The sequence below is a fragment of the Micromonospora sp. NPDC049282 genome (assembly GCF_043197045.1).
Lineage (GTDB): Bacteria > Actinomycetota > Actinomycetes > Mycobacteriales > Micromonosporaceae > Micromonospora.
The window spans coordinates 1-55,386 of sequence record NZ_JBICSL010000025.1 but is presented as its reverse complement, the minus strand read 5'-3'; the positions used below and the strand labels follow the sequence as shown (position 1 = coordinate 55,386).

Sequence of the window (55,386 nt, the reverse complement as noted above, 5' to 3'; positions counted from 1 at the left end):
AACGGCGCCCACTCGGCGAGCTGGTCCGGGGCGGTCAACGCGGCCCACACCCGCTCGGGCGGATGCCGCAGCTCCCGGACGAGGACCAGGTCCCACCGGTCGTCGACCGGGACCCGGTCGACCTCGGCGAGCGGGCCGGGACGGAAGTCGTCACGCTGCATCGTCACTCCTGACGGTCGAGATGGCGCTCCAGGGCGTCGAGATGTCCGGTCCACATCAGCCGGTACGGCCCGAGCCAGTCGTCCACCGCGCGCAGCGGTCGGGTGTCCACCCGGTAGATCCGCCGCTGGGCCGCGGTGCGGCAGGTGACCAGGCCGGCCTCGCGGAGCACCCGGAGGTGTTTGGAGACGGCGGGCTGGCTCATGCCCAGCGCGTCCACCAGCTCGCCGACGCTGCTCTCCGCCCGACGCAGCCGGTCGAGGATGTCGCGTCGGGCGGGCTCGGCCAGCACGGCGAAGGCGTCCACGGTCACCTTCCCAATATGCCACCACAGTTATATGCCGGTCAAGGCATAGAACCTGGCCCTATGCTCGGGGCATGGAACTGCGGATCTTCACCGAACCCCAGCAGGGCGCCAGCTACGACCAGTTGCTCGCCGTGGCGCGTCGCGCGGAGGAAACCGGCTTCGCCGCGTTCTTCCGTTCCGACCACTACCTGAAGATGGGCGCGGTGAACGGCGACCCCGGTCCGACGGACGCCTGGACCACACTCGCCGGCCTGGCCCGCGACACCACCCGGATCCGGCTCGGCACGCTGATGAGCGCCGCCACCTTCCGCCTCCCCGGCCCGCTCGCCATCACCGTGGCGCAGGTCGACCAGATGAGCGGCGGCCGGGTCGAGCTGGGCATCGGCGCCGGCTGGTACGCCGAGGAGCACGCCGCGTACGGCATCCCGTTCCCGCCGCTGGGCGAGCGGTTCGACCGGCTGGCGGAGCAGCTCGCGGTCATCACCGGGCTCTGGTCCACCCCGGCCGGCTCCACGTTCGACTTCCCCGGCAGGCACTACCCGGTCAGCGACTCGCCGGCGCTGCCCAAGCCGGTGCAGCGGCCCCACCCGCCGATCCTGCTCGGCGGCATGGGCCCGAAGCGCACCCCCCGCCTCGCCGCCCGGTACGCCGACGAGTTCAACCTGCCGTTCGCCTCGGTCGACGACACGACGGCACAGTTCACGCGCGTACGGGACGCCTGCGCCGAGATCGGCCGGGACCCGTCCACCATGATCTGGTCCAACGCGCTGGTGCTCTGCTGCGGCCGCGACGACGCCGAGGTGGCCCGCCGCGCCGAGGCGATCGGCCGGGAGCCCGCCGAGCTGCGCGCGAACGGCGCCGCCGGCACCCCCGCCGAGGTGGTGGAGACGCTCGGCCGGTACGCCGAGGCCGGCGCCGCCCGGGTCTATCTCCAGGTGCTCGACCTGGCCGACCTGGACCACCTGGAGCTGGTCGCCGCCGAGGTGATGCCGCAGCTCTGAGCGGACCTACGCCCGCCGCACCGTGTCGAGCCGGCCGTCCCGGTCGCTGTCCAGGTACATCACGTCCGGGACGCCGTCGCCGTCGATGTCGACCTGCACCACGTCGGCCACGCCGTCGCCGTCCAGGTCGGTCACCACCTCGACGGAGCCGTCCAGGTGCCGGGTCACGATCGACCGGCTCCGCCCGTCGCGCGGCGCCGGCCCCGGGTGCGGCGCCGGCTCCGGTTCCGGCGTCGGCGCCGGGACCGGCGTGGTCAGGTCGGGGTCGACGCCGGTCGGGTCGATCTCCTCCTCCGACGGGTACACGTCACCGTGGAGGCTCGGGTCGCGGTAGCTGCTCATCCCGCCAGGATTCCCGCTGCGACCCCGGGGCAACCCTGCCCGCACGCGATGGCGGATGATGCAGCGCATGACCGACACCAACTGGGCCGGCAACGTCCGCTGGTCGGCCCGGACCCGGCACCGGCCCACCTCCCTGGACGAGCTGCGGCGGCTGGTCGCCGGGGCGGACCGGGTCCGGGCCGTCGGCACCGGTCACTCGTTCAACCGGCTCGGCGACACCACCGGCGCCCAGGTCGCGCTCGGCGGGCTGCCGCCCGCCGTCGCGCTCGACCCCGACCGCGGCACCGTCACGGTCGCCGCCGGTGTGCGCTACGGCGATCTGGCCACCGCGCTCCAGGCCCAGGGGTACGCGCTGGCGAACCTCGCCTCGCTGCCGCACATCTCGGTGGCCGGCTCGGTCGCCACCGCCACCCACGGCTCCGGTGTCGCCAACCGCAACCTGGCCGCCGCCGTGGCCGCCATGGAACTGGTCACCGCCGAGGGCGACCTGCTCACCGTCGACCGGTCCGACCCCAGGTTCGCCGGCCTGGTGGTCAACCTCGGCGCGCTGGGCGTGGTCACCCGGCTCACGCTCGACGTGGTCCCCACGTTCACACTGCGGCAGTACGTCCGGCTCGGCCTGCCCCGAGCCGCCCTGGCCGAGGCGCTCGGCGCCGCGTACAGCGTCAGCGTCTTCACCGACTGGCGGTCGGAACGCTTCGACCAGGTGTGGATCAAGCAGGACGCCGGCCAGCCGTCGCCGCCCGCCGACTGGCTGGACACGGTGGCCGCCGAGACGCCGCAGCACCCGGTGCCCGGCATGTCGCCGGAGCACTGCACCGCCCAGTTCGGCGCGCCCGGGCCGTGGCACGAGCGGCTGCCGCACTTCCGGCTCGGCTTCACCCCCAGCAGCGGCGACGAGTTGCAGTCCGAGTGGCACGTGGCCCGCGACGACGCGGCGGCGGCGCTCGCCGCGCTCGACCCGGTCGCCGAGCGGATCGCCGCCGTGCTCCAGATCTGCGAGCTGCGTACGGTGGCCGCCGACGAGCTGTGGCTGAGCCCGAACTTCCGCCGGGACACGCTGGCGGTGCACTTCACCTGGATCGGCGACCCGGTGGCGGTGGCGCCGGTGCTGGCCGAGGTGGAGCAGCGGCTAGCCCCGTTCGCGCCGCGCCCGCACTGGGGCAAGCTGTTCGACCGCGACCCGGCCGCCGCGTACCCCCGGCACGCCGACTTCGCCGCGCTGCTGCGCGAGTTCGACCCGGCCGGGAAGTTCCGCACCGAGGACCTGGACCGCTACTTCCCCCGGGACTGACGACCGGCGTCGGTCAGCGGCCCGCGGGCGACTGCCCGCGCAGGCTGCCGCGCTGCACGGCGCGGCTGATGTCGCTTGGCGAGACGATCCCGACCAGCCGGTCGTCGACCACCACCAGCGCCCGGCCGTCGGTGCACTCGTTGAGCCGGGGGAGCAGCTCGGTGAGCTGCTCGTCCGGTCGGGCGAGCACCAGCTCGTCGGCCCGGCAGGACACCTCGGCCAGGGTGGTGGCCGCGCGGCGGTCCGGCGCGACGCCGCGTACCCGGTCGAGCGTGACCAGGCCGACCGGCCGGTCGTTCTCGGTCAGCGGCAACGCCGAGTGCCGGTACGCGAAGAGGTAGTGGTCGACGAAGTCGGCAACGGTCAGGTCGCCGGACGCGGTCTGCGGCTGCGGCGTCATCACGTCGCCGACCCGGATGCCGCGCAGCGCGTCGCCCATCCGGGCCTGCCGCTCCTCCTGCCCGGCCGCGCCGATCAGGAACCAGCCGATCAGCGCCAGCCAGAGCCCGCCGAACCCGGCCCCGCTCAGGAACCGCCACAGCCCGAGGCCGATCAGCACGATGCCCAGCACCCGGCCGGCGCCGGCGGCCACCACCGACGCGCGGGTCCGGTCGCCGGTGGCCTTCCACACCGCCGCCCGCAGCAGCCGGCCGCCGTCCAGCGGCGCCGCCGGCAGCACGTTGAAGAGCGCCAGCAGCACGTTGATGCCGGCCAGCCAGGACAGCGCGCCGAGCAGCAGACCGTGCCCACCGGCCACCGCGACGGCCACCGCGATCGCGCCGAACACCACGCCGATGATCAGGCTGACCAGCGGGCCCACCCCGGCGATCCGCAGCTCGGCGCCGGGATCCTTCGCCTCGCCCTTCAGCTCGGCGACGCCGCCGAAGAGCCAGAGCGTGATCCCCTCGACCTCGATGCCGTTGCGCTTGGCCACCACCGCGTGCGACACCTCGTGGGCGAGCAGGCCGAGGAAGAAGACCACCGCGGCGGCCAGGCCGGCCGCGAGGTAGGCGACCGCGGAGTGCCCGGGGTACGAGCGCGGGAACAGGCTGCCCGACAGCGTCCAGGCGATCAGCACGAAGATGACCAGGACACTCCAGTTGACGCCGACAGGTACGCCCGCGACCCGGCCGAGCCGGAAACTCGCCCTCATCTTTCCCCCATACCCAGCGCGCCGTCCCGGTAACGGAGTATGCGCCGATTATGCTGAGAGTATGACACGACGCATCACGATCAGCCTGCCCGACGACGTCGCCGAGTACGTCGAGCGCTCGCACGGCACGACGTCCGGCTTCATCGCGGACGTCCTGCGGCGCAAGATGCGGGCGGACGGGCTACGGGCCCGCTGGGCCGAGCACGGCTACGTGGTGACCGACGAGGACGTCGAACGCGCGCGCCGTCGGCTGGCGGAGCACCCGCCGATCACCGACGAGCAGCACGACCGAAACATGCAGTGGCTGCGCCAGTTCGGCGACGAGGACGGGGCGGCCGCCGCGTGAACGGGCTCGTCCTGGACACGTCCGCCCTGCTCGCGTACGCATCGGGGGACAGCGTCGAGCCCGGTGCGCTGCTGACTCTCGCGCAGGAGGACCCGGAGCAGGAGGTGTGGATCCCGGCGCTCTGCCTGGGGCAGGCGCAGCTTCAGCTCGCCGGGACGCCGGCGACCGATCTGCTCGACCTGCTCCTGGACGCCGACCGGGACATCCGAGTCGCGGTGTACGACGGTCCGACCAGCCGCCGGGTGGCCCGGATCGCCGCGAGCTGCAAGGTGCCCCTCGATGTGGCCCACGCCGTCGCCACCGCCGTCCTCTACCGCTGCTACCTGGTGACCCGGGACGCCTCGACGGTGGCCGCAGCGGCCCCACCCGACCTGGAGATCCTGGACATCGCCGACTCCTGGGAGTGAGCCGGATCAGCGGTGGGGTGCCGCGCTGACCACGGTCGGGGAGAACTCGTTGGCCGCCTCGACCGCCCATTCCAGCGCGAAGTCGGCCTCCTCCTCCCAGCCCGGCTCGCCGCCGACGAAGTGCGACCGGCCGGGGAACTCCCGATAGCTGGTGATCGCCGTGGAGCTGCGGTAGAGGTTGGCCAGGCTGGTGGCGAGCGACGGCGGGATCACGTGGTCCTCCCCGCCGGCGGTGATCAGCAGCGGGGCACGGTCGTCGCGCTTGCGGTCGATCTCGGTGGCCGAGTTCGGGTCCAGGTTGGCGAACGAGCCCTCGAACAACACGTGACCGGCGCCGGGCACGGCGTACCGCTCCCAGGCGGCGTCGGACTGCTCGCGGGTGAGCGTGTTGCCGAAGGCGTACCGGAAGTCCTCGACGGTGAACGGCACCGCGCGGTGCCGGTTGGCCGGGTTGTGCAGGATGGAGAACCCGGAGCGCAGCGTGCTCAGCGGCAGCTTGAGCACGCCCTTCACCGGCGCGGGGTGCACGCCGACGACGGCGGCGCCGAGCCGGCGGTCCAGCAGCAGTTGGGCGATCAGGCCGCCGAACGAGTGCCCCATCACGATCGGCGGTCGGGGCAGCTCCCGGATGATCGCCGCGTGGTGCGCGACGATGTCGGCGATCCGCTGGCCGGCGATCGGCGTGGGGTCGGCCCGCAGCTCCGCCGGCTCGCGGTCCATCCCGGGCCAGGCCGGGGTGAGCACCCGAAAGCCGCGCGCCGCGTACCGGTCGGCCCAGCGCTCCCAGCTGCGTGAGGTCATCCAGAGCCCGTGGATGAGCACGATCGTGTCGACGCGTCCGGTCGGTACGCCCATGCCGCGGCTTACCCGGCCGGGCGGCCCGCACGCCCGGCCTGCGCCTTCGCGGCCAGCCCGTCGATCAGCAGGTCCAGGCCGAAGCCGAACCGTTCGTCGCCGCCGCCGGCCATCAGCTCGTCCAGGTGGCCCAGGATGCGCGGGTAGGTCGGCGCCGGCAGGCCCTGGTAGTACGCCCGGAGCTGCCGGTGCAGGTTCGCCCACCAGGCCGCCGGTTCCTGCCCGGCGGCGCGGGCCTTCTCCGCGTAGAGCGCGCCCTCGTAGGCGTCGCCGGCGATGTAGAGGAAGAGCCGGTCGAGGAACCAGGCCGCCCGCTGGGGCGGTACGCCGCCGGCGAGCAGGATCTCCAGCATCCCCTCGGTGACGCGCAGCGCGTTGGGGCCGGTGGGGATGGTGGCGAGCGAGGCGAGCGCCAGGTTGGTGTGGGTGGCGTAGACCCGGTACGCCGCCCAGGCCACCTCGCGGATCTGCGCGGCCCAGCGCGCCGGGTCCGGCGCCGGTACGACGATGTCTGCGCTGGCCCGGTCGACGAGCAGTTCGAGCAGCTCCTCCTTGCCGGAGACGTGGGCGTAGAGCGACGCCGGCCCGGTGCCCAGCTCCTGGGCGACCCGCCGCATGCTCAGCGCGCCCAGCCCTTCCCGGTTGATCACGGCGAGCGCGGCGTCCACCACCGCCTGCTGGCTGAGCGGCTGGCGGGGGGCCGGCCGGCTGCGGGCGCGGGTGCGCCACGGCGGGGCGGGTTGGTCGCTCACGGACACCTCCGGCGGTCGGGACCCGAACATCGTACTTGCCGCGAACACCGTTCGTTGATAGAACGATGTTCGACAACGAACGGCGTTCGATTCGATCGGGGGAAGCATGACCACGGAAACCGTGACGCCGCAGCGGACGGGCTCGCCCGCCACCGGCCACCGCTGGCGCTGGATCGCGCTCGTGGTGATCCTCAGCGCCGAGGTGATGGACCTGCTGGACGTGCTGGTCACCAACCTCGCCGGTCCGGCGATCCGGGCCGACCTCGGCGGATCGCCGGCCCTCATCCAGTGGCTCGGCGCCGGCTACACCCTGGCCATGGCCGTCGGCCTGGTCACCGGCGGCCGGCTCGGCGACCTGTACGGACGGCGGCGGATGTTCCTGGTCGGCGTGCTCGGCTTCACCGCCGCCTCGGCGCTCTGCGCGCTCGCCGCCGGCCCGGGCACGCTGATCACCGCCCGCGTCGTGCAGGGCCTCTTCGGCGCGCTGCTCCTCCCGCAGGGACTCGGCCTGATCAAGGAGATGTTCTCGGCGGACGAACTCGCCGCCGCGTTCGGCGCGTTCGGCCCGGTGATGGGCCTCTCCGCCGTCGGCGGCCCGATCCTGGCCGGCTGGCTGGTCGACGCCGACCTGGCCGGCACCGGCTGGCGGGCCATCTTCCTGATCAACGTGCCGCTCGGCCTGCTCGCCGCGCTCGGCGCCGTCTGCTTCCTGCCCGAGTCCCGGGCCTCCCGCGCCACCCGGCTCGACCTGCCCGGCGTCCTGCTCGTCTCGCTCGGCGCGGTGCTGCTGGTCCATCCGCTGGTGCAGGGACGCGAACTGGGCTGGCCCTGGTGGACGCTGGCCATGCCGGCCGGCGCGGCGCTGGTCTTCGCGGTCTTCGCCCGCCACGAGGTGACCCGGCAGCGCGCCGGCCGCGACCCGCTGGTCGTGCCCACGCTGTTCCGACGCCGCGCGTTCACCGGTGGCCTGGTCGCGGGCCTGGCGTTCTTCACCGCGCTCACCGGCTTCTCGCTCGTCTTCAGCCTCTATCTTCAGCTCGGTCTGGGCTGGTCGCCGCTGCGTACCGGCCTGGCCTCGGTGCCGCAGGCGCTCGGCATGGTGCTGGCGTTCGTGCTGGCCGGCGCCGGCCTCGCCCGACGCCTCGGCCGACGGCTGATCCACCTCGGGCTCGTGGTGGTGCTGGCCGGCGTCGCCGGGATGCTGCTCACCCTGCGCCTGGTCGGCGACGACGTCACCCCGTGGCGGCTGGCGCCCGCGTTGCTGGCGGTCGGTTTCGGGATGGGGCTGGTGATGGCGCCCTTCTTCGACATCGTGCTCTCCGGTGTGGACGAGGAGGAGACCGGCTCGGCCTCCGGCACCCTCACCGCCGTCCAGCAGCTCGGCGGCGCGCTCGGCGTGGCCCTGCTCGGCACCGTCTTCTTCGACGCCGCGTCGGCGGGAGTCGGGCACGCGGTGCGGGTCACCCTCGTCGCGGAGCTGGGCCTGGTGCTGGTCACCGTCGCCGGCGCGTTCCTGCTGCCGCGCCGCGCCCGCGAGGGCGTGTAAGGAAGGGGCCCTTATTAACGGATTCGGTAGAGGAAGGGCCCCCGCTTAACTGGTTCGGTTTGCACTGAGCGAGCACTAACCAAGGGTTGTGCCGGACGGCCGTTTTGACGCGGTGGGGGAGACATCAGTGAGGTCCGGGAGGCCGCCGCTCTTGAGCCATGCGGCGAACTCGCGGCGCATCTCCAAGGCGCTCGCGGCCCGGACCGCGCTGGCGGAGGCGTCATGCCCGGCTGCCTGAGTTGGCCGGGTGTGTGGCTCGCCGTTCGAGTCGAAATCGGTGGAAGTCATGCGCTGACCCTTCTCACCACACCGCGCCGGCGCGTGTCAGTCGACAGGGCGCTCCTGCTGGAAACCGCGAAGGAAGCTCCGCCACGGCTGTCCGTCGAAGAGGAGGACTGGGCCGCTCGCGTCCTTGCTGTCCCGCACGCCGACCCGACCGGAGAGGTTGTCCGCGACCTCGACGCAGTTGCCGGAGCCGTTGCTGCGGGTGCTCTTTCGCCAAGTCGTCGCGGCCTGGTTGGTCTCGTCCACCCGGGTCGTCTCCTCAGAGTTGGTCGATCGCCTCCCGGATCAGGTCGCGCGACTCGCGGGCGCCGGCCGCCGTGGCGACCAGGTGCTCGAAGACTCGCGTGTATTCCCTGACCTGTTGGCCCTCCAGGTAGAGGCTACCCGCGCGGGTCTCGACGTAGACGACGCCCGGGTCGGCCGGCTCCGGGAAGGCGAGCAGGCTGAAGGCGCTACCCATCGAGCCGTATTCACCCGCCGCGAACGTCAGGATCTGGACGGTGTTGCCGGGGCGATCGGCGTCCTCGGCCAGCCGGTGCAGTTGCGCCTTGAACGTCTCCGCGCCGCCGACCGGCCGTCGCAGGACGGCTTCATCCAAGACGACCCACAGGTTCGGCGGAGATTCGTTGGACTGGCGGCGCATCCGCAGTTCGACGCGGCGGTCCACCTCGTTGTCGGGTGAGTCCGGGTGTTCGGCCCGGACGACCGCACGGGCATAGTCGGCTGTCTGGATCAAGCCCGGTATTAGCTGAGGCTCGAACGCCCGGATCTCTGACGCCTCGGCCTCCAGTCCGACGTAGACCTCAAACCAGTCCGGCAGGACGTCGTCGTATGCCTGCCACCAGCCGCGCTTCCGGGCGTCCCGCGCCACCTGCACGAGCGCATCGACCTCGTCGCCCTCCACTCCGTAGAGATCGAGAAGGCCGCGCGCGACCGGTGGCATCACGGAGACCTGGGCGTTCTCGATGCGGCTCAGCGCGGACTTCGAGATGCCGACCTCTCTCGCCGCCTGGTCGGCCGTCATCCCCGTCTGTTCACGGAGTCGGCGGAGGGCGGCGGCGAGTCGCCGGCGACGAACGGTCGGGCTTCCGGTCATGCCGACCAGTGTGGAGGGTTTGGGCCAGACACGCAACGACCTAGTCCCAAATCGGGAGTTGCGCAAAGGAATGGTCCCATGCACGATGAGTGAGGGAGCTCTTCGCTTCGGTGACGAAGGCGGGGTGAGCCCGAGAACGCCCTGCTGCCGTACCGCCGAGGAGGGCTGCGGTGGCAGGTGCCGGGCGGGGCCGCCGGTACGGGGTGGGCCGGTGGCCCCGCCCTTCCATGGACGAATCTCGACGGAGAGGTGGTCAGGTCATGACTGAACGATGGGTGATCCACCTGCCGGTCGTCGTGAACGACCTGCTGTCCGCTCAACGGCTGGCGCGAGTGGTGGCGCACTGGACGCACGTGCTGCCGCAGACCGAGCCGGGCGGAACCACCGTGTCCCCCGAGGACGATCAGAATGTACGCCACTGGGTCTTCTGCGACAGGCGGGTGGGGGAGGGGCAGCGCTGCCGGCTCCGGCCCGACCACGACGGCGAGTGTGTGCGGAGGTTTCGGGTTCGATGATGTGAAGCGCCGATAGGCACTGTCCAGTTGGCAGAGTCACGAGATCCAGGTCGCGCGTCGGCCAATTCCTGCCCTGCGGCCAGCAGTCGGGAGAGCCAGTCACTTTTTGGCGCGTAACCTCTTAGCATCTCGCATCGTCAGCCATCCAAGAAAAATGAATGGGATTGCATAGCAAAGGACGCCGCCTATGCTGTTGGCCAAGCCGTCATCGGGCCAGCCGCCGGTAAGACTGAGGTGGACCGCTATGGCGGACCCGATGGCAAAGGCGGCGGTGACCAGCCACAGAAGTCCTCGCCCGAGCCAAGCGAGTGCAGCTCCATTTCTGGCCCTCTCAACAGCCGCTTCAAGGTCTCGGATCGTGGCTGTGCGTACGAGTTTGCCGTCGCCCAGGTATGTTCCTTGATCGAGCCAGTGCGCCATTCGACCCGCGTCGGGTTCAAGGAGCTTCCGGTTGACGGCTTCCTGCACCGCCGCGTAGAGCCCTCCGCTGAAGCCGACCAGATATGCGGCCGAGGGGCGGAGGCGCGCTTCTGCGAGACCTTCGGGGGCTGCATAAGCGCCCAGGGAGCGTGCCGCTGCGGACAGCCACCCCAAGAGCGATTCATCGGGAGGAATCTCACCTTTGGCCATCTTTAGCCAGTGTGCGCGCCACGGCTGCAGCCATGACCGTACGTCGAAGTTCGCAGCCATGAGACCTTCGATAGCGTAAAGCGGAAGCTGCACCGCGAGCGCTCGGCCGTCCGCAGCGGCACGTTCCTGCTCGGCGTGCCAGGGGGAGCTTTGCGCAGATGCAGCCGCCGAGAGTGGGCCGCTGGCGAAGCTACCTGCTGCGACCAAGGGGTTCCTCGAAACAAGTTGAGGGCTTGTCTTGGAGGGCAGGTCTGGGGCGGTCAATTCATGGGAGGTGGGTATAGGCGCGCCTTCTGAAACGACAGCATGGCCTGGGCGTGTGGGCAAAAGTGGAATGGCGGACCTCTTCAGCCGGTGCACGCCAATTACGGCACGGCCTTCGACCTGATCGATCGATGCGATAAAGACCGACTCCCGGCGATCGGTTGCTAGACGGAGAAGTCGCCGCGAGTCTCTCCATGGTTCCACCAGCAGGCGGGTTTCGTTGACGGTTTGCTCCGCCTGATAAAGTCGATGTGAGGAATCAAGTGCCAGCAACTGGCGCCCATTCAAGGTGGCAAGATCAATGATGTTCGACTCTGATGAGAATGCGAGTTCGGGTGATCCGCCGGTCAGCGGAGTGATAAAAACCTTTCTGCCTGCTGTAAGTGCGCAAGTGCTGTCGTCGAGCATGACTGCACTCGAAACGAAATGATCGGCAAGGGGTAAGCGGTGATGCACTTCGTCGCCAAGGCTCCCACCCACTTTGATCAAGGTAGGTGGGCTGGGCGGTGTACTGGCCTGGTTCGAGTCTAAGTACCAGATAGATCCTTCCGGGCCAGTGAGAAGCTTGCCCCCGTGCTCCACCGCGCTGCCGCTGGCGACGACGTGGAGAGCGCCAGCGTGATAGCGGCCGATGCCATGCTTGCGAGTGAGCAGTAGTGAGCCATCGGGTAGTCGTAGCGCCGCATTGCCGCATCCGGACAACGTTACTTCCCACCGGGTCCGTCCGCTGTTTAAGTTTACTGCGGCGACGCCGTCGTTAAGGGTAACTAAGGCGGTTTCCTCGTCCATCGCGCTTAGCCCAAGATGGGGGTACTCTGCTACGTCCAAGGCTGTGCTTGCGACGGCGGTGATTGACGGGGAGAATGAAGGGCTCGTAGGCTCGGTCTTCAGAACTTCTGGCTTATGGGCTAGGAGTTTATAAAGCGGCGTGTATGCCTCTCCCTTGAAGGCTGCGGCGTCCACAACCAGATCCAGTAGTTCCTGCGGTGGCACGAAACCGGCGAGCATGGCCTCCCAGTGGCTGCGGTCAAGGAGAACGATATCCAGGCGGCGCCCCCTCACCAAATCGTCGAGCGCCTCTCCCGTGTAGCCCTCCATCGCCAGAAAGACGCCCGTAACACCTACCATTCGTTGCTCTACCCGACGCTGCAACTTGGCGATCGGCCCCGTGCTGGTCTTCTGTCGCTCCCATTTTGCTTCGAGGATGAACGGACGGTTGCCGTGCCGAAAAGTAACATCGATCTCACCAACTGAGCGCTGGTCCGGCCGTGCCGAGATGCCGAAGACGGTCAGCAGGTCAGCCACCAAACCGTTGAAGCGCTGGCCTCGTTTCTGCGGAGTCATACCGCCGTCGAGCCGCTGCAGTGCGCGGTACTCGGCGACAAGACCTCGCCAACGTGACGCATCGTTGATCACGCGTACACTCTGCCGTACCGGGCAACCGGACACCACGGCTGTTTGGTGCTGTTTAAGGGACGAAAGTGCTTTGGCGCCTGACAAATGTCACGGGCGGAAGGTGACGGCCGCTCCGGGGACCCGGACGCCGTACGCCGGAGCATCGTTGGCATGACCGACACCGCACCGGCCGTCGAACTGGCCGGACTCACCAAGACCTACGGCCCGGTGACCGCCGTCGACGAGCTAAGCCTGCGGATCACCCCGGGTGAGGTGGTGGCCTTCCTCGGCCCCAACGGCGCCGGCAAGACCACCACGGTGGACATGTTGCTCGGACTGGCCCGGCCGGACGCCGGCACGGTCCGGCTCTTCGGCGGCAGCCCGGCCGACGCCGTCCGGCACGGCCGGGTCGCCGCCGTGATGCAGACCGGCGGGCTGCTCAAGGACCTCACCGTCGCCGAGACGGTACGGATGACCGCGCACTTCTACGGCCACACCCGGCCGGTGACCGAGGTGCTGGAGCGCGCCGGCATCGCCGAGATCGCCGACCGGCCGGTGGGCAAGTGCTCCGGCGGCCAGCAGCAGCGGCTGCGGTTCGCCCTCGCGTTGCTGCCCGACCCGGACCTGATGGTGCTGGACGAGCCGACCACCGGCATGGACGTCGAGGGCCGACGCGATTTCTGGCAGGCCATCCGGGCCGACGCCCGCTCCGGCCGGACCGTGCTGTTCGCCACCCACTACCTGGACGAGGCCGACGCGTACGCGGACCGGATCGTGCTGGTCCGGGCGGGACGGGTGGTCGCCGACGGGACCACCGCCGAGATCAAGAACCTGGCCGCCGGCCGGGTGGTGCGGGCCACCCTGCCCGGCGCCGACCAGGCCGCGCTCGCCGCGCTGCCCGGCGTCCGCTCCGTCGAGGTACGCGGCGACGCGATCCTCGTGCACAGCGAGGACTCCGACGTCGTCGCCCGGCACCTGCTGACCCGGACCGACGCCCGGGACCTGGAGATCACCTCGCGCAACCTCGAGGACGCGTTCCTCGCCCTGACCGCCGCCTGACCGACCTGCCCGGGAGCCTCGCCATGACCGCCACGACCTCGTCCGACACCACCACCGGGACGCGCCGGGCCGACCGCCGGCCGCCCGCCCTCGGCGGCTTCTCCACCGCCGTGCTCGCCATCGAGATCCGCCGGGTGCTGCGCAACCGCCGCACGCTGCTGTTCATCCTGGTCATGCCGGCGGTGTTCTTCCTCCTCTTCGGACTGCCCTCGCGCGGGGAGAAGCTCGACAACGGCCTGCCGGTCACCGGCTGGATCATGATCAGCCTGGCCGTGTACGCGGCCATGGTCGCCACCACCAGCGCCGGCGCCGCCGTCGCCACCGAGCGCGCGTTGGGCTGGAGCCGGCAGTTGCGGCTGACCCCGCTGCGCCCGGCCGCGTACGTGGCCACGAAGGTGGCCACCGCGATGGTGCTCGGCCTGCTCGGCGTGCTTGTCGAGTTCGCGGTCGGCGCCGCCTCCGGGGTCCGGCTGCCCGCACACGTCTGGCTGGAGTCCGGTCTGACCGCCTGGATCGGCTCGCTGGTCTTCGCCGCGTTCGGCCTCTTCGTCGGCTACCTCGCCCCGGCCGAGAACGTCATGCAGTTCATGGGACCGGCGCTGGCCATCCTGGCCATGCTGGGCGGCCTGTTCATCCCCCTCGATCTGCTGCCCGACGTGATGCAGCAGATCGCCAAGTTCACCCCGGTGTACGGGGTCGGTCAGCTCGCCCGCGCGCCGCTGACCGGCACCGGGGTGGACTGGGCGGCGGTCGCCAACGTGGCCGCCTGGACCGCCTTCTTCGGCCTCGGCGCGGCCCGCCTGTTCCGCCGCGACACCACCCGGGTCTGACCGGGGCGGCGGGCACTAGCGTGGTGGGCGTGACGTCGTCGACCGTCCCGGCCCGGCCGGTGAACCGCCGCCACTGGCGGTTCACCGGCTGGCTGCTGGCGGCGGTCTGGCTCTTCTTCCTCAACATCCCGTTCCTCACCGCGCTGCGCCAGCCGGAGCTGTGGCGACGCCTGCTCGGCCTCGGCTCCGTGCTCGCGTTCGCCGTGGCGTACGTGCTGATCTTCGAGTGGGGTCGGAGCCGCCGGCAACGGCACCTCCCGATCCCGGCCGGTCGGGCCCGATCGCTGATCGCGCTGCTGCTCACGCTCGGCCTCGCCGGCATCCCGGGCACCGACGGCGACTGGCTGACCACGCTGGTCTTCGTGGCCGCTGCCGCGGTGTTCCTGCTGCCGTCGGTCGAGTCCCTGGCCGTGGTGGTGCTGGCCGCGGCGACGCCGCCGGTGACCTCGCACCTGGTGCCCGGCTGGGAGTCCGAGAGCACTGTGGTCTTCGCGGTGCTGCTCGCCTCGTTCGCCATGTTCGGGGTGAGCCGGCTGGCCCAGCGCAACGGCGAGCTTCAGGCCGCGCAGCAGGAGATCCACCGGCTCGCGGTGGCCGAGGAGCGCGCCCGCACCGCCCGCGACCTGCACGACATCCTCGGGCACTCGCTCACCGTGGTGGCGGTGAAGGCCGAGCTGGCCGGCCGGCTGCTGGAGCTGGACCCGGCCCGCGCCGCCGTCGAGATCGCCGACGTGGAGCGGCTGGCCCGGGAGGCGCTGGCCGACGTGCGGGGCACCGTCGGGGCGTACCGCGGGGTGGACCTGGCATCCGAACTGGCCGGCGCCCGTTCGGCGCTGGCCGCCGCGGGCATCGTGGCGGAGCTGCCGGAGACGGTGCCGGAGCTGCCGGCGGACCGGGACGAGCTGTTCGGCTGGGCGGTCCGCGAGGGGGTGACAAACGTGGTGCGGCACAGCGGCGCCGGGCGCTGCGTGATCCGGGTCGACCCGGCGGCGGTGGAGGTACGCGACGACGGCCGGGGGCCGGACGGCGAGCCGACGGGCGCCGGGCACGGGTTGGTCGGGCTGCGTGAGCGGGCCGTCCGGTTGGACGCCACCGTGGCGGTGGCGCGGGCGCCCGGCGGCCGCGGATTCCTGCTCCGGGTCACGGTGCCGGACACGAACGGGAGGACCCGAGCGTGACCGGGTCGATCAGACTGCTGCTCGCCGACGACCAGGCGCTGGTCCGGGGCGCGCTGGCCGCGCTGCTGTCGCTGGAGCCGGACCTCACCGTGGTGGCCGAGGTGAGCCGGGGCGACGAGGTGGTGCCGGCGGCGCTGCGCACCCGTCCCGACGTGGCGCTGCTCGACGTGGAGATGCCGGGCATGGACGGGGTCGCCGCGGCGGCCGCGCTGCGGGACGCGCTGCCCGGCTGCCGGGTGCTGGTGGTGACCACGTTCGGCCGGCCCGGTTACCTGCGCCGGGCGATGGAGGCGGGCGCGAACGGCTTCGTGGTCAAGGACACCCCGGCCCGCCAGCTCGCCGACGCGGTCCGCCGGGTGCACGCCGGCCTGCGGGTGGTCGACCCGACGCTGGCGGCCGAGACGCTGGCCACCGGGCCGAGCCCGCTGACCGAGCGGGAGACCGAGGTGCTGCGGACGGCCCGGGGCGGCGGCACGGTGGCGGAGCTGGCGGCGACGCTGCACCTGTCCGAGGGCACGGTCCGCAACCACCTCTCGTCGGCGATCGGCAAGACCGGCGCCCGCAACCGCGCCGACGCCGTCCGGATGGCCGAGGCCAACGGCTGGCTGCTGGGTTGAAGGAAGGGCCCCCGCCTTACCAAGCGGGCGGGTCAGGGGAGGCGGTCGACGACCACGACGCTGGTGCCGGGGGCCAGCGCGGCAAGGAGTTGGCGCTGGGCGCTACGGGTCAGCCGGATGCAGCCGTTGGTGACGTTCTCGCCGAGCGTGTCGTCGTTGTGCCAGGTGTGCAGTCCGATGTGGGCGCCGCGGAGGCCGGTCGGCACCGCGTCCGGGTCGTCGGGGATCGCGCCGAGCGCGAAGATGTCGACCCCACCGTAGACGTCCTGCGGGGGCGGCGTGCGACCGAGCACGAACGTGCGGCCGAGCGGGGTGAGCTGGCCGGGCAGGCCCAGGCTGACCGGCCAGGTGTGGACCGCCCGCCCGTCCCGGAGCCAGGTGAGCCGGTGGGTGCGGCGTTCCACCACGATCTGGTCGCGCAGCACCACCGTGGTCCAGCCGCCCGCCGGCAGCCAGGCGACGGTGCGGTTGGCCGAGGGGAGCAGCACCGCGGCCCACCCGGCGCGGCGTTCCACGATCGGCACGGTCAGCCGGACGTCGCTGATGGTGGGCGCGAGGAACGCCAGCGGGCGACCACCGGGCGCGTCGTACGCGGCGACCTTTCCGTTCGGTCGCGCGCCCTCGCTCAGCGGTCGGGTGTCGGCCGGGGCCGGGTCGGCGGGGAAGCCGCGGGGCGCCGGGTCGTAGGTGACCACCGGCAGGTCGGCCGGTGCCGGCGTGGCGGGCGGGACGGACTCCGTCGTCGACGGGCCCGGCGACGACGGGCCGGCGGTGGCGGGTGCGGCGACGACCGGCGCGGGCGCCGGGGCGCCGGTCAGCGCGCGGCCGACCAGCAGCGCGGTGGCCAGCAGCAGCGGTACGCCGAGCGCGGCGAACAGCCAGCCGGGTATCCGCCGCCCGATGATCCGGTCGAAAGGCACGAAGCGACTCTATCCCACGAAAAAGCCCCCGCGCCGCGAACTGCGGCACGGGGGCTTCCGGCAACAGCGAGGTCAGCTCACCTTCGCTCCGACATGGATGGCGATGCCGTCGTGCGCGTTGACGGTCGCGGCGAACCATCCCGACGAGTCCACGGTGACCACCGGGCCGCTGCACGAGCCGTTGCCGAACGTGCCGTGGATGACGTCGCAGTAGCGGCCGGCCGGCAGGCCGGTGTAGTACGACCGGCCGCTCACCGCGAAGTCCTCGTCGTTGAGCGTCAGGTAGCCCTTGCCGGCCCGGCTGAACGCGATGTGCTGGTAGCCGTTGTCGTACCAGTTGGCGACCGCGGCGCCCTCGGTGGCGTTGCGGAAGCCGACCATGTTCGCGATCACCGGCCAGCGGTGCTCGCACTCCCAGCCGGAGTAGCAGGTGGTGTTGGTGATCCGGTTGCTGCCGTCCGAGGGCGGGCCCTGGTCCTTGTTGCCGAACGTGAAGCTCGACATCACCGCCGGGGTGCCGTAGGGCCAGGCCAGCATGAACGCGTTGGCCAGGGCGTACTCGCCGCGGTCGCGGTAGGTGAGCACGCCGCCGTCGCGCTGGGTGTCGTGGTTGTCGGTGAAGACCACCGCCGAGCCGCCCGGCAGGTAGCCCCAGGACTCGCCGAAGTTCCTCAGGTACGCGAGCCGCTCGCTGTTGAACATCCGGGCCAGGTCCTTGCCGTACCGGAACTCGTGCACGTCGCCGTTGCCGGTGTACTCGGTCGGCTGGACCGGCTCACCCGCGCCGTAGATGACCTCCTGCACCAGGTAGGCGGGGCGGGACAGCTTGGCCTTGATCGCCGCGATGTCGGCGGCCGGCATGTGCTTGCTGCCGTCCAGCCGGAACCCGTCCACGCCGAGCGAGAGCAGGTCGTTGAGGTACGTGGCCAGCCGGGTGCGGACGTAGTCCGACTCGGTCTTGAGGTCGGCGAGGTTGACCAGCTCGCAGTTCTGCACCTCGTACCGGTCGTTGTAGTTGGCGATGTCGTTGTTGCCGTTGCGGCCGCAGTAGTGGAAGTCCGCCGAGGAGTAGGTGCCCGGGTAGTTGTAGTGCCCGTACGACGTGCCGGCCCATCCGGTCCCGCCGTTCTCCTGTCCGGACATGTGGTTGACCACGGCGTCGACGATCACCTTGACGCCCGCGGCGTGACAGGTGTTCACCATGGACTGGAACTGGGCGCGGGTGCCCTTGCGGGACTCGATCCGGTAGCTGACCGGCTGGTAGGACACCCACCACGGGCTGCTGTTGACGTGCTCCTGCGGTGGGGACACCTGGACGTAGCCGTAGCCCTTGGGGCCGAGCGTGCCGGTGCACTCGCCGGCCACCGAGGTCCAGTTCCACTCGAAGAGCTGGACGATGACCTTCTTGCCGCCGGCGGGGGCGGCGGCGGCCGGGGGCGCCGCCATGGTGGTCGGGACGAGCAGGCTCGCGGCCACGCCCAGGGCGAGCGCGGCGACGCGGCATCGGCGTCGATGCATCAGGACTCCTCAGGGGTGCGGGGGTGTGGGGAGTGGAGCCTGGGGAGGGGGTCGGTGCCGGCTTCTTGCAGTCAGCACTGAAATTTTCCGCAAGGTTACGAGCATGTTGCAAGATATGTCAACGCATGGGCATCTGTCGTTGCGTGGGGCGCTACACGCGCGTCCGGTCGGGTCGGTTCGAGGATTCGGTCGAGAAATTCGCCACCGGAGGTGATCCGTCCGGGCCGTCGCTCCGTACCTGAGGTGGGAGCAGGGTCGGTCGGTGGGGGCGCCGCCGCGAGACGATCGAGGAGCAGATGGCCCGGGCACAGCAGAACCAGAAGGCGACGGCCGTCCGGACCACCACCACCAGTCGTGGTGTCCGGACCATGTCGAAGTCCGCGATGGTGGCACTCACCGCCTCCGCGCTCGGCCTCGTGTGGGCGGGTGTGGAGCTGGCCGGAGCCGGCGGCCTCATGTACACGTACAGTTTCTTCTTCACCGAGTTCTTCGCCGGGGTGGTCGCCCTGGTCTCGCTCAGCATCACCGTGATGCTGGGGCTGCTCGCCACCGACCGGCTGGTGCTGCTCATCCGGCACCGGGTGCTGCTCCAGTCGGCGCACCGCGCCACCGGCGTGCTCGGCGTGGCCGGCCTGGTCTTCCACGTCATCACCAAGATCGCGATCGGCCGGGCCGGACCGACCGACGCGGTGGTGCCGTTCATCGGCGGCAGCGGTCTCTACGTCGGCCTGGGCACCGTCGCCGCGCTGCTGATGGTCGGCGTGCTCTGGACCGGCCTGGTCCGGGTCCGGTTCGCCGGCGTCGGCCCGAAGTGGTTCTGGCGCTCACTGCACTCGATGGCGTACGTGTCCTGGCCGTTCGCGCTGTTCCACGGGCTCAACGCCGGTCGGGCGGCGAAGGGCTGGGTGGTGCTCAGCTACCTCGCCTGCGTGCTGCTCGTGGTGATGGCGCTGCTGGTCCGCCTCTCCGTCCACCTCGGCAAGCGCAGCCGCGAGCAGCACCAGGCCGCCGCGCTGAACAAGGCGATGGCCGGCAAGGGTGAGGAGCGCACCGGCGTGTTCGCGGCCTTGAAGAGCAAGAAGGCCGCCGGCAAGAAGGAGAGCGGCGCCGGCAAGGGCCGCTGGGCCGAGGCCACCGCCGGCTGGACCGCGCCGGCCGGCACCGCCCGGCGACGCGACCCCGAGCGGTTCGCCGTACCGGTGGTGCCGGAACCCGGGTCGCTGCGCGAGCCGGTCCGCGCGGCCGCCGCCCGGCGGCGCACCGAGGAGCCGGCCGAGCCGGAGCGCCGCGTCCGGACGCAGGAGGCCCCCGCCGCGCGGCGCACCTCACGGCGCCGGGACGACGAGCGCGAGTCGGTGCGCCGGAGCCGGGACTCCGAGCGGGTGCCCGCCGTCCGGCGGAACACCGAGGAGTTGGAGCAGGTCGGCCGACGGGACGAGGAGCGCCCCCGCCGTCGCCGCCGGGACACCGAGGAGCGGGTGAGCCGCCGGTCCCGGGCCGAGGAGGAAATGGCCGCGCAGTACTCCGCGCCGCCGGAGACCGGTGGCCGGCACTCCGCCCCGCCGGACACCGGTGGCCGGCACTCCGCCCCGCCGGACAGCCGCCGGTACGCCACCCCGGCCGAGGTGGCCCGCTACTCGGCCCCGCCGCGTCCGACGGACGAGGCGGAGGAGCCGTGGGACAGCCCGCGCCGCTGGGCGGACGAGCCGATCTCGGCCGGGCCGATCTCCGGCACCCCGATGTCGGCCGAGCCGCTCAGCGGAACCGGCCGGCGCTACCGCGACGAGGAGGACGTGCCGGAGGAGCCGGACTACTGGCGCCCGCCGGCCCGCTACGCCGCCGCCGCCGACGACGCGTTCGTCGACGACACCCCGACGCTCGTCGACCTCGCCTCCCGCCGGGCCCTGCGCGCGACCAAGGAGCCCCGCTCCGGCCGCCGCAAGAAGGCCGACGCGGACGCCGTCGACGGGGCGTACTGGGCCGGGCTCCGGGGTGAGGCCCGGTGACGCGGACCACCGTGCCGCCGGTCGCCTGCGTCGGTGAGCCCCGCCTGACCGCCGGCTTCTCCGAGTTCGGCCGGCTCGACCTGCTCGCCCACGAGGAGGTGCACGGCCCGATCGGCCCGATGGAGCCGGCCGCGCTGCTCCGGCTCGCCGAGGCGATCGACCTCAAGGGCAAGGGCGGAGCGGGCTTCCCGTTCGCCCGCAAGCTGCGCGCGGTGCTGGAGTCCTGCGAGCGTCAGGACCTCGCCGCCGTGGTGGTGGTCAACGCCACCGAGGGGGAGCCGGCCAGCTGGAAGGACAAGGTGCTGCTCACCCGGGCCCCGCACCTCATCCTGGACGGCGCCGCGCTGGCCGCGTTCGCGCTGGACGCCGAGGAGATCGTGATCGGCGTGGCCGACGACGACGTGGGCAGGCCCTCGCTGACCGAGGCGTTGCAGGAACGGCGGATGCCGGTGCCGACCACCATCGTCACCGTGCCGCACCGGTTCATCTCCGGTGAGGGCGGCGCGCTGGTCAACGGCATCAACGGCCTGCCGCACATCCCGCCCGGCACCAAGAAGCGTTCCAGCGACTCCGGCGTGAGCGGGCTGCCCACCCTGCTCTCCAACGCCGAGACCTACGCCCAGCTCGCCATCGCCGCGCGGATCGGCCCGTACGAGTACGCGGCGCTCGGCACCGACGACGAACCGGGCACGGTGCTGCTCACCGTCACCGGGTCGGCGAAGCGGCCGGCCGTGGTGGAGTGCGCGGCCGGCACCCCACTGCGCGAGATCCTCGAACTGTGCGAGGTGCCGCCCGGGCCGGGCATCCTGATGGGCGGCTACCACGGCAAGTGGATCACCGCCGAGGCGGCGGACCGGGCCGAGGTCTCCCGCAAGGGGCTCACCGCGGTGGGCGGCACGCTCGGCGCCGGCATCATCGTGCCGCTCGGCGCCGACACCTGCCCGCTCGGCGAGGCCGCCCAGGTGGTCCGCTACCTGGCCGGCGAGTCCGCCGGGCAGTGTGGACCGTGCAAGATGGGTCTGCCCGACCTGGCCCGCTCGGTCGACCTCGCGGTCTCCGGCAGCGCGCCGATCGAGCTGGTCCGGGCGGCGGCCGGCGACGTGAAGGGGCGCGGCGCGTGCAGCCACCCCGACGGCACCGCCCGGTTCGCGCTGTCCGCCATGGAGGTGTTCGCCGACGACCTGCGGCTGCACGCCACCGGGGAGGGCTGCGGCAAGCGGGTCAAGGGCGTGATGGGCCTGCCCGGCGCGCCCGACGGCAACCCGCAGAAACTCACCCTCGACTGGTCCCGCTGCGACGGGCACGGGCTCTGCGCGCACGTGGTGCCGGACTTCATCCGGCTCGACGGCAACGGCTACCCGGCCTTCCCGCCCACCCCGGTGCCGACCTGGCTGCGGGAGGGCGCGCTCAAGGCGGTCAAGGTCTGTCCCGAACTCGCGCTGCGGCTGGTCAGGTCCGAGTAGCCGACGACACCAGGAGCCGCCGATGCCACCCCGTACCGTCCGTCACCTCGGCGCCGCCACCGTGCTCGCCGCCACGCTCGCCGCCACGGGGGCCTGCGCGGTAGGTCCGGAGCGGGCCGCGCCGGTGGGCGCGGTGGCCGCCGGGTCCTCCGCCGCGCCCACCGCGACCGCCGCCACCGCGTCGCCGGCTCCGACCACGCCGACGCCGCCGGCCACGGTGCCGAAGACGTTGTCGTTCGGCGGGAAGACCCTCGACGGTACGGCGTTCTCCGCCGCCGCCCTGGCCGGGCGGCCGGTCGTGCTCTGGTTCTGGGCGCCATGGTGTGCCACCTGCGCCAGCCAGGCGTGGACCGTCGCCGAGATCGCCCCGAAGTACCGGGACACCGTGCCGATCGTCGGCGTCGCCGGGCTGGGCGAGCAGAAGGCGATGAAGGAGTTCGTCACCGAGTTCGACCTGGGCGGCACGCCGCAGCTCGACGACCGCGCCGGCGCGGTGTGGCGCCGGTTCAGGGTGGCCGAGCAGAGCACGTTCGTGGTCCTCGACCGGGACGGAAAGGTGGTCCACCAGGGCTTCCTGGACGGCGAGTCGCTGACCCGGCAGGTCGAGACGCTGGCCCGGGGATGACCGGCGCGCTGCTGCTCGCGCTGACCGCCGGCATGCTCGGCGCGGTCAACCCGTGCGGCTTCGCGATGCTGCCCGCGTACCTGTCGTTGCTGGTGGCCGGCCCCGGCGACGGGCGCGGCGCGGTCGGCCGGGCGCTCACCGCGACGGCCGGGCTGACCCTCGGGTACGCGCTGGTCTTCGGCGCGTTCGGGCTGGCCGTGGCGCCGGCCGCCGACTGGCTGCGCCCCCGGCTGCCCTGGCTGACCGTCACCCTCGGCGTGCTGCTGGCGCTGGCCGGCGTCTGGCTGCTCGCCGGCCGGCGGCTGCCCGCGCCGCGCCCGTTCGCCACCGCGCCCCGGCTCACCCGCACCTGGCCGTCCATGGTGCTGTTCGGCGCGGCGTACGCGCTCACGTCGCTGACCTGCGCTGTCGCGCCGTTCCTGGCGATCGTGGTGACCAGCCTGCGGGCCGGTTCGCCGCTGCGCGGGCTGGCGCTGTTCGGCGCGTACGCCCTCGGGATGGCGCTGGTGGTGGGTGTGGCCGCGCTCGCCGTGGCGCTGCTGCGCGGCCGGGTGGTGGCCCGGCTGCGCGGCGCCGGCGCGTGGGTGCCGCGGCTGAGCGGCCTGGTGTTGCTGGTCGCCGGCGGCTACGTCGCCTGGTACGGCTGGTACGAGGTACGGCTGGCCCTGGGCCGCCACGACGCCTTCGGCGACCCGGTGGTGGTGGCCGCCGCCCGGATCCAGCAGACCCTGGTGCGCGTGCTGGACGGCGCCGGCCCCGCGCTGCTCGCCGCGCTCGCGCTCGCGTTGCTCGCGCTCGCGGTGCTGGTAAGGAGGGGCCCCCTGTCAACGCCTGCGGTAGAGGAGGGGGCCCCGCTTGACACCACGGGAGACGCGCGACGGGGGCCGGCGGAACCGGCCCCCGTGCGTCAGGTGATCAGCGAGTCGGAGTGAGGCGGTCGGTGCCGAGCTTGTCGCGCAGCACCTCGGGGACCACCACCGAGCCGTCGGGCTGCTGGCACTGCTCCAGGATGGCCGGGAACAACCGGCTGGTGGCCAGCGCCGAGCCGTTGAGCGTGTGCACGAACCGGGTCTGCTTGCCGCCCGGCTCGCGGTAGCGGATGGCCGCCCGACGGGCCTGGTAGTCGCCGCCCCAGGAGACCGACGAGACCTCCTTGTACTTGCCGGTGCTCGGCATCCACACCTCGACGTCGAGCGTCTTGCGCATCGACGCGCTGGAGTCGCCGGCGGCGAGCAGGCTGGTCTGGAAATGCAGGCCGAGCTGGCTGACCAGGCCCTCCACGTGACCCACCATCGCCTCGAGCGCGGCGTCGGCCTGCTCCGGCAGCGTGAACTGGAAGATCTCCACCTTGTTGAACTGGTGGCCGCGCACCGTGCCCCGCTCGTCCGAGTGCGAGCCGGCCGCCTCCCGGCGGTAGCACGGGGTGTAGGCGAACGCCTTCAGCGGCAGCTTCGCGGTCTCCAGGATCTCGTCCTGGTAGGCCCCGAGGATCGCCGTCTCCGACGTGGGCAGCAGGAACTGGCCGCGCGGGGCGGACTGCTTGTCGAGGTGGTAGACGTCGTCGTAGAACTTCGGGAACTGCCCGGCGGCGAAGCCGGCAGTGTCCAGCAGCAGGTGCGGCGGGAGCAGGAACTCGTAGCCGGCCTGGATGTTCCGCTCGATCAGCCAGTTGACCAGCGCCCACTCCAGCCGGGCGCCCATGCCGGTGTACATCCAGAAGCCGGAGCCGCCGAGCTTCACGCCCCGCTCGTGGTCGACCAGCCCGAGCGCGCGGCTCAACTCCACGTGGTCGCGGACCTTCTCGATGGCCGGCGCCTCGCCGAACGTCCGCACCACCCGGTTGGCCTCCTTGCCCCCGGCGACCACGTCGTCGGCGGGCAGGTTGGGCAGCTCGCTCATCACCGAGCGGAGCCGGGACCGCACCTCGTCGAGCTGGGACTCCAGCTCCGCGAGCTGCTTGCGCTCGGCCTCCGGCGCGGTCGGCTGCGGCGTGGCGCCGGACCGCTTCGCCTCCGCGTACGCCCGCGCCTCGGCCTTGCGGCGCTGCCGCTCGGCGTCGATCTCCGTGATCAGGGCGCGTCGCTCCTGGTCGAGCCGCTGGATGTCGTCCAGCGCCCGGGTGACCTCGGCGGGATCCAGACGCTTCGCCAGCGCGGTCGCCACCGCCTCGCGATCCTTCCGGATCAACTCCATGTCGAGCATGCTGCTCGTACGCCTCCGTCCAGGCAGTCAGGTGGGACCCACAGATGCTACCGTCGCGGCCCCGCCGGCCCGGGCCGGCCCGGGTCTACAGGCGCACCGGCATGAGGATGGAGAACGCCTGCGGGTCGTCGGCCCGGCGTACGGCCAGCGGCGTGATCGGCCCGTCCAGCTCCAGCACGAGCTGGCTGCCGCCGGCGTCCAGCGCGTCGAGCAGGTACTCCCGGTTCACCCCGACCCGCAGCCCGTCGCCGGTGCCGTCGGCCGGGTCGACCAGCCGCAGCTCACCCCGGCCGTCCAGGCCGAGCGCCACCACCTCGTGCGCGACGCCGTCGTGCGCCAGGTGGCCGACCCGGACCCCGTCGGCGGTGAGCGCCGCGCGCAGCGCCGCGCCGTCCACCGGGATCCGGTACGCGGGCGCGTCGCCGACCTGCGCCCGCACCAGCCGGCGGTAGTCCGGGAAGTCGTACGGCAGCGCGGCGACGGTCAGGGTGCGACCGGCGACGGAGAACGTCACCCGGTCCGCGACGACGGCGTCGACGGTGGCCGCGTCGGCGTCCAGCAGCGCGCGCAGCTCGTCCACCGCCGCCACCGGCAGCAGCGCGCTCACCGGGGGGCCGTCGACCGTGGCGTCGACCGGGGCCACCGCCAGCCGGTGCCGGTCGGTGGCGACCAGGCGTACGCCGTCCGGCTCGACCGACAGCAGCACGCCGGCCAGCGCCGGCAGCTCCGGGTCGGCGCCGACGGCGAAGCGTACGGCGGCCACGGCGGCGGCCAGGTCGGTGCGGGACAGCACGAGGCGGGTGGTCACGGTGGTCTCCTCCGGGTCGATCAGGCAACGGATCCGGGAGAGTTCGCGGCGCGCGTCGGCGAGGCCGTCCTCCAGCCGGCGCAGGTGCGCGTCCAGCAGCCGGTGCACCTCGGCCGGCCGGTGCCGCAGCCGCAGCGCCTCGGCGATGCCGGCCAGCGGCATGCCCACCCGGCGCAGCCCGGCCACCAGGCGGGCCGGGTCGACCTGGTCGCCGGTGTACCAGCGGTAGCCGGTCACCGGGTCGACCCGGGCCGGCGCCAGCACGCCGGAGCGGTCGTAGAACCGCAACGCGCTGACCGTCAACCCGCTGGCCCGGGCCAGCTCACCGATGCTGCGAAGCTCGCTCTCCACGGCCGTCATCCTGTGCCCTCCACCAGGTCGAGGGTCAACGCCCGAGTGTTGAGAGGGGGCCCCACCTCTGCCGGATGCGTCAACAGGGGGCCCCGCCTCACGCCTTCAGCGTGCGGAAGGTGATGCCGGCGCGCACCAGGCGGTCCAGCAGCGCGTCGCCCATCGCGGCCACCGGGGTGAGCTGGCCGGCCGTCTCCGGCAGGTCGTCGAAGGCCAGGCAGAGCGCCGACTCGGCGAGCATCTTCGCGGTCTCGTCGTAGCCGGGGTCGCCGCCGGCCACCTCGGTCACCACCCGCCGGCCGCCGCCGGCGCCCACGAACCGCACCCGGAACCAGGACTTCGCCCGCTGCTCGGCGCTCGGCCCCTGCCCGGAGGAGAGCCGGCCGAGCAGCCAGCGCCGGGTCGGCGGCAGCTTCACCAGCCCCACCACGCCGGCCAGGCCGACGCCCGCGACCAGCACGGTGGGCAGCCGCTTCATCGCGGCGAAGTGCCGGTAGCGGAAGTCCGGGCCGTACTCGGGGCGGGCCGCCGCCGACCGGCGGACGATCTGCGGGTCGATGGTGGGCAGCGGCGCCGCCCACTGGCCGAACTCGCGGACCCGCCCGACCCGGCCGGGCACCGCACGTACCCGCCGCCCGTCCGGTCGCGGCTCGACCGCCCGGCGGGCCCGCGCCGCCCGGCTCATCTCGCCGGTGCGGGCGAACGCGGTCAGCGCCGAGTGGTACGTCCCGGCGGAGAACCGGCCGCCGGCCCGGACGTAGCCGTCCACCGTGACCGGCCCGTCCGACGGGAGCTGCTTGACCGTGTACCAGGCGCCCAGGTCGTGCGGGATCGAGTCGAAGCCGCACGCGTGCACCAGCCGCGCCCCGGTGCGGGCCGCCTCGGCGTGGTGCCGCACGTACATCAGGTCGACGAACTCCGACTCCCCGGTGATGTCGACGTAGTCGGTGCCGGCGGCGGCGCAGGCGGCCACCAGCGGCTCGCCGTGGTGCACGTACGGGCCGACGGTGGTGGCGACCACCCGGGCGCTCTCCGCGACCGCCCGCAGCGACGCCGCGTCGGTCACGTCGGCGGTGAGCAGGGGCAGCTCGGCCAGGCCGGGGTCGATCGCGGCCAGCCGGTCGCGTACGGCGGCCAGCTTGGCCGGATTGCGGCCGGCGAGCGCCCAGCGCAGCCGGTCCGGCGCGTGCCGGGCCAGGTACTCGGCGGTCAGGCCGCCGGTGAAGCCGGTGGCGCCGAACAGGACGAGGTCGTACGGGCGGTCAGTGGCCATCCGCCGAGTGTGCCATCCCGCGCCGGCCGGGATCACGGCGTGAAGACCGCCCGTACGCAGCCGTCCGTCCGGTCCCGGAACAGCGCGTACCCGTCGGCGCCCCGGTCCAGCGGCAGCCGGTGGGTGGCGAGGTGCTCGGTGACCAGCTCGCCCCGGGCCATCCGGTCCAGCAGCCCGGGGATGGCGCCCGGCCCGGCCCGGCTGCCGCCGCGTACGGCCAGGCCCTTGTCCGTCACCGCGCCGAGCGGGAACCGGTCCACGAACGCCGTCCCGCCGCCGAGCGCCACCACCGTGCCGCCCTTGCGGCAGGCGTGCACCGCCTCGCGCAGCGCCGCCCCGCCGTCCGGTCCGCCGGTCGGCCACCGCGCCGGCCCGGGTGGCGGGCCGGCCGCGTCCACGCACACGTCCGGCCCCCGGCCGCCGCTGCGCTCACGCAGCTCGGCGAGGACGTCCACGGACCGGTGGTCGAGCGGTTCGGCGCCGGTGTGCCGGGCGGCCATCCGCAGCCGGTCGTCGTGCTCGTCCACCACGATCACCCGGGCCGCGCCGCGGGCCACCGCCGCCGCGGCGGTGAGCTGGCCGACCGCGCCCGCGCCCCAGACCGCCACCACGTCACCCGGGACGACCCCGCCCAGCTCGACCCCGTGCCAGCCGGCCGGGGCGGCGTCCGCGGCGAAGACCGCCCGGTCGTCGTCGACCTCGTCCGGCACGGCGAACGCGCCCACGTCGGCGTACGGGACGCGGACGAACTCGGCGTGGCCGCCGGCGAAGCCGCCGAGGCGGGCCGGCCACCCGTAGCACCCGGCGGCGGGCTGTCCCCACTCCGGCTCGGCCGCCACCTGAGCGGTGCCGTTGTCACAGCAGGCCAGCAGGCCCTGCCGGCAGAACCAGCAGGCCCCGCAGGCGACCGTCGCGCCGACCACCACCCGGTCGGTGACCCGGTGCCGACGCACCTCCGGTCCGACCTCCACCACCTCGCCGAGGAACTCGTGCCCGAGCACCTCGCCGGCGGCCGCCTCGGGCACCCGTCCGGCCAGCAGCGGCAGGTCGCCGCCGCAGGTCACGCTGCGCCGCACCCGGACGATCATGTCGTGGGCGTTGCGCAGCTCCGGGTCGGGGACGTGGCGCACCGCCAGCCGGCCGGGGCCCTCCCAGCACAGCGCCCTCACCCCGCCACCCCCGGGCGGTCCGGCGGCGAGCGGTCCGCCCGCAGCACCTCGCCGGTCTCCAGGAGCTGGCGGGTCTCCCGGAGCACCTGCCGCAGAAACCGGCCGGGGTCGTCGCCGACCAGGTGCGCGGCGAGCCCGGGCAGCGCCGGCGTCCCGCCCAGCGGGCGTACCGCCAGCTCGGTGCCGCGCCCGCCGGGGGCCGGGCGCGCCCAGACCTCGACCGCGCCGGCGAGCCGGCGCAGCGGCTCGGGCCACCGGCCGGCCGGGAGCACCTGCTCGGGCCGCCCGGTCACGGTCACCACCTGCCAGCGCGCCGGGCGTGGGTCGGCCCCGGCCGGTGGCGTCCGGCGGCGGGCCAGGGCCCGTACGCCGCCGGCGGCCCGGGCGAACGCGTCGACCAGCCGTCCTGTCCCAGCCACCCTGCCCTCCTGCGGATCGCGGGTCACCGGGCGGCCGGCGGTGCGCGGCCGGCCGCCCGCGTAGCCCCAGTGTGGCGGCGGCCCGGGTGACGCCGGCTCGCCCCGAAGGGGTGAACCGGCGCGGTCCGGGTAACCGCCCCCCGCACCGACGGGGGGAGGACGCATGTCGCAGGAGGCCGACCGGGTCCGGCTCGCCGGCACGCCGACCGCCGCGGGCGAGCCGGCGGCCGGGACGCCCGCCACGGTGGCCGGCAGGCCGCTGCTCGCGTCCCGGTTGACGCCGCCCGCGCCGCCCGGGCCGACGGTGCTCCGCCCCCGGCTGGTGGACCGGCTGGAGCGCGGCACGGCCGGACCGGTCACCCTGCTCCTCGCCCCGGCCGGCTGGGGCAAGACGGCCCTGCTGTCCGGTTGGGCGCGGTCGGAGCGGCCCGGCCCGACGCCGGTCTGGGTGACCGTGGCGGACGGCGACACCACCGGCCGGCTCTGGGCGTACCTGGCCGCGGCGCTGCGCACCGCCGTCGCCGGGGACCCGGACGAGGGACCGCCGCCACCGGCGCCGGCCGGCCCGCCCCGGCCGGAGCAGCTCGAGGCGCTCGCCGCCGCGCTCGCCGCCCGGGAGCGCCCGGTGCTGCTGGTCCTGGACGACCTGCACCGGGTGACCGACCCGGCGGCGCTGGCCGGGCTGGAGTTCCTGCTCCGCCACGGCGACGGACGGCTGCGGCTGGTGGCCGGCGCGCGGCGGGAACCGCCGCTGGCCCTGCACCGGTGGCGGTTGGCCGGCGAGCTGACCGTGCTCGGCCCGGACGAGCTGGCGTTCACCGACGACGAGGCGGCCGCCCTGCTGGTCGCGCACGGCGTGCCGGTGCCGGCCGAGGCGGTGCCCCGGCTCGTCGAGCGCACCGCGGGCTGGCCGGCCGGGCTGCGCTTCGCCGCGCTGGCGCTGGCCGCCGGCACCGACCCGGCGCGCGCCGTGGACCAGGTCGCCGGCGACCAGCCGGACATCGCGGCGTACCTGCGGGACGAGGTGCTCGCGGCCCTGGACCCGGCGGCCCGCGACGTGCTGCGTCGCGGCGCGGTGGCGGTCGCGGTCTGCGCCGACCTGGCTGCCGCGCTGACCGGCCGGCCCGACGCCGGACGCCTGCTGGCCGAGGCGGCCCGGGAGGGCGGCTTCGTCCAGCAGGACGGGGGCAGTCCGCCCTGGTACCGGCCGCACCCGCTGCTGGCCGACCTGCTCCGCGCCGAGCTGGGCCGGCTCCCCGCCGACGAGCTGCGCGAGCTGCACCGGCGGGCGGCCGCCTGGTTCGCCGCGCACGACCGGCCGGCCGAGGCGCTGCGGCACGCGCTGACCGCAGGTGAGTGGGACGACGCCACCGAGTTGCTGATCACCCGCTGGCCGGAGCTGGCCCCCGACGAGCCGGCCCGGGCCGCCGCGCCCGCCCCACCCGAGCCGCCGGCGGAGGCGGTGTGTCGGGACCCCGAGCTGGCGCTGGCCGCGGCCGCCGAGCGGGCGTACGCCGGGGACCCGGCCGCCGCGGACGCGCGGCTTCGACGGGCGCTCGGGCACGCGGCGGACCTGCCGGCGCCGCGTCGCGACCGGTTCCACCGGCTGGCCACCGCGGTCGAGCTGAGCCTGGCCCGGCTCACCGCGGACCACGAGGAGGTACGCCGGACCGCCGACCGCCTGCTCGCCACCGTCGCCGAGCCGCCCTCCCGGCTCGCCGCCTCCGAAGCCGCACCCGCCGGGGCAGCGACCTCCGCGGGCGACCCGTGGGGCGGGAGTGCCGACGAGGACGACGTGCGGGCGGTGGCCGGGGCCGCGCAGGGGCTGGTCGCGCTCGCCGAGGGGGAGCTGTCGGTGGCGGGCGAGCGGTTCTCCGCGGCGCTCGCGGCGGCGCGCCGGGCCGGCCGGCCGCGTACCGAGCTGCTCTGCGCCAGCCGGTCGGCGGTGCTGGCGGCGGCCCGGGGCGCGCTGCGGGCCGCCGAGGAGCACGCCCGGGAGGCGCTGTCGATGCCCCCCTGCCGGGGCTGGTCGTCCCGGCTGGACTGCGGCTACGCGTACCTGGCGTTGGCGTTGGCGCACTGGCAGCGGGACCGCCCGGCCGAGGCCGCCGCCCACCTGGCGCTCGCCGGGCCGGCCGGCGCGGAACCGGGCGGGGCGGCTCTGGTGGCGCTCTGCCGGGCCGGGCTGCTGGCCGACGGCGGCGACCGGGCGGTGGCCCTGCGCACGCTCGCCGCGGCCCGGGCGGCGGCGCCCGGCCCGGAGCTGGGCGGGTGGCTCACCGCCGGCGAGGCGCAGCTCCGCGCCGAGGTCGGCGACCTGGCCGGTGGCCGCGCGCTGCTCGACGCGGCGGGCGGTGACCCGCCCGACCCGGCGCTGGCGCTGGCGTCCGCCCGGCTGTGGCTGGCCGCCGGTGACGCCCGCGCGGCGCAGCGGGCGCTGCCCGACTGGACCGGGGCCGGCGCGCCGTGCTGGCCGCTGCCGGTACGGCTGGGCGCCGGGTTGCTGGACGCGGCGCTGGCCGGGGTGGCCGGGGACGGCCGGCGGGCCGGGCGGATGCTGGAGGAGGTGCTGGCGCTGGCCGAGCCGGAAGGCTGCCGGCGGGTGTTCACCCGGGCCGAGCCGGGGCTGCGCGACCTGCTGGCCACGCACCTGGACTCCGGCACGGCCCACTGGGCCACGGTGGACGACCTGCTCCGCGGCGTCGACGCGTCCCGGGTCGGCCGGGCGCCGGACCTGCCGGCGCGGGCGCTGGACGAGCCGCTCACCGAGCGGGAGCTGACCATCCTGCGCTACCTGCAGAGCATCCTGTCCAACGTGGAGATCGCCGCCGAGCTGTCGCTGTCGGTCAACACGGTCAAGACGCACGTGCGCAACATCTACCGCAAGCTCGACGCCACCCGCCGGCGGGAGGCGGTCCGGCGGGCGCGCGAGCTGCGGTTGATCTGACCGGGCGGGTCAGTCGCCGGCGGCGGCGTCCACCATGGCCAGCAGCTCGGCGAGGTCGTAGCCGCCGTCGTGGCGGATGTCGTTGACGAACAGCGTCGGGGTGCCGGTGACCCCGCTGCGGATCCCGCCCACGAAGTCCTGCCGGACCCGGTCGGCGTGGGCCTGCCGCCCCACCTCGGCGTCGACCTCGTCGGGCGGCAGTCCGACCTGCTCCACGCCGAGCGACAGGTGCACCGGGTCGAGCTGGTCCTGGTGCTCGTAGAGCCAGTCGTGCATCTCCCAGAACCGGCCCCGCGCGCCGGCCGCCTCGGCGGCCTCCGCCGCGCTCTCCGCGTACGGGTGGACGTTGGTGATCGGGAAGTGGCGGTACGCCAGCCGCACCACGTCGGCCCGCTGGCGCAGCACCTCGGCCAGGTTCGGGTAGGCGGCGCCGCAGAACCGGCACTGGAAGTCGCCGTACTCGACGACGGTGACCGGGGCGTCGGCCGGCCCGCGCACGTGGTCCCGGTCGGTGACCGGGACCCGCAGCCGGGCGGTGGTGACCTGCAACGGGGTGGTCATCGGGCGTCCGCCTCCCGTCCGTCCGGCGACGCCGGCAGGGTGAACCCGGCCGCGGCCTGCCCCGGCGTGCTCAGCCCGTTCGGATCACTCATGCCGCCCATCCTGGCCCGCGCCCGGGTGAGCCCGGCTCACCCGGGCCGGGTGGTTCGTGGGCTCACCCCGCCCGTACCGCGATCCCGTTGCGCAGCCCGCACACGCCGGCGAGTTGGGCGACGGAGCGCTCGGCGGCCCGCCGCTGGTACTCCCACTCGACCTCGCCGTGCAGTGTGACCCAGCCGTCGGCGACCGTCACGTGCAGCGCCCCGACCGGGACGAACGCGTCCCACTCCAGGGCCCGCACGGCCGCGACGGCGAGCGCCGGGTCGTCCCGCCCGGGCGCGGCGGCGATCCGGACGGCGAGGTCGTCGGCGACCGCGCGCACCCGGGCGACCCGGTGCGCCGCCTGCTCGGCGGCCCACTTCCCGGCGTAGCCGTCCACCTGGCCGGTCAGCGTCACCACGCCGTCGGTGACGGTCACGCCGACCTCGTCGAGGCCCGCCCGGGTCAGCTCGTCGCGCACGGCGGACCGGATCTCCCGGTCGGTACGCGTGGTCGTCTCGGTGGCCATCCGGCTTCTCCTCCCGGTCGGTCGGCGGCGCGGTCGCGCAAGCCCGATCCTGCGCGCCGGCGGGGTGAACCGTCCTCACCCGGAACGGATGACGTGGGAGCGCTTCCATGAGCCGGCCGGTCGGCGTACGCTGAGGGTCCCTCGGCTGCGGGAGCCAGCATGCCGACGGGGAGCCTGGGCCGCTCCCCGACGACGCACCACCCCCTGCTCCCGTTCCCCCACCTGGGCAACCGAGAGGACCCGCCCCCATGCGCAGAAGTCTCGCCGGTCTGGCCGCCGTCGCGTTGGCCGCCACGGCGGCGGCCGTCGTCGTGCCGCTCGTCACCACCGGCGTGGCTCCGGCCGTCGCCGCGGCCGCGGAGCCGTACACCTGGAAGAACGTCCGGATCGACGGCGGCGGCTTCGTGCCCGGCATCGTCTTCAACCCCACCGAGAAGAACCTGATCTACGCGCGGACCGACATCGGCGGGGCGTACCGCTGGGAGCAGGCCACCGGGTCGTGGACGCCGCTGCTGGACTGGGTCGGCGCGGACCGGTGGGGCTGGAACGGGGTGGTCAGCCTCGCCACCGACCCGGTGCAGACCAACCGGGTGTACGCGGCGGCCGGCATGTACACCAACGACTGGGATCCGAACCACGGGGCGATCCTGCGCTCGACCGACAAGGGCGCCACCTGGCAGGCCACCGAGCTGCCGTTCAAGAACGGCGGCAACATGCCCGGCCGGGGCATGGGGGAGCGGCTGGCGGTCGACCCGAACCGCAACAGCGTCCTCTACTACGGCGCCGAGGGCGGCAACGGCCTGTGGCGCAGCACCGACTACGGGGTCACCTGGGCCAAGGTCGCCAACTTCCCGAACGTGGGCAACTATCGGGCCGACCCGAACGACAGCACCGGCTACCAGAGCCAGAACCAGGGTCTGACCTGGGTGAGCTTCGACAAGAGCACCGGTACGGCCGGCGCCGCCACGAAGACGATCTACGTCGGCGTGGCGGACAAGCAGAACCCGGTCTACCGCAGCACCGACGCCGGCGCGACCTGGGAGCGGATCCCCGGCCAGCCGACCGGCTACCTGGCGCACAAGGGCGTGGTGGACCCGGTCGGCGGCTTCCTCTACATCGCCACCAGCGACACCGGCGGCCCGTACGACGGCGGCAAGGGCGACGTGTGGAAGTTCAACCGGGCGACCGGCGCCTGGACGCAGATCAGCCCGGTCCCGTCGTCCAGTGGGGACGCCTACTTCGGCTACTCCGGCCTGACCATCGACCGCCAGCACCCGAACACGCTCATGGTCGCCACCCAGATCTCCTGGTGGCCGGACGCGATCTTCTGGCGCAGCACCGACGGGGGCGCGACCTGGACCCGGATCTGGGACTTCACCAGCTATCCGAACCGGAGCAAGAAGTACGCCATGGACGTCAGCTCGGTGCCGTGGCTGACGTTCGGCGCCAACCCGGCACCGCCGGAGGAGACCCCGAAGCTGGGCTGGATGAACGAGTCGCTGGAGATCGACCCGTTCAACAGCGACCGGATGATGTACGGCACCGGCGCGACGATCTACGGCACCACCGGCCTGACGAAGTGGGACACCGGTGGCACCTTCACCATCACGCCGATGGTGAAGGGGCTGGAGGAGACCGCCGTGCTCGACCTGATCAGCCCGCCGTCGGGCGCACCGCTGGTCAGTGGGCTCGGCGACATCGGCGGCTTCCGCCACACCGACCTCGGCGCGGTGCCGCCGATGATGTTCACCCAGCCGGTCTTCACCAGCACCACCAGCCTCGACTACGCGGAGACCAAGCCGGCGGTGATGGTCCGGGCCGGTAACTTCACCGACTCCGACCGGCCCAACGACAGCCACGTGGCCTTCTCCACCGACGGCGGCGCGAACTGGTTCCAGGGCACCGAACCCGGCGGGATCAACAACGGCGGCACGGTGGCCGCGTCCGCCGACGGCAGCCAGTTCGTCTGGTCGCCCGGTGACGCCGGGCAGCAGGTCGTCCGCTCGGTCGGCTTCGGCAACTCGTGGACCGCCGCCACCGGCATCCCGGCCAACGCCACGGTCGAGTCCGACCGGGTCAACCCGAACAGGTTCTACGGCGTCAGCGCCGGGAAGTTCTACGTCAGCACCAACGGCGGGGCGGCGTTCACCGCCACCGCGGCGACCGGCCTGCCCACCACCGGCGTCAAGTTCAAGGCGCTACCCGGCGTCGAGGGTGACGTCTGGCTGGCCGGCGAGGGTGGCCTCTGGCACTCCACCAACTCCGGCACGAGCTTCACGAAGGTGACCGGCGTGTCGTCGGCGGTGAACGTCGGCTTCGGCAAGGCGGCGCCCGGGAGGACGTATCCGGCGTTGTTCACCGTCGGCACGGTCGACGGCACGGCCGGCGTGTACCGCTCCGACGACGCCGGCACGACCTGGGTGCGGATCAACGACGACACGCACCAGTACGGCAACGCGGGCGAGGCGCTCACCGGTGACCCGCGCGTCTACGGCCGGGTCTACCTGGGCACCAACGGCCGGGGCATCCTGGTGGCGGACCGGCTCGGCGGCACGCCGACGCCGACCCCGACCTCGGCGAGTCCCACGCCGACCTCGCCGAGCCCGACGCCGACGCCCACGCCGACCTCGCCGAGCCCGAGGCCGACGCCCACGCCGACCTCGCCGAGCCCCACGCCGACCCCGTCGTCGACCGGGCGCGGCTGCGCGGCCACCTACGCGGTGACGAACACCTGGCCGGGCGGTTTCCAGGCCGAGGTGACGGTGCGCAATCCGGGCACCGCGCCGATCGCGGGGTGGACACTGACCTGGACCTTCCCGGACGGGCAGCGGATCGCCCAGCTGTGGAGCGGGTCGTACACCCAGACCGGTTCGGCCGTGACGGTGACGGACGCCGGCTGGAACGGCAACCTCGGCGTCGGCGGGTCGACCACGGTCGGCTTCACCGGGACCGCGACCGGCGGCAACCGCGCGCCGACCGTCTCCTGCACCGCCCGCTGACCGGTCGGCCCGGAGGACTGGTGCGGTCTGGCGCGATGTACCGCTGAGTCATGATCATGCCGCTGGGGTATATCGCTCGCGACCGACCTCTCCGGGCGAGCGTCCGGGGGCGAACCGCAACGTGGCGGTGGGCGGGGCGGGGGGCCGCGCCCCCCCCGGGGGGGGGGGGGGGGCGCCCCCCCGCCCACCGCTCGTCGTGCGAGGTGTGTGGGGTCAGCCGTCCAGGCCGGCCGGCGAGTTCGGCCGGTCGACGTCCACGAACTCGATCTCGTCGGCGCTGCGCTCCCGGCTGCCGGCGGCGCGGGCGGCGGTGCCGGCGGCCCAGCCGATGGCGGCGCCGGCCAGGGCCGCCGCGATCAGCAGCGTCCAGGGCAGCGCGGGGCGGCGACCGGCGAGCGCGTCGAAGGCGAGGCCGGCCCGTCGGCGCGCCTCGTCGGCGGCGGAGCCGACCAGGTCGGTGGCGTCGTCGGCCAGCCCGGAGGAGCTGCGGCGGGCCGTACGGGTGACGTCGCGCACGCTGTCACCGGCGGAGCCGACCGCGGAGAGCAGCTGCTGCCACGCCTGGTCCGCGACCCGCTCGGGCTTGCTGCGGCGGTCCATCAGGCTGGATCCGAACATCGTTCTACCTCCTCGGGTGCCGAAGCCCGGCGGCCACTTCGGACTCCGGTGTTCATCCGGCGCGTCACGGTTCACTCCTGGTGGGCAGTGCCCCACCCACCCTCGTCCCAAACCCCACCCTCGCCCGGGGTGATCAGGGTAGGAACCGACAAATCACCCGAACGCGCCGAAGGGTGGGTGTTCCCAGTGGCGTGCGCGGGCCCGCTACCCTGGGTCGGCGGATCGGTCGGCCCGGCTCGGTCGTTCGGCTGGTCGCGGTCCGCGTCGAAGGGGAAATCGGAACCCGGAGGTCTGGATTGGGCTCGCCCAGGTGTGCCCAGTCCGCGAATTGCTCATCCCGGGGGGTGGCGACCGGGGCCGTTGGAGGAATACTCTCGGTCGCGGCCCGCGTACTGATGAGGCGCCCGTTGGGGCGAGTGGAGGTGCTCGCGTGAGCCTGTCGATCGTGAAGTCGTTGCGTCCGGGTGGTGTCGTGCAGATCGCTCCCCGAGGGGAGATCGACGTCGACACCGCGTACGAGGTCCGGGAAGCAATCGCCGAGGTGCTCGCCAAGGGACGCCCCGCCCGGATCGAGCTGAACATGCGGCTCGTCACGTTCATCGACTCGGTCGGCATCAGCGCCATGGTGGCCGGCTTCCAGACCTGTGAGGTCAGCGGCGTCAAGCTCGTGGTCACCGAGCCGAGCCGGTTCGTGCACCGGCAGCTCTGGGTGACCGGCCTGCTCGGCCTCTTCGGCGCGCCCGAGCCCTGGTTCGCCGACGACATCCCCGAGGTGCTCCCGGGCGCCTGAGGCGCGCGACCGCCGCCGAGCGTGGAGACCGGCGCCTGAGCGCCACCTCGGCCTCGCCGACCGGGGGACCTTCGACCCGTTGCCAGCCCGGCCCCGGTACGGGACGATCGTCCGGACCCACGACGGCGAGGGGGACCGGTTTGCAGAGCAGCGACAGCTTCAGCTACACCGTGCAGGCCCGGTGTCGCCGGGCGGACGCGGTAGCCCTGCTCGGCGACCTGAGCCGGCAGGGCGAGCTGCATCCGTTGATCGTGCGGGTCCGCCGGCTGCCGCCCCGGCCGGGCGCGCTGGCCAGCTACGCGATCACCGATCGGCTGGAGCTCGGTCCGCTGCACTTCCCGGTGACCTACCAGGCGGACGTGCTGATCGCCAACGAGGACGAGGTGGTCACCGTCGCCCGGCAGCAGCCGGCGACGACGGTGCGCAACCACACCCGGCTGCGCGACGAGCCCGACGGCGTGGTGCGGATCGACGTGGAGATCACCCTCACCGCGCCGGCGCCGCTGTTCGGCTACGCGTTCCGCCAGGCCCGGGCGGCCCACCTGGGCCTCGCCGCCCGCCTCGGCGCGACCCTGGAGGGTCGGCCGGCCTGACTCGGCGGGTCAGCCGGGCCGGCCCCGCCGCATTCGCCCCCACGGCTTGTACGTGGACAGCACGGTGGCGATCAGCAGGAGCGTGGTGGAGACGGCCGGCGGCACCACCAGGTCGACCCGCAGGTGCGCGTCGGCGGCCCCGGCGAGCGCGCCGAGGTGCCGGATCCGGGGGGTGAGCAGGAGCAGCACCAGACCGAGCATGACGGTGGTGAGCGCGAACTTCACCAGCACCCAGCGCCAGCGCAGCAGGCCCCACGGGGTGAGCAGCGCGCTCACGGTCCCGACCAGCCAGACCGCCACGCTCAGCGGCGCGAACAGCCAGGTGACCAGCAGCGCCGCCGCCGGGTAGACCACCTCGGGGTTGGCCCCGCGCAGCCCGGCCACGCCGAGCGCGAGCAGCGTCAGGTCGGTGCCGAGCCAGCCCAGCGAGGTGGTCAGGTGCGCGGTGAGCAGCGCCTTGCGGCCGGCGGGGGAGAGTCGTCTCATGCCCCGATCGTCGGCCGTCGCGCGGCCCGGGTCGTGGGCCGCGCGACGACATCCGGCGTACGTCGTGGGGCGTAGGGACTCAGTAGACCGACAGGTGCACGTGGTTGGTGTGGTCGCTGGACGGGTCGCCGTTGCCGCCGCTGTACGACTTCCAGCCGCTGCTGGGCAGCCAGATCCGCTTGAACCAGATCACGTAGAGCACGGCGAGCGGGTCGGCGTTGCGGATGAGGTAGGCCGACAGGTTGTTGCCGTACGTCTTGTCGCCGCCGCTGGCGACGCCGCCGAAGCCGTCCTTCTGCGCCGCGAAGTCGCAGGCCCGCCCCTTCGGGTGCTCGCCCGAGCCGCTGGGGCGGTGGCACGAGACGTACCGGGTGAAGCCGGCCGCCTTGGCCTGTTGCAACGCGTGCAGGGTGCGCGGGGTGATGCAGCCGCTGGCCGGCGTCGGGTCGTTGACGCTGCACGACTCCGCCGGCCACGAGCCGTCGGAGTTGCGCTTGGCCGGCTTCGCGTTCGCCGTGGACGTGCCCCCAGGGCTGCCGCCGCCGTCGCTGCTGCGGCTGCTGCCGCTGTCGGCGGCCGGCCGCCGGTTGGCGACCTCCAGTGCCCGCTCGGCCTGGTCCTTGCGCTTGGCCATCAGCGTGACCTGCTTGCGCTGTTCGCGGATCTCGCCGTCGAGCGCGGCGCGGGTGCGGATCGCCTCGTCCCGGGTCGTGATCAGGTCGCGCAGCGTCCGGTCCTCGTGCGCGGCGACCGTCTCCAGGGCCGCGGCCCGGTCCATGAAGCCTTCCGGGCTACGGCTGGCGAGCAGCGCGGCGGCGGTGCCCATCCGGCCGGTGCGGTACGCCACCTGGGCGATCTCGCCGACCTTGGCGTCGCGCTCGGCCAGCTCCACGTCGATCGTCCCGAGCCGGTCGTTGAGCTGCTTCTGCCGGGTAACCGAGTGGTTCAGCGCGGCCTTGGCGTCCAGCCAGCCCTTGCTGGCCGCGTCGAGCTGCTCGCGCAGCGTCGGGGTGCCGCCCTCGTCGTCGTCGCCGGGTGCGGCGGCGAGCAGGCCGGTCGGGTAGGTCGACCGCGCCGCCGAGGCGGGGGAGGCCGGCACGGTCGCGACGCCGAGGGCCAGCGTCGCGACGAGCAGGGCCGCCAACCGGGCGGCCGTCCGTCGTACAGGTGCCACTGTGGGCATTCAGGTGTCCTTCCGTCAGCCGCCGACCGGGTTAGCTGACGGGTTCGGGACGGAAGATCCCTACCGCTGACGCGGATGCACCCCACGTGCGTGGTTCCCCGGCTCGCCCTGCGGGCGATTAGGCGCCGGCCGCGCCCACGGGCGCCGGAGTGGCGCCCGGGGTGTGGCCGCGACCGAGCCTACCGGCGCTGCCCGGAGCCGGCTCCGCCGACCGGAGCCAGTTACCGGGCAAAACCGGCATATGCCAACAATAACCACACTGATTTAAGTCTGTCCTAATTACCACTCGCTCGGGCCGCAGGCCCCGGCTGACGCTCCGGGTTCGATCTGCAACGTGGCGTGGTCGATCGAGAAGTCCTCGTGCAGGGCGGCCCGGGCGGCGGCCAGCACGGTGGCGACCTCGGCGCCCGCGTCGACGGCCAGGTGCGCCGAGGCCACGTCCATGCCCGAGGTGAGCGTCCAGACGTGCAGGTCGTGCACCTCGGCCACGCCTGGCACGGCGGCCAGCCGGTCGTGCACCGCGGTCACCTGGAGGTGCTCCGGCGCGGCCTGCACCAGGATGCGCACCGCGGCCCGACCGAGCCGCCAGGTGCGCGGCAGGATGAACAGGCCGATCGCCACGGCGACCAGCGGGTCGGCCCACCACCAGTCGGTGCCGGCGATGACCAGCGCGGCGCCGATCACGCCCAGCGAGCCGAGCAGGTCGCCGAGCACCTCCAGGTACGCCCCGCGCAGGTTGATGCTCTCCTGCGCGCCGGCTCGCAGCAGCGCGAACGCGGCGATGTTGGCGAGCAGGCCGAGCGCGGCGACCACGAGCATCGGCCCGGCGAGCACCTCCGGCGGCTCGCCGAACCGGCGTACCGCCTCGATCAGGACGTAGATCGCGACGGCGCCGAGCAGCACCGCGTTGGCCAGCGCCGCGAGCACCTCGAGCCGGTAGAGCCCGAACGTGCGCTGCGGGTCGGTGCGGGCACGCCGGGTGGCGCTGATCGCCGCGAGCGCCATGCCGATGCCGAGCACGTCGGTGAACATGTGCCCGGCGTCGGAGAGCAGGGCGAGCGAGCCGGTCGTGAAGGCGGCCACCGCCTCGACCAGCATCAGCACGGTGAGCAGCGCGAAGGCGGCCCAGAGCCGCCCCCGGTGGCGGTGTGCCGCGTTGGCCACCGCCCCGCTGTGGTCATGACCTGCGCCCACGCACACACCCTCCGCCCCGTGCCTCGGCCGGAACCAATCTATGCTCACATCGCTATGTGTGCAAGTGAGCGTCTGGTCACGCCACCGGGTCGAGCGTGGTCAGGCGCTGGGTGGCCCGGGAGAGCGCCACGTAGAGCGTCCGGACCCCGGAGCCGGGATCGGCCCGGATCTCGCCCGGCGCGACCAGCACCACGCCGTCGTACTCCATGCCCTTGGCCTGCAGGCTGTTCACCACCTGGAGCCGGCCGGCGCCGATCCCGCCCAGCCAGCCGGCCACCTCGTCCCGGCGCGGCACCGGCGTGATCACGCCGACCGTGCCCTCCACCTCGGCCAGCAGCGCCCGGGCCGCCTCGACCGTGGCCGCGGGCAGCTCGGCCGCGGCCACGGTGCGCTGGACCGGCGGCACGCCGGTGGACCGCACCGCGTCCGGCAGCGCCAGATCCGGGTACAGCCGGCGGATCTCCGCCGCCGCCACGGCGAAGATCTCCGCCGAGTTGCGGTAGTTGGTGGTCAGCTCGTAGCGATGCCGGCGACGCTGCCCCAACGCCTGGTCCCGGGCCCGGTCCAGCTCCTGCGGATCGCCGGTCCAGGCGGTCTGCGCCGGATCGCCGACCACCGTCCAGGACGCCAGCCGGCCACGCCGCCCGACCATCCGCCACTGCATCGGCGAGACGTCCTGCGACTCGTCCACCACCACGTGGGCGTAGTCGCGGTAGTCCGCCGGACGCTCCCGGGCGGCGGCCCGCGCGGCGCGCTGCCGATCGGCGTACGTGCTCAGCTCGCGCACGCCGCCGGCGAGCTGGTACGGGTCCCGCTTCGGCCGCGCCCGCCGCACCGGCGTGCCGAGCAACGCGTCCAGCTCGTCCAGCAGGGCGATGTCGGCGACGGTCAGCCCGTCCGTGTCCAGCGTCCGGTACGCGTCGGTGAGCAGCCGGATCTCGGCCGAGGAGAGGACCCCGCCGGCGTACCGGCGCAGCCGCTCCGGCCGCGCCAACCAGCCCAGCACGTGGCGTGGGTGCAGCCGGGGCCACCAGGCCTTGAGGAACTCGCGGAACTCCGGCCGCTCGATGATCTCGTCCTCGAACGCGGGCTGCTCCGGCAGCCGGCCCACTCGCAGCGTGCGGGCCTGCGCGTAGAGCGCGGCGAGCACCGCGTCGAACGCCGCCCGGCGCACCTCGTTGCGGCGCGCGCCCCGGGCCAGCGTCCGGTCCCGCACCGTGTCCAGCGCCGGGCGGTCCAGCCGCAGCAGCTCGCCGCGGTAGAGCAGGCGCAGCTCCGCCGGGGAGTCCGGCACCGCGTCCCGGGCCGCGCGCTCCAGCACCCGGCGCATCCGCAGCGAACCCTTCACCGCCGCCACCTCCGACGGATCCGTCCGGGTCGCGGACAGGCCCGGGAAGAGGGAACCGAGCGAGTGCAGGGTGGCGGTCTCCTCGCCGAGCGAGGGCAGCACCGACGCGATGTACTCGACGAACACGCCGGACGGCCCGACCACCAGGATGCCGCCGCCGGCGTAGCGGGACCGATCGGAGTAGAGCAGGTACGCAGCCCGGTGCAGCGCCACCGCCGTCTTGCCGGTGCCGGGCCCGCCGGAGACGATCGTGACGCCGCTGCCGGGCGACCGGATCGCCTCGTCCTGCTCCCGCTGGATGGTGGCCACGATGTCGCGCATGCCCCGGCCGGTGGCCCGGGACAGCGTGGCCAGCAGCGCGCCGTCACCGACCACGGCCATGTCCGGCGGGGCGGCCTCCGGGTCCAGCAGGTCGTCCTCGATCCGGGTGACCTTCTCGGCGGTGGACTGGATCGTGCGCCGGCGCACCACGCCGCGCGGCTCGGCCGGTGTGGCCTGGTAGAACGCGGCGGCGGCCGGCGCCCGCCAGTCCACCACGAGCGTCTCGGCGTCGTCGGCGCGCACGCCGAGCCGGCCCACGTGCAGCACCTGCCCGGTACGCAGGTCCAGCCGGCCGAAGACCAGCCCCTCGTGTTCGGCGTCCAGCGCGTGCCGGCGCTGCGCGGCGTGGAAGACCATCGCGTCCCGCTCGACAAGCGCGCCGAAGGTGCCGACCCGGGCCAACTGGTAGCCCTCCCGCTCGGCGTCGGCCGCCGACCGGCGCAGTTCGGCCAGCCGGGCGTACACCCGGTCGAGGTGCCGCTGCTCGGCGGCGATCTCCCGGTCCAGCGTGGTCTGGTCGGTCAACGCGGTGCTCCTGTGGTCGGACGGCACGACGGGCTGAATGAGGGTACGGGCCGCCGGCAAGTCGGACGTCGGGGCCATGCCGCTGACCGGCGCACGCCGGTGCCGGTTGCCCGTTATCCGGCTGTTCCCACCCGTTTCCCGCCGCCCGCGGGGGCGGTCCGGGCGGCGGTCAGGCGGCCACCGGCTGCCCGGCCGCCGCGGCCGGGCCGGCGAGCACCCGGCTCAACACCCCGGCGACGGCGGCGCTCACCACCTCCGGGCGCTCCATCATCAGCATGTGGCCGGCACCCGGGCAGACGGTCAGTTCCGCGGTGGGCAGCGCCGCCGCGATGGACTCGGCACAGGGCGGCGGGGTCAGCCGGTCCCGGTCGCCGACCAGCGCGGCCGCCGGCAACCCGCCGAGAGCGGCCAGCGTCTCCAGCCGGTGCTGGGCGCCGATCGAGGCGCGGAACCCGCCGATCGAGCGGAGCGTGGCGCGGGCCACCGCCGAGGTGACCAGCCGGATGTCCGCCGGGTCGCAGCGGTCACCGAAGAGCATCCAGCGGATGCTGGGGCGCAACGCGCGCAGCAGCGCGTACGGCGGCCGCCAGCCGCCGCACCGGGCCAGCACCCCGGCCCCGGTGGTCTCGGCGAGGCGGATCAGCCGGGCGATCCGGGGCGAGAGCCCGTAGACGGTGTGCGTGTGCCCCTCCGCGGTGGTCGAGACGAAGACCAGGCCGGCGGTGCGGGCGGCGAACCGGCCCGGGTGGCGGTGCGCGTACTCCATCACCGTCATGCCGCCCATCGAGTGCCCGACCAGCACGACCGGGCCGGACGGGGCGAACTCGTCGACCACCGCGGCCAGGTCGTCGCCGAGCTGGGCCAGGGTCGCGTCGCGCCGGGTGAGGCAGCTCGACCGGCCGTGGCCGCGCGCGTCGTAGGCGACCACCCGCACCCGGTCGCCGAAGCGTTCCCGCAGGTCGGCGAGCTGTCGGTGCCAGCTGCGCCCGTCCAGCGTCCAGCCGTGCAACAGGACCACGGTGACCTCGGCGTCGACCGGCCCGCTCGCCGTGACGTGCAGGCGTACGTCATCGGCAAGCCGCAGTTCCTGGTGCTCCGGCATCGTCCACCTCCCCGGACCGCTGGGTCCACCGGAGTGAACCGGCGGTGACACCGGCGTTACCCGCCATGACACCACGGCAACCGGGACGGTGCGAAGATTCGCCGTCCGCCCTCGCCGGGTCGGCCCGGTGACCAGGCTGGGGGCATGCCGACCACGCCCGCCGCCCGGAGCCCTCGGGCCGCCCTGGCGGAGCTGCTCACCGGCAACCGCCGCTTCGTCAGCGGCCAGCCGCTGCACGGGCACGACGTCAGCGCCGCCGCGGCGGTGGCCTCCGGCGACCAGCAGCCGTACGCGGTGGTGCTGGGCTGCATCGACTCCCGGGTGCCGCTGGAGGCGATCTTCGACCAGACGTTCGGGTCGATCTGCGTCATCCGCACCGGCGCGCACGTGCTGGACCGGGCGGTCCGCGGCTCGATCGAGTACGTGGTGGGGCAGCTCGGCGTACGGCTGGTGATGGTGCTCGGCCACGAGCGCTGCGGCGCGGTGGGTTCGGCGGTCGACGCGCTGCGCACCGGGCGGCGGCCCGGCGGGGCGCTGGCCTACGTGGTGGACCGGATCGCGCCGGCGGTGGTCGAGGTGGGTGTGGACGACCCGGCCGCGCATCCGCTGGCGATCCGCCGGCACGTGCGGCGGACGGTGGCCGCGTTGCGCGCCGACGACCTGCTCGCCGCCTCGCCGGCGGCCGGCGAGCTGGCCGTGGTGGGCGCGCTCTACGAGCTGGCCACCGGCGAGGTCACGTTGCTGGCGGAGGAGGAGACGCGCGACCGCCCGCCGGGATGATCCCCGACGGGCGGTCGTGGTGGTGCGGGTGAGGGCGCTCAGCCCTCGAAGACGCCGGCCTCGACGAGACGCTTCTCGGTCGCGTCCCAGCCGTGGTCCGGGTGGGAAGCGGCCAGGCCGTTGATCTCGGCGCGGATCTTGGCGGCGTGGCCGGCGGCGGCCAGCACCCGGATCTCCTCGACGAAGGCGTCGGAGTCGGTGCGCAGGTGCGCGGTCTTGCCGTTGGTCAGGTTGCGCACGTAGGCGTGCTTGCCGCCGTTGAGCGGGATCAGGTACTTGAACTCGCCCAGCACGCTGAGGGCGCCACCCTGGCCAGCCTGGCCGGCCCGGACTGACGCGCGCGCGGTCTTAGAGGTGTTGCTCGCCACGGAGGTACTCCTTGCAGACGTACGGTGGGGACGGGAAACGTCCGGGGGCTGATGCGGGTGACGCCCGAGTGGGTGCCGGCCCGCGAAGACGTGCGGCGGCACAGAACCGCCCAGAGAACTGTACACGACCGCGACACCTGACTGGTCGTCGCGTCGTCACGGGGGACACAACCGGGTCGGCCACCCGGGTATTTCCGACCGTCCGGCCCCGCCGAATTTTCCGATTCGCTGGCGCACCACCTGTCACAGCGGTCATCATGTGTGCCAGAGGCCACTCGGGTGACGAGGTCGTAGGGGAAGACGCACCTCGGCTCACCGGGAGGTCACCGTGCCAACGCGTGGCGTCGTATACGTCCACTCGACCCCGCTCGCCGTGTGCTCGCACGTCGAGTGGGCGATCGCGCGCGTCCTCGCCGCGCCGGTCAACCTGCACTGGACGGCGCAGCCCGTCGACCACGGCGCCCGCCGCGCCGAGTGCGGCTGGACCGGCATCCCGGGGACGGGTGCCGAGCTGGCTGCTGCCCTCCGGCAGTGGCCCATGATCCGTTTCGAGGTGACCGAGGAGCCCAGTCCCGGCGTCGACGGTGAGCGCTTCATGTACGTCCCGGGCCGGGGCCTGTTCCGGGCCACCGTCGGCGCGGCCGGCGACATCCAGCTCGGCGAGGACCGGCTGCGCAGCCTGATGGCCGCCGCGCGCGCCCCGGAGGCGCTCGCGCACGCGCTGGACAAGGCGCTCGGCACCGCCTGGGACGCCGAGTTGGAGCCCTACCGGTACGCCGGCGACGGCGCCCCGGTGACGCTGCTCACCCGGGTGGGGTGACGGCGGGCAAGTTGCCCCGATACGGTGGGGCCCGTGTCGATTTCCCCGCGGCGTTCCGCCGTCGCGCTCGCCGCACTGACCGCGCTGCTCGTCTCCGGGTGCTCGGACGGGCCGGACCGACCCCGCCCGGCTCCGTCGACCCCGGCGGCCCCCGCGCCCTCGTCGGCCACGCCGGCGTCCGAGGCCGCCGACCCCGCCGCCCGGGCCGCCGCGCTGGTCGCCACGCTCTCCGACGAGGACCTGGTCGGGCAGGTGCTGATGCCGTACGCGTACGGCAGCTCGGCCACCGAGGTCTCCGCCGGCTCGGCCGCCGGCAACCGGGCCCTGGCCGGCGTCGACACACCCGCCGAGATGGTGGCGAAGTACCGCCTCGGCGGGCTGATCCTGGTCGGCTTCAGCGCCGACGACCCGACCTCGGGCAACCAGGAGACCACGAACGTCGACAGTCCCAAGCAGGTCCGGGCGCTGACCGACGGGCTGCGGGCCGCCGCCGGCAAGCTCCCCACCGGCGCCGCGCCCTTCCTGGTCGGCACCGACCAGGAGTACGGCGTGGTCACCCGGGTCACCGACGGGGTGACCCAGCTGCCCAGCCCACTCGCCGCCGGCGCGGCCGGCAACCCGGCGCTGACCGAGGCCGCCTGGCGGGCCGCCGGGGCCGAACTGGCCGCGATGGGGATCAACCTGGACTTCGCCCCGGTCGCCGACGTGCTGGCCACCCGCAGCACGGTGATCGGCTCACGTTCCTTCGGCGCCACCCCGGCGGCCGCGTCCCCCCAGGTCGCCGGCGCGGTACGCGGGCTTCAGGCCGAGGGCGTGGGCGCGGCGGTCAAGCACTTCCCCGGGCACGGCCTGACCGCCGCCGACTCGCACACCGACCTGCCGGTGGTCGGGCAGTCCCGGGCCGTGCTGGACCGCACCGCGTTCCCGCCCTTCCGCGCCGGGATCGACGCCGGAGCGATGGCCGTGATGTCCGCCCACCTGGACGTCAAGGCGGTCGACCCGGGCACCCCGGCCACGTTCTCCCGCAAGCTGCTCACCGACGTGCTCCGCGGCCAGCTCGGCTTCCAGGGCGTGGTGATCACCGACGGGATGAACATGGCGCCGGCGAAGAAGTGGTCGCCGGGCGAGGCGGCGGTCCGCGCGCTCAACGCCGGCAACGACCTCATCCTGATGACCCCGAACGTGGGCCAGGCGTACGACGGGCTGCGCGCCGCGCTGACGGACGGCTCGCTGCCGCGGGCCCGCCTGGTCGAGGCGGTCACCCGCGTGCTCACCATGAAGTTCCGGCTGGCCGGGCACCCCCAGCCGGCGCTGTCGACGCTGGAGGCCGCCGACCACCGCAAGGCCGCCGCCGACCTGGCCGCCGCCGCGGTGACCGTGCTGCGCGGCCGGTGCGGCGGCGCGGTGAACGGCCCGATCCGGGTCACCTCCTCCGCCGGCCGGGACCGCACCCGGGCCGCGCTGACCGAGGCGCTGACCGCCGCCGGGGTGAAGGTGGTGTCCTCCGGCGGCACCGTGGTCCACCTCGTCGGGTACGGCGACGGCGCGAAGGACCTGCGCGCCGACGCGGCCGTGACGGTGGCCATGGACACCCCGTACGTGCTGTCCGGGGCGAAGTCGCCGACGGTGCTGGCGACGTACTCGTCGACCCGGGCGTCGATGACGGCGCTGGCCGCGGTGCTCGCCGGCAAGGCCCGCCCGACCGGGCGTTCCCCGGTGCCGGTGCCCGGCCTGCCGGCCACCACCTGCCGGACGTAGGGAGGGGCCCCGGTCAACGCCTCCGGTGGAGGAGGGGCCCCGCTCAACACCCGGTGCGACGAAACCGGATGCGGCACGGGGTGACCGGGTGGCAGGGTGAGCGCCCATGGGAGAGGCAGCGCAGGGTTTCCGCTACGTCGAACGTGCCGACGGCACCGTGGTGATCACACATCACGGGCGGGTCGCCGGCACGCTGCGCGGCGGCCGGGCCGCGCAGTTCCTGGCCGAGGTCGACGACGACCCGCAGCTCACGATGGCCCGCTGGACCGGCAACTACCGGCACGGCAACGAGCGGACCGCCCGCCAGCACCCCCGCAACCGAGGCTGATGCAAGGAGGGGTCCCTTCTTGACACACGTGTGTCAAGAAGGGACCCCTCCTTACAACTCAAGGGCGGGTGAACACCAGCGCCACGTTGTGGCCACCGAAACCGAACGCGTTGTTCAGCGCGGCGGGGATCTCCAGGTGCCGGGCCTTGTGCGCGGCCACGTCCAGGTTCAGGCCGTCGTCCGGGTCGTCCAGGTTGATCGTCGGCGGTACCACGCCGTCGCGGATGGCCAGGATGGTGGCGATCGACTCCAGCGCGCCGGCCGCGCCGAGCAGGTGCCCGGTCATCGACTTGGTGGCGGTGAGCAACACGTGGTCACCGATCGCCTGGTGCAGCGCGCCGATCTCCAGCATGTCGCCCACCGGCGTGGAGGTGGCGTGCGCGTTGACGTGCACGATGTCCGTACGGGCCACGTCCGAGTCGGCGACCGCCCGGGCGATGGCCCGGATGGCGCCCTCACCCTCGGCGTGCGGCTGCACCATGTCGTACGCGTCGGAGGTGATCCCGGCGCCGGCCAGGCGCGCGTAGACCCGCGCGCCGCGGGCGGCGGCGTGGTCGGCACGCTCCAGGACCACCACGCCCGCGCCCTCACCGAGCACGAAGCCGTCGCGGGCCTTGTCCCACGGCCGGGAGGCCTTCTCCGGCTCGTCGTTGCGGGTCGACATGGCCCGCATCGAGGCGAAGCCGGCGATCGGCAGCGGGTGGATGACCGCCTCGGTGCCGCCGGCCACCACCACGTCGGCCCGGCCGGAACGGATGATGTCCAGGCCCAGCGCGATCGCCTCCGCGCCGGTCGCGCAGGCGCTGGCCACCGAGTGCACCCCGGCCTTCGCGCCCAGCTCCAACCCGACCCAGGCGGCCGGCCCGTTCGGCATCAGCATCGGCACCGTGTGCGGGGAGACCCGCCGCGGACCGGATGCCTCCAGGATGTCGTCCTGGGCGAGCAGGGTGGTGGCGCCGCCGATGCCCGAGCCGACGCTTACCGCCAGCCGTTCCGGGTCGGCGCCGCCGTCGGCCAGCCCGGCGTCCGCCCAGGCCTCCCGCGCGGCGATGAGGGCGATCGCCTGCGAGCGGTCCAGCCGGCGCAGCTTCACCCGGTCGAGCACCTCGGCCGGGTCCACCGCCAGCTGGGCGGCGATCCGGACGGGCAGTTGCGCGGCCCACTCCTGGGTGAGCGCACTCACCCCGGAGCGGCCGGCGAGCATGGCGTCCCAGGTCGACGCGACGTCCCCGCCGAGCGGGGTCGTCGCGCCGAGCCCGGTGACGACGACGTCGGGGCGACTCATGATCAGGACTGCGCCTCGATGTAGCTGACCGCGTCCCCGACGGTCTTCAGGTTCTGCACCTCGTTGTCCGGGATCTTGACGCCGAACTTCTCCTCGGCCGCCACCACGACCTCCACCATGGAGAGGGAGTCGACGTCGAGGTCGTCGGTGAAGGACTTCCCCTCGGCCACGTCGTCCGGGTTCACCCCGGCAACCTCTTCGAGGATCTCGGCGAGGCCGGCGGTGATCTCGTCACGGGTCATTGCGGTTGGTTCCTCTCATCGGGGGTTTCTCGATGGCCGGCGACGCCGGCCACCGCACCTGGAGCGCGTGCGCGCCCGAGGGGGTCATCAGGGACAGCGGACGACCTGACCGGCGTAGGTCAGGCCGCCGCCGAAGCCGAACAGCAGCACCGGGGCGCCCGAGGGCACCTCCCGCCGCTCGACCAGCTTCGACAGGGCCAGCGGGATGCTCGCCGCCGAGGTGTTGCCGGACTCGACGATGTCCTTGGCGATGATCGCGTTCGGGATGTTCAGCCGCTTGGCGATGCCGTCGATGATCCGGCCGTTGGCCTGGTGCGGCACGAACGCGGCCAGCTCCGACGGGTCCACCCCGGCCCGCTCGCAGGCCTGCAGGGCCAGCGGGGCCAGCGAGGTGGTGGCCCACCGGAACACCGACTGCCCCTCCTGCGCGATGTAGGGCTGCCAGCCCTCGATCCGGACCGCGTCGCTCTTCTCCGGCGCCGAGCCCCACACCACCGGCCCGATCCCGGCCGGCTCGTCGTCGGCGGTCGCGGTGACCACCGCCGCGCCCGCGCCGTCGCCGAAGATGATGCAGGTCGACCGGTCGGTCCAGTCGGTGAAGTCGGAGAGCTTCTCCGCGCCGATGACGATCGCGTTGCGCGCCGCGCCGGCCCGGACCGCGTGGTCCACCGTGCCCAGCGCGTACGCGAAGCCGGAGCACGCGGTGTTGATGTCGTACGCCCCCGGCGCGTTGATGCCCAGCTTGGCCGCGACCCGGCAGGCCACGTTCGGGCTGCGGTCCACGGACGTGCAGGTCGCCACCACGACGAGGTCGATGTCGGCGGCGGTGAGACCCGAGTTGGCCAGCGCCTTGCCGGCCGCGGCGATGGCCATGTCGGCCACCGTCTCGTCGCCGGCGATCCGCCGGGTGACGATGCCGACCCGGTCCCGGATCCACTCGTCGTTGGTGTCGACCATCTGCGCGAGCTCGTCATTGGTGACCACGCGGGAGGGCTGGTAGTGCCCCATCGCGGCGATCCGGCTGCCGACCATCTAGTGCGATCCTCCGATGCGGACGAGGGGCTGGCCCGGGGCGACCGGGTCGGCGTGGTGCGCGAGCCACTCGGTGAGCGGCCCGGTGTGGTGCGCGGTCACCTCGACCGGTCCGTGCCGGCCGGTGACGTGGCCGAGGACCTGGCCGGCGCGCAGCTCGGCGCCCTCGGCCAGCTCGGCCACCGGCGTGAAGACACCGGCGGCGGGGGAGACCACCACCCGGAAGCGGGACGCCGGGGGGTGGACGGCGGCGCCGCCGTGCCGGGCGATGAGCCGCCGGGCGGCGGGCAGGTCGTCCGGCGTGTTCAGGGTGACGATTTCCGGCGCGCCCGCGCCCTTCAGCTCCCGCTTGACCAGGCCGGCCAGGGTGCCGGCCGGCGGCAGCTCGACCACGCCGGTGACGCCGAGGTCGGCCAGGGCGCGCATGCACAGGTCCCAGCGGACCGGGGCGGTCACCTGCCGGACCAGCCGCTGGACCGTCTCCCGGCCGTGCCCGACCGGGTTGCCGTCGAGGTTGGACAGGAGGATGCGGGCCGGATCGGCCACGGTGACGCCGGCGGCCACGCCGGCCAGGGCGGACTCGGCCGGGGCCATGTAGGGCGTGTGGAACGCGCCGGCCACCTGGAGCCGGATGATCCGGGCCCGGGCCGGCGGCTCGGCGGCGAGCTTCTCCAGCCCGGCGACCGCGCCCGCGGCCACGATCTGGCCGGCGCCGTTGCGGTTGGCCGCGTGCAGCCCGTGCGCCTCGAGCGCGGCGAGCACCTCGTCCGGGTCGCCGCCGAGCACGGCGGCCATCCCGGTCGGCTCCAGCGCGCAGGCGGCGGCCATCTCCCGGCCGCGTACGCCGGCGAGCGTCACGGCCGCCTCGGCGGGCAGCACCCCGGCCAGGGCGGCGGCGCCCAGCTCACCCACGCTGTGCCCGGCGACCAGCGCGACGTCGTGCATCGGCAGGTGCTCGGCGGCGAGCAGCGCGGCGGCGACCAGCAGCGGCTGGGTGCGGGCGGTGTCCTTGATCTCGTCCGCGTCCGCCCGGGTGCCGAGGTGGATCAGGTCGACGCCGGCCAGCGCCGACCACCAACGCAGGCGCGCCTCGACACCGGCGACGTCGAGCCAGGGGTTCAGGAACCCGGGCTTCTGTGAACCCTGTCCGGGCGAGAGTACGGCGAGCACGTCTACGACTCTGACGGATACTCGCGGGTCGCGCTGTAACGCACGGCACGAAACCGCACTAGAAGCTTTAGAGGATTCCTACAAAGATCGGCGACGGTCGTCACCGCTCTGGGTGGCTTTCCGGCCTGCTGGGCTCGGTGTCTGGTTCGGGACCGGTGCGACGGCCGGTACCACCGGGTCGAGCCGCCCGACGGTCAGCGCGATCTGGAGCGCGAAGGCGTCCCGCGGCGAGAGCGGCGAGAAGCCGGTCACCTCGGAGATCCGCTTTAGCCGGTAGCGCACCGTGTTCGGGTGCACGAACAGCGCCCGCGCGGCGCTCTCCAGGGTGCCGCCGGCGGTGAAGAACGCGTCAAGCGTCTCCAGCAACTCGCCACCGGCGCGGGCCAGCGCCGCGTACACGTCATGGCGCAGCCGGCGGCGAGCTTCGGCGTCGCCGGCCAGCGCCCGCTCGGGCAGCAGCTCGGCGGCGGCGACCGGGCAGGGCGCGGTCGGCCAGGCCGGCGCGGCCCGGAAGCCGGCGAGCGCGGCCCGCGCGGACTCGGTCGCCTCGTCCAGGCTGGGCACGGCCGGGCCGACCACGACCGGGCCGTCGCCGAACGCGGTACGCAGCTTCTCGGTGGCCGCCAGCGGATCGGCGGCCCCGCCCAGCACGATGACCAGGCGGTCACCGTGCACGCCGCCGATCACCTCGACGCCGATCCGGCGGGCCTGGCGGTAGACCGTGTGCAGCACGGCGGCCACCTCGCCGCCGGGGGAGCGACCCACCGCCACCGCCACCGGCGGCGCGTCCGACCAGCCCAGCGCGGCGGCCCGGCTGGCCAGCACGTCCGGGGAGTCACCACGCAGCAGCGCGTCGACAAGCAACGCCTGCAACCGGGCGTCCCAGGAGCCCCGGGTCTCGGCGGCCCGGGCGTAGACCCGCGCGGCGGCGAACGCGATCTCCCGGGAGAAGCGCAGCACCGCCTCCCGCAGCGACTGCTCCTCGCCCGGCACGGCCAGTTCCGACACCTGTTCCTCGACGACCTCGATGGTCACCTTGATCAGCGCCACGGTCTGCTGGAGGCTGATCGAGCGGGCGAGCGCCTGCGGCGCGGTGGCGAAGACCTCGTCCGACACCTCCTGGGTGCGGTCGGTCGCGCCGCCACCCTGACGCAGCCACTGCACCAGCGACCGCACGCCGGCCTGGGCCACCACCATCACCCACGAGCGCTGGTCGGCCGGCAGCTCCCGGAACCACAGCAGGCTCTCGTCCATCCGGGCGACGCTGGCGGTGGCCAGGCTGCCCGCGGCCCGTTCGATGCGGCGCAGCGTCGCCGACGTCTCCGTCCCGCCCGGTTCGCTCACCGCACCAGCCTGACACGCGCTGACCAGCGGATCCACTCCGCGCCCGCGGCGTGGCCTCCGGCGGACGATCTCCACCGGTACGCGCTGACGATCTCGTCGGGCCGGGCCAGTACGGTGTCAGGGCGCGTCGGGGCGTTCCGCCCGGCGGGCGGAGGCGAAGGTGAGGAGACCGGGATGGCGCACGGGGAGGCCGAGCACGGCTGCGCCCAGGACGAGCCCTGCCGGCCGGGCCACGACCAGCCGCGCTGGACGGGTCTGAGCCACGTGGGCGAGCCCACCGTCGGGCGGTCGCCCGAGCGCGCCGACGACGAGCCGGCGGTGCCGCGACAGCGGGTCGTCGAGCCGGCGTACCCCGCGGTTGAGCCGGTGCCGTCCCAGAGCTGCCGCAGCGACCAGGCCGGTTGGGCGGGCGGCCACCGGCACGGCGCGGTGCGCCCGGGCAACCGCACGACCCGCCGGGAGCGGCCGCCGCGCCGCTGGTGCTGACCACGCGGGCCCCGTCCCGCGGTGGGCGTGGTCGTGCTGACGGTCCGAGTCGGCGCTCAGCGGGTGCGGCGGCGCACCAGCAGCGAGATGCCGGCCAGTCCGGCGGTGATGACCAGCACCACGCCGATGTTGAGCAGCAGCAGTCGCTGAAGCTCGGCGAGCGCGGTGTCGAGGTTGCCCTTCGGGTCGAGCGCGTCCTCCGGCAGGACCCGTTCGCCGCCGCCGATGCCGCCGGAGAGCGTGTCGAACTGGGGGGCCAGCGGCACCCCGACGGCGCGCAGCGTCTCGGACATGTTGAGGCGCCCGAGGAACCAGCCGGCCCGAGGGTGGCTCAGGTCGGGCTGCTTGCCCGGCCGGTAGACCCGGGGGCCGCCCTTGGCCAGCGGGAACAGGTCGTAGGTGTTCTTCGGGGTGCCGGCCACGAGGAGCACCACCGTGTACTTCGGACCGAGGTCCTTGGCGGCGGGGCCGCGCAGCTGCCCGGTCGTACCCAGCCACTTGACCTGGTCGATGACCATGTTGACCTCGGCCGGCCGGGTTTCACCCCGGAGCTGTAGCGGCTGGTCGAGCCGGTCGCCGGTGATGTCCACCCCGGGCGGGGCGAGCTTCGGTTTCGGCGCGGCCAGGGCCGCCGTCGTGCCGGTGAGCGCCAGCGAGCACGCGAGTGCCACCGCCGCCCCGGCCACGACGGTCAGCAGCCGTCTCACCTTCCGGACCATCGCCGCCTCCTCGCCCCGTTCGATGGCTGGCTTCCGCTGCCGGTCACACTGGACCCGCCCACCTGAAAGACTCCGCAGAACGTCGCGTGGTTGCAGCTGGTGGAAGAGTATTTGGAACTATCTGCGAGCTGAGACCGACCAACTGAGCGGCCGAAGATCAGCGGCCGGATCTTACCCGGACGGAGGGGTTCATGGGGGGCAGGGTTGCCCGTACGGCACGCGCCTGGCTGGTGGTGCTCGGGGTGGCGGCAGGGGTGTCGCTGCTGTCGCCGGCCGCGCCGGCCGCCGCGCACAACTCGTTGACCGGCAGCGATCCGAAGAACGGCGCCCGGGTGGCGACCGCGCCGGAGCGGATCGAGCTGCGCTTCCTCGCCACGCCGAGGGAGGCCACGACGAAGGTGACGGTCACCGGGCCGGACAACGTGGCCGCCACGGGCGGCGCGCCGACGTTCTCCGGCAAGCGGGTGAGCGTGCCGTTCACACCGGGCGCGGCCGGGCTCTACATCGTGACCTACCAGCTCGCCTCCGACGACGGCCATACGATCAAGGGCGAGATCCGGTTCACCCTGACCACCGGCACCCCGGCGGAGGCGCCGTCGGCGAGTGCGGCGCCCACCACCGCCGCGCCCACCCCCACCGCGGCGCCGACCGGCGCCGCGCCGGCCTCGGCGAGTCCGACCCCGGCCGCCGGCGACGACGACGGAGGTACGGGCTGGCTGTGGGCGGTCGGCGCGGTCGTGGTGCTGGCCGCGCTGGGCGGCGGCCTGCTGCTCCGTCGACGCGCCGGTCGCGGCTGACCGAACCGAAGCCGGGGCGACGCTCCCATGACGTCATCCGTTCGTCGGATCACTCAGCGTGACGTCGCTCGCGGACAGTGCACCGAGAAGCGGTATGCCGCTGGGTCATAAATATGGGTCTTGTGACGTGTTTGTGGGTGGTTGGGCGCGTCGGTGATGGCGCACGCCGTTGTCCTGCCTAGGTTCTGGCTTGTCGAA

The 55,386-nt window shown here is 74.0% G+C and carries 54 protein-coding genes, 1 pseudogene and 1 riboswitch (1 of these 56 only partly in view); of the genes and pseudogenes, 24 read left to right on the top strand and 31 right to left on the bottom strand.

What is annotated here, in order from left to right; translation table 11 throughout:
* A protein-coding gene (locus ACGFI2_RS28265) for an SRPBCC family protein (RefSeq protein WP_393522551.1) crosses the window boundary here: on the bottom strand, positions 1–161 show its 5' portion. Its footprint begins 370 nt before the window's first position; only the first 161 of its 531 coding nucleotides appear in the window; it begins with the start codon at positions 159–161; its stop codon lies off the left edge, out of view.
* 2 nt (positions 162–163) lie between these two features.
* Positions 164–472, bottom strand: a complete 309-nt coding sequence (locus ACGFI2_RS28260; RefSeq protein WP_393522549.1) for an ArsR/SmtB family transcription factor — start codon at positions 470–472, stop codon at positions 164–166.
* A 65-nt stretch (positions 473–537) separates the two neighbouring features.
* On the opposite strand from ACGFI2_RS28260, the gene ACGFI2_RS28255 reads away from it, so the two are divergent.
* Positions 538–1,467: an LLM class F420-dependent oxidoreductase gene (locus ACGFI2_RS28255; protein WP_393522546.1), complete on the top strand. Its 930-nt coding sequence runs from the start codon at positions 538–540 to the stop codon at positions 1,465–1,467.
* A 6-nt stretch (positions 1,468–1,473) separates the two neighbouring features.
* Here ACGFI2_RS28255 and ACGFI2_RS28250 read toward each other — a convergent pair whose 3' ends face one another.
* Positions 1,474–1,809, bottom strand: coding sequence for a hypothetical protein (locus tag ACGFI2_RS28250; protein WP_393522543.1), 336 nt, complete (start codon positions 1,807–1,809; stop codon positions 1,474–1,476).
* A 67-nt stretch (positions 1,810–1,876) separates the two neighbouring features.
* Here ACGFI2_RS28250 and ACGFI2_RS28245 point away from each other — a divergent pair, with 67 nt between their 5' ends.
* Complete coding sequence (locus ACGFI2_RS28245) at positions 1,877–3,103, top strand: FAD-binding protein (protein WP_393522541.1); 1,227 nt, start codon at positions 1,877–1,879, stop codon at positions 3,101–3,103.
* 13 nt (positions 3,104–3,116) lie between these two features.
* Here the strand turns inward: ACGFI2_RS28245 and ACGFI2_RS28240 are convergent, their stop codons facing one another.
* Entirely contained in the window at positions 3,117–4,256 is a 1,140-nt protein-coding gene (locus tag ACGFI2_RS28240) for a site-2 protease family protein (RefSeq protein ID WP_393522538.1), read from the bottom strand.
* A gap of 61 nt (positions 4,257–4,317) precedes the next feature.
* Here ACGFI2_RS28240 and ACGFI2_RS28235 point away from each other — a divergent pair, with 61 nt between their 5' ends.
* Both ACGFI2_RS28235 and ACGFI2_RS28230 read left to right on the top strand, forming a co-directional pair.
* Entirely contained in the window at positions 4,318–4,602 is a 285-nt protein-coding gene (locus ACGFI2_RS28235) for a hypothetical protein (RefSeq protein ID WP_393522535.1), read from the top strand.
* A complete protein-coding gene (locus ACGFI2_RS28230) occupies positions 4,599–5,009 on the top strand; it encodes a PIN domain-containing protein (RefSeq protein WP_393522532.1) in 411 nt (136 codons plus the stop codon). Before ACGFI2_RS28235 ends, ACGFI2_RS28230 begins: the two co-directional genes overlap by 4 nt.
* 6 nt (positions 5,010–5,015) lie before the next feature.
* On the opposite strand, the gene ACGFI2_RS28225 is transcribed toward ACGFI2_RS28230, so the two are convergent.
* Positions 5,016–5,864: an alpha/beta hydrolase gene (locus ACGFI2_RS28225; RefSeq protein ID WP_393522529.1), complete on the bottom strand. Its 849-nt coding sequence runs from the start codon at positions 5,862–5,864 to the stop codon at positions 5,016–5,018.
* Between the two features lie 8 nt (positions 5,865–5,872).
* Complete coding sequence (locus tag ACGFI2_RS28220; protein WP_393522526.1) at positions 5,873–6,616, bottom strand: TetR/AcrR family transcriptional regulator; 744 nt, start codon at positions 6,614–6,616, stop codon at positions 5,873–5,875.
* Positions 6,617–6,722: 106 nt separating this feature from the next.
* Between ACGFI2_RS28220 and ACGFI2_RS28215 the strand changes: the two genes are divergently transcribed.
* The gene (locus ACGFI2_RS28215; protein ID WP_393522524.1) at positions 6,723–8,162 is read left to right on the top strand and encodes an MFS transporter; all 1,440 of its coding nucleotides are present in this window, start codon (positions 6,723–6,725) and stop codon (positions 8,160–8,162) included.
* 324 nt (positions 8,163–8,486) lie between these two features.
* Here ACGFI2_RS28215 and ACGFI2_RS28210 read toward each other — a convergent pair whose 3' ends face one another.
* Positions 8,487–8,693 (bottom strand): DUF397 domain-containing protein, encoded by a 207-nt coding sequence (locus ACGFI2_RS28210; protein WP_393522521.1) that lies wholly within the window; start codon positions 8,691–8,693, stop codon positions 8,487–8,489.
* A gap of 13 nt (positions 8,694–8,706) precedes the next feature.
* Positions 8,707–9,543, bottom strand: coding sequence for a helix-turn-helix domain-containing protein (locus ACGFI2_RS28205; protein ID WP_393522518.1), 837 nt, complete (start codon positions 9,541–9,543; stop codon positions 8,707–8,709).
* Positions 9,544–9,803: 260 nt separating this feature from the next.
* On the opposite strand from ACGFI2_RS28205, the gene ACGFI2_RS28200 reads away from it, so the two are divergent.
* The gene (locus tag ACGFI2_RS28200) at positions 9,804–10,058 is read left to right on the top strand and encodes a hypothetical protein (protein WP_393522515.1); all 255 of its coding nucleotides are present in this window, start codon (positions 9,804–9,806) and stop codon (positions 10,056–10,058) included.
* Positions 10,059–10,157: 99 nt separating this feature from the next.
* Here ACGFI2_RS28200 and ACGFI2_RS28195 read toward each other — a convergent pair whose 3' ends face one another.
* Positions 10,158–12,368, bottom strand: coding sequence for a hypothetical protein (locus tag ACGFI2_RS28195; RefSeq protein ID WP_393522513.1), 2,211 nt, complete (start codon positions 12,366–12,368; stop codon positions 10,158–10,160).
* Positions 12,369–12,518: 150 nt separating this feature from the next.
* Between ACGFI2_RS28195 and ACGFI2_RS28190 the strand changes: the two genes are divergently transcribed.
* Genes ACGFI2_RS28190 through ACGFI2_RS28175 form a run of 4 tightly spaced genes read left to right on the top strand, consistent with a single transcriptional unit; the run spans position 12,519 to position 16,031 of the window.
* Entirely contained in the window at positions 12,519–13,406 is an 888-nt protein-coding gene (locus tag ACGFI2_RS28190) for an ABC transporter ATP-binding protein (RefSeq protein ID WP_393522510.1), read from the top strand.
* Positions 13,407–13,429: 23 nt separating this feature from the next.
* Positions 13,430–14,236, top strand: a complete 807-nt coding sequence (locus ACGFI2_RS28185; protein ID WP_393522508.1) for an ABC transporter permease — start codon at positions 13,430–13,432, stop codon at positions 14,234–14,236.
* 29 nt (positions 14,237–14,265) lie between these two features.
* Complete coding sequence (locus tag ACGFI2_RS28180; RefSeq protein ID WP_393522506.1) at positions 14,266–15,414, top strand: sensor histidine kinase; 1,149 nt, start codon at positions 14,266–14,268, stop codon at positions 15,412–15,414.
* Complete coding sequence (locus tag ACGFI2_RS28175) at positions 15,411–16,031, top strand: response regulator (RefSeq protein WP_393522503.1); 621 nt, start codon at positions 15,411–15,413, stop codon at positions 16,029–16,031. Before ACGFI2_RS28180 ends, ACGFI2_RS28175 begins: the two co-directional genes overlap by 4 nt.
* Before the next feature lie 32 nt (positions 16,032–16,063).
* On the opposite strand, the gene ACGFI2_RS28170 is transcribed toward ACGFI2_RS28175, so the two are convergent.
* Complete coding sequence (locus ACGFI2_RS28170) at positions 16,064–16,951, bottom strand: L,D-transpeptidase family protein (RefSeq protein ID WP_393522500.1); 888 nt, start codon at positions 16,949–16,951, stop codon at positions 16,064–16,066.
* Positions 16,952–17,023: 72 nt separating this feature from the next.
* Positions 17,024–18,469 (bottom strand): alpha-amylase family protein, encoded by a 1,446-nt coding sequence (locus ACGFI2_RS28165; protein WP_393522498.1) that lies wholly within the window; start codon positions 18,467–18,469, stop codon positions 17,024–17,026.
* A gap of 296 nt (positions 18,470–18,765) precedes the next feature.
* Between ACGFI2_RS28165 and ACGFI2_RS28160 the strand changes: the two genes are divergently transcribed.
* The 4 genes from ACGFI2_RS28160 to ACGFI2_RS28145 are packed head-to-tail and all read left to right on the top strand — an operon-like array spanning position 18,766 to position 23,495.
* On the top strand, positions 18,766–20,475 hold the full coding sequence (locus tag ACGFI2_RS28160; protein WP_393522495.1) for a hypothetical protein: 1,710 nt from the start codon (positions 18,766–18,768) through the stop codon (positions 20,473–20,475).
* Entirely contained in the window at positions 20,472–21,938 is a 1,467-nt protein-coding gene (locus tag ACGFI2_RS28155) for an NADH-ubiquinone oxidoreductase-F iron-sulfur binding region domain-containing protein (protein WP_393522492.1), read from the top strand. Before ACGFI2_RS28160 ends, ACGFI2_RS28155 begins: the two co-directional genes overlap by 4 nt.
* 22 nt (positions 21,939–21,960) lie before the next feature.
* Positions 21,961–22,563: a TlpA family protein disulfide reductase gene (locus tag ACGFI2_RS28150; RefSeq protein WP_393522489.1), complete on the top strand. Its 603-nt coding sequence runs from the start codon at positions 21,961–21,963 to the stop codon at positions 22,561–22,563.
* Positions 22,560–23,495, top strand: coding sequence for a cytochrome c biogenesis CcdA family protein (locus ACGFI2_RS28145; protein WP_393522486.1), 936 nt, complete (start codon positions 22,560–22,562; stop codon positions 23,493–23,495). The genes ACGFI2_RS28150 and ACGFI2_RS28145 overlap by 4 nt, the downstream gene beginning before the upstream one ends.
* Here ACGFI2_RS28145 and serS read toward each other — a convergent pair.
* The 5 genes from serS to ACGFI2_RS28120 form a co-directional block, all read right to left on the bottom strand.
* A complete protein-coding gene (gene serS, locus ACGFI2_RS28140; RefSeq protein WP_393522484.1) occupies positions 23,479–24,765 on the bottom strand; it encodes a serine--tRNA ligase in 1,287 nt (428 codons plus the stop codon). The genes ACGFI2_RS28145 and serS overlap by 17 nt on opposite strands.
* Before the next feature lie 85 nt (positions 24,766–24,850).
* Entirely contained in the window at positions 24,851–25,933 is a 1,083-nt protein-coding gene (locus ACGFI2_RS28135; protein ID WP_393522481.1) for a MerR family transcriptional regulator, read from the bottom strand.
* Between the two features lie 88 nt (positions 25,934–26,021).
* Entirely contained in the window at positions 26,022–27,197 is a 1,176-nt protein-coding gene (locus ACGFI2_RS28130) for a saccharopine dehydrogenase family protein (protein WP_393522479.1), read from the bottom strand.
* A gap of 32 nt (positions 27,198–27,229) precedes the next feature.
* Positions 27,230–28,366 carry an alcohol dehydrogenase catalytic domain-containing protein gene (locus tag ACGFI2_RS28125; RefSeq protein ID WP_393522477.1) on the bottom strand — a complete coding sequence of 379 codons (1,137 nt, stop codon included), beginning with the start codon at positions 28,364–28,366 and terminating at the stop codon, positions 27,230–27,232.
* Complete coding sequence (locus ACGFI2_RS28120; protein ID WP_393522475.1) at positions 28,363–28,785, bottom strand: hypothetical protein; 423 nt, start codon at positions 28,783–28,785, stop codon at positions 28,363–28,365. The genes ACGFI2_RS28125 and ACGFI2_RS28120 overlap by 4 nt, the downstream gene beginning before the upstream one ends.
* 163 nt (positions 28,786–28,948) lie before the next feature.
* On the opposite strand from ACGFI2_RS28120, the gene ACGFI2_RS28115 reads away from it, so the two are divergent.
* Positions 28,949–31,732, top strand: coding sequence for a LuxR C-terminal-related transcriptional regulator (locus ACGFI2_RS28115; RefSeq protein WP_393522472.1), 2,784 nt, complete (start codon positions 28,949–28,951; stop codon positions 31,730–31,732).
* Positions 31,733–31,741: 9 nt separating this feature from the next.
* On the opposite strand, the gene ACGFI2_RS28110 is transcribed toward ACGFI2_RS28115, so the two are convergent.
* Positions 31,742–32,293, bottom strand: a complete 552-nt coding sequence (locus ACGFI2_RS28110) for a DsbA family protein (protein WP_393522469.1) — start codon at positions 32,291–32,293, stop codon at positions 31,742–31,744.
* Positions 32,294–32,456: 163 nt separating this feature from the next.
* Positions 32,457–32,900 (bottom strand): annotated as a pseudogene (locus ACGFI2_RS28105) (BON domain-containing protein); the annotation flags it as partial.
* A gap of 248 nt (positions 32,901–33,148) precedes the next feature.
* On the opposite strand from ACGFI2_RS28105, the gene ACGFI2_RS28100 reads away from it, so the two are divergent.
* Positions 33,149–35,899 carry a cellulose binding domain-containing protein gene (locus ACGFI2_RS28100; protein WP_393522467.1) on the top strand — a complete coding sequence of 917 codons (2,751 nt, stop codon included), beginning with the start codon at positions 33,149–33,151 and terminating at the stop codon, positions 35,897–35,899.
* A gap of 213 nt (positions 35,900–36,112) precedes the next feature.
* Here ACGFI2_RS28100 and ACGFI2_RS28095 read toward each other — a convergent pair whose 3' ends face one another.
* Positions 36,113–36,517 (bottom strand): hypothetical protein, encoded by a 405-nt coding sequence (locus ACGFI2_RS28095; RefSeq protein WP_393522464.1) that lies wholly within the window; start codon positions 36,515–36,517, stop codon positions 36,113–36,115.
* Between the two features lie 430 nt (positions 36,518–36,947).
* On the opposite strand from ACGFI2_RS28095, the gene ACGFI2_RS28090 reads away from it, so the two are divergent.
* The gene (locus tag ACGFI2_RS28090; protein WP_393522461.1) at positions 36,948–37,307 is read left to right on the top strand and encodes an STAS domain-containing protein; all 360 of its coding nucleotides are present in this window, start codon (positions 36,948–36,950) and stop codon (positions 37,305–37,307) included.
* Positions 37,308–37,447: 140 nt separating this feature from the next.
* Complete coding sequence (locus ACGFI2_RS28085) at positions 37,448–37,900, top strand: SRPBCC family protein (protein WP_393522459.1); 453 nt, start codon at positions 37,448–37,450, stop codon at positions 37,898–37,900.
* A gap of 9 nt (positions 37,901–37,909) precedes the next feature.
* Here the strand turns inward: ACGFI2_RS28085 and ACGFI2_RS28080 are convergent, their stop codons facing one another.
* The 5 genes from ACGFI2_RS28080 to ACGFI2_RS28060 all read right to left on the bottom strand — a co-directional run bounded on the left by ACGFI2_RS28080 (position 37,910) and on the right by ACGFI2_RS28060 (position 44,059).
* Positions 37,910–38,386: a hypothetical protein gene (locus ACGFI2_RS28080; protein WP_393522456.1), complete on the bottom strand. Its 477-nt coding sequence runs from the start codon at positions 38,384–38,386 to the stop codon at positions 37,910–37,912.
* Positions 38,387–38,465: 79 nt separating this feature from the next.
* On the bottom strand, positions 38,466–39,569 hold the full coding sequence (locus ACGFI2_RS28075) for a coiled-coil domain-containing protein (RefSeq protein ID WP_393522454.1): 1,104 nt from the start codon (positions 39,567–39,569) through the stop codon (positions 38,466–38,468).
* A gap of 4 nt (positions 39,570–39,573) precedes the next feature.
* Positions 39,574–39,704: riboswitch (cyclic di-AMP (ydaO/yuaA leader) on the bottom strand.
* Positions 39,705–39,848: 144 nt separating this feature from the next.
* Positions 39,849–40,763, bottom strand: a complete 915-nt coding sequence (locus ACGFI2_RS28070) for a cation diffusion facilitator family transporter (protein ID WP_393522451.1) — start codon at positions 40,761–40,763, stop codon at positions 39,849–39,851.
* A 76-nt stretch (positions 40,764–40,839) separates the two neighbouring features.
* On the bottom strand, positions 40,840–42,957 hold the full coding sequence (locus ACGFI2_RS28065) for a HelD family protein (RefSeq protein WP_393522449.1): 2,118 nt from the start codon (positions 42,955–42,957) through the stop codon (positions 40,840–40,842).
* Between the two features lie 169 nt (positions 42,958–43,126).
* Complete coding sequence (locus ACGFI2_RS28060) at positions 43,127–44,059, bottom strand: alpha/beta fold hydrolase (protein WP_393522446.1); 933 nt, start codon at positions 44,057–44,059, stop codon at positions 43,127–43,129.
* Between the two features lie 144 nt (positions 44,060–44,203).
* Here ACGFI2_RS28060 and ACGFI2_RS28055 point away from each other — a divergent pair, with 144 nt between their 5' ends.
* Positions 44,204–44,839 carry a carbonic anhydrase gene (locus ACGFI2_RS28055; RefSeq protein ID WP_393522443.1) on the top strand — a complete coding sequence of 212 codons (636 nt, stop codon included), beginning with the start codon at positions 44,204–44,206 and terminating at the stop codon, positions 44,837–44,839.
* Positions 44,840–44,877: 38 nt separating this feature from the next.
* On the opposite strand, the gene ACGFI2_RS28050 is transcribed toward ACGFI2_RS28055, so the two are convergent.
* A complete protein-coding gene (locus ACGFI2_RS28050) occupies positions 44,878–45,207 on the bottom strand; it encodes a hypothetical protein (protein ID WP_393522441.1) in 330 nt (109 codons plus the stop codon).
* Between the two features lie 328 nt (positions 45,208–45,535).
* Here ACGFI2_RS28050 and ACGFI2_RS28045 point away from each other — a divergent pair, with 328 nt between their 5' ends.
* The 3 genes from ACGFI2_RS28045 to ACGFI2_RS28035 all read left to right on the top strand — a co-directional run bounded on the left by ACGFI2_RS28045 (position 45,536) and on the right by ACGFI2_RS28035 (position 48,113).
* On the top strand, positions 45,536–46,027 hold the full coding sequence (locus ACGFI2_RS28045; protein WP_393522438.1) for a DUF3145 domain-containing protein: 492 nt from the start codon (positions 45,536–45,538) through the stop codon (positions 46,025–46,027).
* A gap of 24 nt (positions 46,028–46,051) precedes the next feature.
* On the top strand, positions 46,052–47,785 hold the full coding sequence (locus tag ACGFI2_RS28040; protein ID WP_393522435.1) for a glycoside hydrolase family 3 protein: 1,734 nt from the start codon (positions 46,052–46,054) through the stop codon (positions 47,783–47,785).
* Positions 47,786–47,891: 106 nt separating this feature from the next.
* The gene (locus ACGFI2_RS28035) at positions 47,892–48,113 is read left to right on the top strand and encodes a hypothetical protein (protein ID WP_393522433.1); all 222 of its coding nucleotides are present in this window, start codon (positions 47,892–47,894) and stop codon (positions 48,111–48,113) included.
* A gap of 58 nt (positions 48,114–48,171) precedes the next feature.
* Here the strand turns inward: ACGFI2_RS28035 and fabF are convergent, their stop codons facing one another.
* The 5 genes from fabF to ACGFI2_RS28010 all read right to left on the bottom strand — a co-directional run bounded on the left by fabF (position 48,172) and on the right by ACGFI2_RS28010 (position 53,222).
* Positions 48,172–49,398, bottom strand: coding sequence for a beta-ketoacyl-ACP synthase II (gene fabF / locus ACGFI2_RS28030; protein WP_393522430.1), 1,227 nt, complete (start codon positions 49,396–49,398; stop codon positions 48,172–48,174).
* A gap of 2 nt (positions 49,399–49,400) precedes the next feature.
* A complete protein-coding gene (locus tag ACGFI2_RS28025) occupies positions 49,401–49,640 on the bottom strand; it encodes an acyl carrier protein (RefSeq protein WP_007072348.1) in 240 nt (79 codons plus the stop codon).
* A gap of 87 nt (positions 49,641–49,727) precedes the next feature.
* The gene (locus ACGFI2_RS28020) at positions 49,728–50,672 is read right to left on the bottom strand and encodes a beta-ketoacyl-ACP synthase III (RefSeq protein WP_393522427.1); all 945 of its coding nucleotides are present in this window, start codon (positions 50,670–50,672) and stop codon (positions 49,728–49,730) included.
* Positions 50,673–51,842: an acyltransferase domain-containing protein gene (locus ACGFI2_RS28015; RefSeq protein ID WP_393522424.1), complete on the bottom strand. Its 1,170-nt coding sequence runs from the start codon at positions 51,840–51,842 to the stop codon at positions 50,673–50,675.
* A 78-nt stretch (positions 51,843–51,920) separates the two neighbouring features.
* Entirely contained in the window at positions 51,921–53,222 is a 1,302-nt protein-coding gene (locus ACGFI2_RS28010; protein ID WP_393522421.1) for a PucR family transcriptional regulator, read from the bottom strand.
* 138 nt (positions 53,223–53,360) lie between these two features.
* Between ACGFI2_RS28010 and ACGFI2_RS28005 the strand changes: the two genes are divergently transcribed.
* Complete coding sequence (locus ACGFI2_RS28005; protein WP_393522418.1) at positions 53,361–53,672, top strand: hypothetical protein; 312 nt, start codon at positions 53,361–53,363, stop codon at positions 53,670–53,672.
* A 56-nt stretch (positions 53,673–53,728) separates the two neighbouring features.
* Here ACGFI2_RS28005 and ACGFI2_RS28000 read toward each other — a convergent pair whose 3' ends face one another.
* Positions 53,729–54,391 carry a hypothetical protein gene (locus ACGFI2_RS28000; protein WP_393522415.1) on the bottom strand — a complete coding sequence of 221 codons (663 nt, stop codon included), beginning with the start codon at positions 54,389–54,391 and terminating at the stop codon, positions 53,729–53,731.
* A gap of 191 nt (positions 54,392–54,582) precedes the next feature.
* Here ACGFI2_RS28000 and ACGFI2_RS27995 point away from each other — a divergent pair, with 191 nt between their 5' ends.
* A complete protein-coding gene (locus ACGFI2_RS27995) occupies positions 54,583–55,188 on the top strand; it encodes a copper resistance CopC family protein (RefSeq protein WP_393522412.1) in 606 nt (201 codons plus the stop codon).
* Positions 55,189–55,386: the final 198 nt, after the last annotated feature.

Bases quoted from the DNA above. Each gene is read 5' to 3' on its own strand.
- ACGFI2_RS28060 (WP_393522446.1), bottom strand. From the start codon at position 44,059: ATGCCGGAGCACCAGGAACTGCGGCTTGCCGATGACGTACGCCTGCAC.
- ACGFI2_RS28115 (WP_393522472.1), top strand. From the start codon at position 28,949: ATGTCGCAGGAGGCCGACCGGGTCCGGCTCGCCGGCACGCCGACCGCC.
- ACGFI2_RS28020 (WP_393522427.1), bottom strand. From the start codon at position 50,672: ATGGTCGGCAGCCGGATCGCCGCGATGGGGCACTACCAGCCCTCCCGC.
- ACGFI2_RS28005 (WP_393522418.1), top strand. From the start codon at position 53,361: ATGGCGCACGGGGAGGCCGAGCACGGCTGCGCCCAGGACGAGCCCTGC.
- serS (WP_393522484.1), bottom strand. From the start codon at position 24,765: ATGCTCGACATGGAGTTGATCCGGAAGGATCGCGAGGCGGTGGCGACC.
- ACGFI2_RS28080 (WP_393522456.1), bottom strand. From the start codon at position 38,386: ATGAGACGACTCTCCCCCGCCGGCCGCAAGGCGCTGCTCACCGCGCAC.
- ACGFI2_RS28110 (WP_393522469.1), bottom strand. From the start codon at position 32,293: ATGACCACCCCGTTGCAGGTCACCACCGCCCGGCTGCGGGTCCCGGTC.
- ACGFI2_RS28160 (WP_393522495.1), top strand. From the start codon at position 18,766: ATGGCCCGGGCACAGCAGAACCAGAAGGCGACGGCCGTCCGGACCACC.
- ACGFI2_RS28145 (WP_393522486.1), top strand. From the start codon at position 22,560: ATGACCGGCGCGCTGCTGCTCGCGCTGACCGCCGGCATGCTCGGCGCG.
- ACGFI2_RS28185 (WP_393522508.1), top strand. From the start codon at position 13,430: ATGACCGCCACGACCTCGTCCGACACCACCACCGGGACGCGCCGGGCC.
- ACGFI2_RS28235 (WP_393522535.1), top strand. From the start codon at position 4,318: ATGACACGACGCATCACGATCAGCCTGCCCGACGACGTCGCCGAGTAC.
- ACGFI2_RS28190 (WP_393522510.1), top strand. From the start codon at position 12,519: ATGACCGACACCGCACCGGCCGTCGAACTGGCCGGACTCACCAAGACC.
- ACGFI2_RS28130 (WP_393522479.1), bottom strand. From the start codon at position 27,197: ATGGCCACTGACCGCCCGTACGACCTCGTCCTGTTCGGCGCCACCGGC.
- ACGFI2_RS28055 (WP_393522443.1), top strand. From the start codon at position 44,204: ATGCCGACCACGCCCGCCGCCCGGAGCCCTCGGGCCGCCCTGGCGGAG.
- ACGFI2_RS28245 (WP_393522541.1), top strand. From the start codon at position 1,877: ATGACCGACACCAACTGGGCCGGCAACGTCCGCTGGTCGGCCCGGACC.
- ACGFI2_RS28240 (WP_393522538.1), bottom strand. From the start codon at position 4,256: ATGAGGGCGAGTTTCCGGCTCGGCCGGGTCGCGGGCGTACCTGTCGGC.
- ACGFI2_RS28205 (WP_393522518.1), bottom strand. From the start codon at position 9,543: ATGACCGGAAGCCCGACCGTTCGTCGCCGGCGACTCGCCGCCGCCCTC.
- ACGFI2_RS28095 (WP_393522464.1), bottom strand. From the start codon at position 36,517: ATGTTCGGATCCAGCCTGATGGACCGCCGCAGCAAGCCCGAGCGGGTC.
- ACGFI2_RS28150 (WP_393522489.1), top strand. From the start codon at position 21,961: ATGCCACCCCGTACCGTCCGTCACCTCGGCGCCGCCACCGTGCTCGCC.
- ACGFI2_RS28215 (WP_393522524.1), top strand. From the start codon at position 6,723: ATGACCACGGAAACCGTGACGCCGCAGCGGACGGGCTCGCCCGCCACC.
- ACGFI2_RS28165 (WP_393522498.1), bottom strand. From the start codon at position 18,469: ATGCATCGACGCCGATGCCGCGTCGCCGCGCTCGCCCTGGGCGTGGCC.
- ACGFI2_RS27995 (WP_393522412.1), top strand. From the start codon at position 54,583: ATGGGGGGCAGGGTTGCCCGTACGGCACGCGCCTGGCTGGTGGTGCTC.
- ACGFI2_RS28100 (WP_393522467.1), top strand. From the start codon at position 33,149: ATGCGCAGAAGTCTCGCCGGTCTGGCCGCCGTCGCGTTGGCCGCCACG.
- ACGFI2_RS28225 (WP_393522529.1), bottom strand. From the start codon at position 5,864: ATGGGCGTACCGACCGGACGCGTCGACACGATCGTGCTCATCCACGGG.
- ACGFI2_RS28075 (WP_393522454.1), bottom strand. From the start codon at position 39,569: ATGCCCACAGTGGCACCTGTACGACGGACGGCCGCCCGGTTGGCGGCC.
- fabF (WP_393522430.1), bottom strand. From the start codon at position 49,398: ATGAGTCGCCCCGACGTCGTCGTCACCGGGCTCGGCGCGACGACCCCG.
- ACGFI2_RS28000 (WP_393522415.1), bottom strand. From the start codon at position 54,391: ATGGTCCGGAAGGTGAGACGGCTGCTGACCGTCGTGGCCGGGGCGGCG.
- ACGFI2_RS28025 (WP_007072348.1), bottom strand. From the start codon at position 49,640: ATGACCCGTGACGAGATCACCGCCGGCCTCGCCGAGATCCTCGAAGAG.
- ACGFI2_RS28255 (WP_393522546.1), top strand. From the start codon at position 538: ATGGAACTGCGGATCTTCACCGAACCCCAGCAGGGCGCCAGCTACGAC.
- ACGFI2_RS28200 (WP_393522515.1), top strand. From the start codon at position 9,804: ATGACTGAACGATGGGTGATCCACCTGCCGGTCGTCGTGAACGACCTG.
- ACGFI2_RS28135 (WP_393522481.1), bottom strand. From the start codon at position 25,933: ATGACGGCCGTGGAGAGCGAGCTTCGCAGCATCGGTGAGCTGGCCCGG.
- ACGFI2_RS28035 (WP_393522433.1), top strand. From the start codon at position 47,892: ATGGGAGAGGCAGCGCAGGGTTTCCGCTACGTCGAACGTGCCGACGGC.
- ACGFI2_RS28250 (WP_393522543.1), bottom strand. From the start codon at position 1,809: ATGAGCAGCTACCGCGACCCGAGCCTCCACGGTGACGTGTACCCGTCG.